This window comes from Actinomadura fibrosa (assembly GCF_900659615.1).
Classification (GTDB): domain Bacteria; phylum Actinomycetota; class Actinomycetes; order Streptosporangiales; family Streptosporangiaceae; genus Spirillospora; species Spirillospora fibrosa.
Genome location: NZ_CAACUY010000003.1, coordinates 55849 through 112535, shown reverse-complemented (window position 1 = coordinate 112535; position 56687 = coordinate 55849). Strand labels below are relative to the sequence as shown.

50 protein-coding genes and 1 pseudogene (2 of these 51 only partly in view) are annotated in these 56687 nt (G+C 70.0%); 25 read left to right on the top strand and 26 right to left on the bottom strand.

The window, feature by feature from the left end; genetic code table 11:
• The 3 genes in view from E1300_RS02310 to E1300_RS02300 are tightly spaced (at most 47 nt apart) and all read right to left on the bottom strand, a layout consistent with a single transcriptional unit that may run on beyond the window.
• Nucleotides 1-445, bottom strand: partial view of an SDR family NAD(P)-dependent oxidoreductase gene (locus tag E1300_RS02310; protein WP_131755170.1) — the 5' portion only. Its footprint begins 305 nt before the window's first position; 445 of the gene's 750 nt are visible here — the first part of the coding sequence; the start codon lies at nucleotides 443-445; its stop codon lies beyond the left edge, outside the window.
• On the bottom strand, nucleotides 445-1572 hold the full coding sequence (locus E1300_RS02305) for an acyl-CoA dehydrogenase family protein (protein ID WP_131755169.1): 1128 nt from the start codon (nucleotides 1570-1572) through the stop codon (nucleotides 445-447). The genes E1300_RS02310 and E1300_RS02305 overlap by 1 nt, the downstream gene beginning before the upstream one ends.
• Nucleotides 1573-1619: 47 nt before the next feature.
• Complete coding sequence (locus E1300_RS02300) at nucleotides 1620-2774, bottom strand: acyl-CoA dehydrogenase family protein (protein ID WP_131755168.1); 1155 nt, start codon at nucleotides 2772-2774, stop codon at nucleotides 1620-1622.
• Nucleotides 2775-2857: 83 nt separating this feature from the next.
• On the opposite strand from E1300_RS02300, the gene E1300_RS02295 reads away from it, so the two are divergent.
• The 3 genes from E1300_RS02295 to E1300_RS02285 are packed head-to-tail and all read left to right on the top strand — an operon-like array spanning nucleotide 2858 to nucleotide 5640.
• Nucleotides 2858-4057, top strand: coding sequence for a thiolase family protein (locus tag E1300_RS02295; protein WP_131755167.1), 1200 nt, complete (start codon nucleotides 2858-2860; stop codon nucleotides 4055-4057).
• Nucleotides 4058-4076: 19 nt separating this feature from the next.
• Nucleotides 4077-4835 carry an SDR family NAD(P)-dependent oxidoreductase gene (locus E1300_RS02290; protein ID WP_131755166.1) on the top strand — a complete coding sequence of 253 codons (759 nt, stop codon included), beginning with the start codon at nucleotides 4077-4079 and terminating at the stop codon, nucleotides 4833-4835.
• A gap of 37 nt (nucleotides 4836-4872) precedes the next feature.
• A complete protein-coding gene (locus E1300_RS02285; protein ID WP_131755165.1) occupies nucleotides 4873-5640 on the top strand; it encodes a crotonase/enoyl-CoA hydratase family protein in 768 nt (255 codons plus the stop codon).
• 16 nt (nucleotides 5641-5656) lie between these two features.
• Here E1300_RS02285 and E1300_RS02280 read toward each other — a convergent pair whose 3' ends face one another.
• From E1300_RS02280 to E1300_RS02260, 5 genes are all read right to left on the bottom strand, one after another.
• On the bottom strand, nucleotides 5657-6385 hold the full coding sequence (locus E1300_RS02280; RefSeq protein WP_242618893.1) for a FadR/GntR family transcriptional regulator: 729 nt from the start codon (nucleotides 6383-6385) through the stop codon (nucleotides 5657-5659).
• 102 nt (nucleotides 6386-6487) lie between these two features.
• On the bottom strand, nucleotides 6488-7315 hold the full coding sequence (locus tag E1300_RS02275; RefSeq protein ID WP_131755163.1) for an ATP-binding cassette domain-containing protein: 828 nt from the start codon (nucleotides 7313-7315) through the stop codon (nucleotides 6488-6490).
• Entirely contained in the window at nucleotides 7308-9005 is a 1698-nt protein-coding gene (locus tag E1300_RS02270) for a dipeptide/oligopeptide/nickel ABC transporter permease/ATP-binding protein (RefSeq protein ID WP_131755162.1), read from the bottom strand. Before E1300_RS02270 ends, E1300_RS02275 begins: the two co-directional genes overlap by 8 nt.
• Complete coding sequence (locus E1300_RS02265) at nucleotides 9002-9943, bottom strand: ABC transporter permease (RefSeq protein WP_131755161.1); 942 nt, start codon at nucleotides 9941-9943, stop codon at nucleotides 9002-9004. Before E1300_RS02265 ends, E1300_RS02270 begins: the two co-directional genes overlap by 4 nt.
• Before the next feature lie 22 nt (nucleotides 9944-9965).
• Nucleotides 9966-11483: an ABC transporter substrate-binding protein gene (locus tag E1300_RS02260; protein WP_165502640.1), complete on the bottom strand. Its 1518-nt coding sequence runs from the start codon at nucleotides 11481-11483 to the stop codon at nucleotides 9966-9968.
• A 267-nt stretch (nucleotides 11484-11750) separates the two neighbouring features.
• On the opposite strand from E1300_RS02260, the gene E1300_RS02255 reads away from it, so the two are divergent.
• Nucleotides 11751-13379 (top strand): tannase/feruloyl esterase family alpha/beta hydrolase, encoded by a 1629-nt coding sequence (locus E1300_RS02255; protein ID WP_131755159.1) that lies wholly within the window; start codon nucleotides 11751-11753, stop codon nucleotides 13377-13379.
• Here the strand turns inward: E1300_RS02255 and E1300_RS02250 are convergent.
• The gene (locus E1300_RS02250) at nucleotides 13310-14566 is read right to left on the bottom strand and encodes an FxsB family cyclophane-forming radical SAM/SPASM peptide maturase (protein WP_131755158.1); all 1257 of its coding nucleotides are present in this window, start codon (nucleotides 14564-14566) and stop codon (nucleotides 13310-13312) included. The genes E1300_RS02255 and E1300_RS02250 overlap by 70 nt on opposite strands.
• 161 nt (nucleotides 14567-14727) lie before the next feature.
• On the opposite strand from E1300_RS02250, the gene fxsA reads away from it, so the two are divergent.
• From fxsA to E1300_RS02235, 3 genes are read left to right on the top strand one after another with little or no spacing between them, the layout of a single operon-like run.
• On the top strand, nucleotides 14728-14901 hold the full coding sequence (fxsA, locus tag E1300_RS02245) for an FxSxx-COOH cyclophane-containing RiPP peptide (RefSeq protein ID WP_165502639.1): 174 nt from the start codon (nucleotides 14728-14730) through the stop codon (nucleotides 14899-14901).
• On the top strand, nucleotides 14898-18671 hold the full coding sequence (gene fxsT / locus E1300_RS02240; protein ID WP_131755156.1) for an FxSxx-COOH system tetratricopeptide repeat protein: 3774 nt from the start codon (nucleotides 14898-14900) through the stop codon (nucleotides 18669-18671). Before fxsA ends, fxsT begins: the two co-directional genes overlap by 4 nt.
• Nucleotides 18672-18690: 19 nt before the next feature.
• Nucleotides 18691-19734 (top strand): hypothetical protein, encoded by a 1044-nt coding sequence (locus tag E1300_RS02235; protein ID WP_131755155.1) that lies wholly within the window; start codon nucleotides 18691-18693, stop codon nucleotides 19732-19734.
• A 1188-nt stretch (nucleotides 19735-20922) separates the two neighbouring features.
• Here E1300_RS02235 and E1300_RS53805 read toward each other — a convergent pair.
• The 4 genes from E1300_RS53805 to E1300_RS51250 all read right to left on the bottom strand — a co-directional run bounded on the left by E1300_RS53805 (nucleotide 20923) and on the right by E1300_RS51250 (nucleotide 25583).
• A complete protein-coding gene (locus tag E1300_RS53805) occupies nucleotides 20923-23181 on the bottom strand; it encodes an AAA family ATPase (RefSeq protein ID WP_370784329.1) in 2259 nt (752 codons plus the stop codon).
• Nucleotides 23182-23195: 14 nt separating this feature from the next.
• Nucleotides 23196-24173: a hypothetical protein gene (locus E1300_RS02225; protein ID WP_131755153.1), complete on the bottom strand. Its 978-nt coding sequence runs from the start codon at nucleotides 24171-24173 to the stop codon at nucleotides 23196-23198.
• A complete protein-coding gene (locus E1300_RS02220) occupies nucleotides 24170-25015 on the bottom strand; it encodes a hypothetical protein (RefSeq protein WP_131755152.1) in 846 nt (281 codons plus the stop codon). Before E1300_RS02220 ends, E1300_RS02225 begins: the two co-directional genes overlap by 4 nt.
• Before the next feature lie 349 nt (nucleotides 25016-25364).
• Complete coding sequence (locus E1300_RS51250; RefSeq protein WP_207399432.1) at nucleotides 25365-25583, bottom strand: hypothetical protein; 219 nt, start codon at nucleotides 25581-25583, stop codon at nucleotides 25365-25367.
• A gap of 50 nt (nucleotides 25584-25633) precedes the next feature.
• On the opposite strand from E1300_RS51250, the gene E1300_RS02210 reads away from it, so the two are divergent.
• The 5 genes from E1300_RS02210 (at nucleotide 25634) to cydC (ending at nucleotide 32035) form a co-directional block, all read left to right on the top strand.
• A complete protein-coding gene (locus tag E1300_RS02210) occupies nucleotides 25634-25936 on the top strand; it encodes a hypothetical protein (protein ID WP_131755151.1) in 303 nt (100 codons plus the stop codon).
• A gap of 177 nt (nucleotides 25937-26113) precedes the next feature.
• On the top strand, nucleotides 26114-27499 hold the full coding sequence (locus tag E1300_RS02205; RefSeq protein WP_131755150.1) for a cytochrome ubiquinol oxidase subunit I: 1386 nt from the start codon (nucleotides 26114-26116) through the stop codon (nucleotides 27497-27499).
• Between the two features lie 20 nt (nucleotides 27500-27519).
• Complete coding sequence (gene cydB / locus E1300_RS02200) at nucleotides 27520-28611, top strand: cytochrome d ubiquinol oxidase subunit II (RefSeq protein ID WP_131755149.1); 1092 nt, start codon at nucleotides 27520-27522, stop codon at nucleotides 28609-28611.
• Nucleotides 28608-30299, top strand: a complete 1692-nt coding sequence (cydD, locus tag E1300_RS02195; protein ID WP_131755148.1) for a thiol reductant ABC exporter subunit CydD — start codon at nucleotides 28608-28610, stop codon at nucleotides 30297-30299. Before cydB ends, cydD begins: the two co-directional genes overlap by 4 nt.
• A complete protein-coding gene (gene cydC / locus E1300_RS02190) occupies nucleotides 30296-32035 on the top strand; it encodes a thiol reductant ABC exporter subunit CydC (protein WP_131755147.1) in 1740 nt (579 codons plus the stop codon). The genes cydD and cydC overlap by 4 nt, the downstream gene beginning before the upstream one ends.
• A 108-nt stretch (nucleotides 32036-32143) precedes the next feature.
• Here cydC and E1300_RS53300 read toward each other — a convergent pair whose 3' ends face one another.
• Entirely contained in the window at nucleotides 32144-32266 is a 123-nt protein-coding gene (locus tag E1300_RS53300; protein ID WP_278045336.1) for a hypothetical protein, read from the bottom strand.
• Nucleotides 32267-32506: 240 nt separating this feature from the next.
• Here E1300_RS53300 and E1300_RS49780 point away from each other — a divergent pair, with 240 nt between their 5' ends.
• Nucleotides 32507-32677 carry a hypothetical protein gene (locus E1300_RS49780; protein ID WP_165502638.1) on the top strand — a complete coding sequence of 57 codons (171 nt, stop codon included), beginning with the start codon at nucleotides 32507-32509 and terminating at the stop codon, nucleotides 32675-32677.
• A gap of 90 nt (nucleotides 32678-32767) precedes the next feature.
• Here E1300_RS49780 and E1300_RS02185 read toward each other — a convergent pair whose 3' ends face one another.
• Nucleotides 32768-33229 (bottom strand): flavodoxin domain-containing protein, encoded by a 462-nt coding sequence (locus E1300_RS02185; protein WP_131755146.1) that lies wholly within the window; start codon nucleotides 33227-33229, stop codon nucleotides 32768-32770.
• Nucleotides 33230-33488: 259 nt separating this feature from the next.
• On the opposite strand from E1300_RS02185, the gene E1300_RS02180 reads away from it, so the two are divergent.
• From E1300_RS02180 to E1300_RS52110, 3 genes are all read left to right on the top strand, one after another.
• Nucleotides 33489-33941, top strand: a complete 453-nt coding sequence (locus tag E1300_RS02180; RefSeq protein WP_131755145.1) for a pyridoxamine 5'-phosphate oxidase family protein — start codon at nucleotides 33489-33491, stop codon at nucleotides 33939-33941.
• 97 nt (nucleotides 33942-34038) lie between these two features.
• Nucleotides 34039-34527, top strand: coding sequence for a hypothetical protein (locus E1300_RS02175; protein WP_131755144.1), 489 nt, complete (start codon nucleotides 34039-34041; stop codon nucleotides 34525-34527).
• A gap of 41 nt (nucleotides 34528-34568) precedes the next feature.
• Nucleotides 34569-36032 (top strand): hypothetical protein, encoded by a 1464-nt coding sequence (locus E1300_RS52110; protein WP_131755143.1) that lies wholly within the window; start codon nucleotides 34569-34571, stop codon nucleotides 36030-36032.
• 71 nt (nucleotides 36033-36103) lie between these two features.
• Here E1300_RS52110 and E1300_RS53295 read toward each other — a convergent pair.
• Nucleotides 36104-36199 (bottom strand): annotated as a pseudogene (locus E1300_RS53295) (4Fe-4S dicluster domain-containing protein); the annotation flags it as partial.
• 184 nt (nucleotides 36200-36383) lie between these two features.
• On the opposite strand from E1300_RS53295, the gene E1300_RS53800 reads away from it, so the two are divergent.
• Nucleotides 36384-36560, top strand: a complete 177-nt coding sequence (locus tag E1300_RS53800; protein ID WP_131755203.1) for an NUDIX hydrolase — start codon at nucleotides 36384-36386, stop codon at nucleotides 36558-36560.
• A 189-nt stretch (nucleotides 36561-36749) separates the two neighbouring features.
• Here the strand turns inward: E1300_RS53800 and E1300_RS02155 are convergent, their stop codons facing one another.
• Nucleotides 36750-37505, bottom strand: a complete 756-nt coding sequence (locus E1300_RS02155) for a hypothetical protein (RefSeq protein WP_131755142.1) — start codon at nucleotides 37503-37505, stop codon at nucleotides 36750-36752.
• 100 nt (nucleotides 37506-37605) lie between these two features.
• Here E1300_RS02155 and E1300_RS02150 point away from each other — a divergent pair, with 100 nt between their 5' ends.
• Nucleotides 37606-37812 (top strand): CBS domain-containing protein, encoded by a 207-nt coding sequence (locus E1300_RS02150; RefSeq protein ID WP_131755202.1) that lies wholly within the window; start codon nucleotides 37606-37608, stop codon nucleotides 37810-37812.
• Here E1300_RS02150 and E1300_RS02145 read toward each other — a convergent pair.
• Together E1300_RS02145 and E1300_RS02140 are read right to left on the bottom strand one after the other, a co-directional pair.
• Entirely contained in the window at nucleotides 37809-39524 is a 1716-nt protein-coding gene (locus tag E1300_RS02145; protein WP_131755141.1) for a GAF domain-containing sensor histidine kinase, read from the bottom strand. The two genes, E1300_RS02150 and E1300_RS02145, sit on opposite strands and share 4 nt — an antisense overlap.
• 175 nt (nucleotides 39525-39699) lie before the next feature.
• Nucleotides 39700-40269: a DoxX family membrane protein gene (locus E1300_RS02140; protein ID WP_131755140.1), complete on the bottom strand. Its 570-nt coding sequence runs from the start codon at nucleotides 40267-40269 to the stop codon at nucleotides 39700-39702.
• 244 nt (nucleotides 40270-40513) lie between these two features.
• Between E1300_RS02140 and E1300_RS02135 the strand changes: the two genes are divergently transcribed.
• A complete protein-coding gene (locus E1300_RS02135) occupies nucleotides 40514-41158 on the top strand; it encodes a response regulator transcription factor (RefSeq protein WP_370784328.1) in 645 nt (214 codons plus the stop codon).
• A 68-nt stretch (nucleotides 41159-41226) separates the two neighbouring features.
• Here the strand turns inward: E1300_RS02135 and E1300_RS02130 are convergent, their stop codons facing one another.
• On the bottom strand, nucleotides 41227-42234 hold the full coding sequence (locus E1300_RS02130) for an Acg family FMN-binding oxidoreductase (RefSeq protein WP_242618892.1): 1008 nt from the start codon (nucleotides 42232-42234) through the stop codon (nucleotides 41227-41229).
• On the opposite strand from E1300_RS02130, the gene E1300_RS02125 reads away from it, so the two are divergent.
• The 3 genes from E1300_RS02125 to E1300_RS02115 all read left to right on the top strand — a co-directional run bounded on the left by E1300_RS02125 (nucleotide 42233) and on the right by E1300_RS02115 (nucleotide 44403).
• On the top strand, nucleotides 42233-43384 hold the full coding sequence (locus E1300_RS02125; RefSeq protein WP_131755138.1) for a universal stress protein: 1152 nt from the start codon (nucleotides 42233-42235) through the stop codon (nucleotides 43382-43384). The two genes, E1300_RS02130 and E1300_RS02125, sit on opposite strands and share 2 nt — an antisense overlap.
• Complete coding sequence (locus tag E1300_RS02120) at nucleotides 43381-43833, top strand: pyridoxamine 5'-phosphate oxidase family protein (protein ID WP_131755137.1); 453 nt, start codon at nucleotides 43381-43383, stop codon at nucleotides 43831-43833. The genes E1300_RS02125 and E1300_RS02120 overlap by 4 nt, the downstream gene beginning before the upstream one ends.
• A 129-nt stretch (nucleotides 43834-43962) precedes the next feature.
• The gene (locus E1300_RS02115; protein WP_165502636.1) at nucleotides 43963-44403 is read left to right on the top strand and encodes a universal stress protein; all 441 of its coding nucleotides are present in this window, start codon (nucleotides 43963-43965) and stop codon (nucleotides 44401-44403) included.
• A 33-nt stretch (nucleotides 44404-44436) separates the two neighbouring features.
• Here the strand turns inward: E1300_RS02115 and E1300_RS51240 are convergent, their stop codons facing one another.
• Nucleotides 44437-44805, bottom strand: coding sequence for a sensor histidine kinase (locus E1300_RS51240; RefSeq protein ID WP_207399431.1), 369 nt, complete (start codon nucleotides 44803-44805; stop codon nucleotides 44437-44439).
• 83 nt (nucleotides 44806-44888) lie between these two features.
• Nucleotides 44889-45323, bottom strand: coding sequence for a HAMP domain-containing protein (locus E1300_RS51235; protein WP_207399430.1), 435 nt, complete (start codon nucleotides 45321-45323; stop codon nucleotides 44889-44891).
• Between the two features lie 1274 nt (nucleotides 45324-46597).
• Here E1300_RS51235 and E1300_RS02105 point away from each other — a divergent pair.
• Both E1300_RS02105 and E1300_RS49775 read left to right on the top strand, forming a co-directional pair.
• Nucleotides 46598-46852 (top strand): hypothetical protein, encoded by a 255-nt coding sequence (locus E1300_RS02105; protein WP_131755135.1) that lies wholly within the window; start codon nucleotides 46598-46600, stop codon nucleotides 46850-46852.
• A gap of 851 nt (nucleotides 46853-47703) precedes the next feature.
• Nucleotides 47704-48219, top strand: a complete 516-nt coding sequence (locus E1300_RS49775) for a hypothetical protein (RefSeq protein WP_165502635.1) — start codon at nucleotides 47704-47706, stop codon at nucleotides 48217-48219.
• Nucleotides 48220-48611: 392 nt separating this feature from the next.
• On the opposite strand, the gene E1300_RS02100 is transcribed toward E1300_RS49775, so the two are convergent.
• Both E1300_RS02100 and E1300_RS02095 read right to left on the bottom strand, forming a co-directional pair.
• Entirely contained in the window at nucleotides 48612-52121 is a 3510-nt protein-coding gene (locus E1300_RS02100) for a HEAT repeat domain-containing protein (RefSeq protein WP_165502634.1), read from the bottom strand.
• A 472-nt stretch (nucleotides 52122-52593) separates the two neighbouring features.
• Nucleotides 52594-53283 carry a Na+/H+ antiporter NhaA gene (locus E1300_RS02095; protein ID WP_131755133.1) on the bottom strand — a complete coding sequence of 230 codons (690 nt, stop codon included), beginning with the start codon at nucleotides 53281-53283 and terminating at the stop codon, nucleotides 52594-52596.
• 600 nt (nucleotides 53284-53883) lie between these two features.
• Between E1300_RS02095 and E1300_RS02090 the strand changes: the two genes are divergently transcribed.
• Nucleotides 53884-54828: a hypothetical protein gene (locus E1300_RS02090; RefSeq protein WP_131755132.1), complete on the top strand. Its 945-nt coding sequence runs from the start codon at nucleotides 53884-53886 to the stop codon at nucleotides 54826-54828.
• A 601-nt stretch (nucleotides 54829-55429) separates the two neighbouring features.
• Here the strand turns inward: E1300_RS02090 and E1300_RS02085 are convergent.
• Nucleotides 55430-56077, bottom strand: coding sequence for a fasciclin domain-containing protein (locus E1300_RS02085; RefSeq protein WP_131755131.1), 648 nt, complete (start codon nucleotides 56075-56077; stop codon nucleotides 55430-55432).
• A gap of 46 nt (nucleotides 56078-56123) precedes the next feature.
• Nucleotides 56124-56687, bottom strand: the end of a protein-coding gene (locus E1300_RS02080) for a molybdopterin-dependent oxidoreductase (RefSeq protein ID WP_131755130.1). The gene runs 1104 nt beyond the window's last position; 564 of the gene's 1668 nt are visible here — the last part of the coding sequence; its start codon lies beyond the right edge, outside the window — the gene reads right to left on this strand; its stop codon occupies nucleotides 56124-56126.

Sequence of the window (56687 nt, the reverse complement as noted above, 5' to 3'; positions counted from 1 at the left end):
GCGGCTTGCCGCGGACACCGGTCGTCGAGGCGACGTTCACGATGCGGCCCCCGCCCTGGGCGATCATGTGCCGCCCCGCGGCCTGCGCGAGCAGCATCGGCGCGATGACGTTGACCGCCATCGTCTCCTTCCACACGGCGGGGTCCTGGTCCGCGAACCTGCCCGCCGGCGCGATCCCGGCGTTGTTGACCAGGCCGTCGATGCGGCCGTGCCGGTCGACGACGCCGTCGGCGAGCCCGGCCACGGCCCGCTCGTCCCGCAGGTCGGCCTCGATCACCGAGATCCGGCCGCCGCCGCGCCCGGCCACCTCGTCCAGGGCGCCCTTCGAGCGTGCGGCGGCCACGACCCGGGCGCCCTCGGACGCGAGCCGCAACGCGATCGCGGCGCCCAGGCCCCGGCTCGCGCCGGTGACGAGCACGACGGCGTCCTTCAGTTCCAGGTCCATCAGGAGGCTCCCTTCGCCAGCCGGCGCGCCAGGGAGTCGAGGAGCACCTCGGTGGCCCCCTCGTAGACGCGCAGCGGGCGGGCGTTGCGGTAAAGGCGTTCGATCTTCGAGCCGCGCACCAGCCCGAAGCGGCCCATGATCTGCACGGAACGGTCGACGACCCGGCCCGCCGCCTCGGTGGCGCCCACCTTGGCGATCGAGGAGAGGTCGAGCCGCCCGCGCGGGTCGGACCGGGCGAGCGCGGCGGCCCGGTAGGTGAGCGCCCGCGCCGACTCGATCTCCGTCCAGGAGAGCGCCACGTTCTGCGACACCGCGCCCAGGGCGATGAGCGGCTCGCCGAACTGCTCGCGCGTCGTGACGTGCCGGAGCGCCTCGTCCAGGGCGGCCTGGGCGAGGCCGACCGCGGACCCGGCCACCGACACCCGGAACACGGCGAGCGTCGCCAGCATGAGCGAGAAGGCCCTGCGCGCGACGCCGAGCCGGTTGCCCTCCGGGACGACGACCCCGTCGAACTCCAGCTCCCCCAGGATGTGCGGTGCGATGAGGTCGGGCCCCCGGGTGATCGTCAGCCCCGGCGCATCGGCCGGGACGAGCACCATCGAGTGCCCGTCGCCCTCCCTGCCCAGCACGCAGTAGAAGTCGGCGGCCCCGCCGTTGGTGATGAACGACTTGCGCCCGGTGACGCGCAGGCCACCGGGGGCGCTCTCGATCACCGTCGTGACGGCGCGCAGGTCGGAGCCGACGCCCGGCTCGGTGAGCGCCAGGCCCGCGATGGCCTCCAGGGCCGCCACCCGGGGCAGCCATTCGCGGCGCAGCTCGTCGGTGCCGCCGACGGCCAGCGAGTAGCTGCCGACGCCCTGCATGCCGAACAGGGAGTCGAGATGCGCGGAGGAGTACATCAGCGCCTCGCGGATCACGGCGATCGTCAGCGGGTCGAGGGTCTCGCTCTCGCCGCCGAAGGCGGCGGGCACGACATGGCGGGCCAGGCCGGAGGCGCGCAGCGCCTCCAGCGCCCCCGGGTGCACGGACGTGCACGCGTCGGCCTCGTCGGCGAACTCCTCCACCGCGGCGGCGACGGAGTGCGCGGCCTTCTGGACCTCGCGGTGACCGGCATCGAGATCGAACATCTGTGGTCCTTCCAGGACGCGGAACGCGTCGGGGGGCGGGTCAACGGTCATCGGCGCTGGTCGAACCGTCGGCCGAGCAGCTCGGAGACGATGCGGATGCGCTGCATGGTGGGCGTCCCGCCCGCGATGGCCCAGCCGTGCGCGTCGCGGTGCAGCCGCTCGATCCCGTACTCCTCGGTGTAGCCGTTGCCGCCGTGCAGCTGCATGGCGAGGTCGGTGACGCGCTTGGCCATCTCGTTGGCCGCGCATTTGGCGAGTGAGGTGTGCAGCGGGTCCGGAAGGCCCGTCCCGGCTCCCGCGGCGGCGCGGTCGACCAGCAGTCGCGCCGACTCCACCTGCAGCAGCATGTCAGCGAGGGTCACCTGGACGGTCTGGAACTCCACCAGCGGCTTGCCGAACTGCTCCCGCTGCTGGACGTAGGCGCGGGTGGCGTCCAGTGCGGCCTGGCCGATCGCGAGGCTCATCGTGGAGTTGCCGAGCCGCTCGATGGAGAAGACCCCGAAGAGCTTGCCGAAGTCGCCGGCCGGCACCACGACGTTCTCGTCGGGCACCCGGACCCCGTCGAGGATCACGTCCGCCGACGGGATGCCGCGGAAGCCCATCAGCCGCTCGGGCGGACCGAAGCTCAGGCCGGGCATGCCCTTCTCGACCACGACGGCGCCGATGCCCTTGGCCCCGGGGGCGTCGCTCAGCCGGCAGTACAGCAGGTACTGGTCCGCTTCGCCTCCGTTGGAGATCCAGCGCTTGACGCCGTCGACGATGTAGCCGCCGCCGACGCGCTCGGCGCGGGTCCGCATGTCGGTGGCGGCCGAGCCCGCGTCCGGCTCGGAGATCGCGACCGCCATGGTCTTCTCGCCGCGGACGATGGCGGGCAGCCAGCGGGCCCGCTGCTCCTCCGTGCCGAGGTGGTTGACGACCTGCGCCGGGCCGGTGTTCGCCTCGAAGATCTGGAACGCGGCCGGCCGGCACACCTTGGCGAACTCCTCGATCACCGCCAGTACCTGCGGGAGCGGGGCGCCGGAGCCGCCGTAGCGCTCCGGCAGCGCGATGCCGAGGAAGCCGAGGTCTCCGAGGACGGCTCGCCGGGCGGCCGGGACCGGCGTCCGGGCCAGGTCCATCTCGGCGGCCAGGGGCTCGAACATCTCGGCCGCGACCTTGGCCGCCAGCTCGCGGATCTCCCGATGGTCGGCAAGGGCGGTCATGGCACCCGCCTCCTTCCTTCGTACGCGCTCCCCGAGGAGCACCAGCCATGGACTTAATATGCATATCATGATAATCAATAGCCATGCTTGGAGAACAGCGGACCGCCGATGCGGTGATCGTGGACGCGGTGCGCACCGCGGCGGGGCGCGGCCGCCCCGGCGGCGCGCTCGCCGGGGTGCATCCGGTCGATCTGCTGGCCCGGACGCTGCGCGGGCTGCTCGACCGGCAGGACTTCGATCCCGGCCTGGTCGACGACGTCCTGACCGGCTGCGTGTCGCAGGTGGGCGAGCAGTCGGCCACCCCGGGCCGGATGGCCTGGCTCGGCGCCGGGCTGCCGCCGCACGTGCCGGCCGCCACCATCGACCGCAAGTGCGGATCGGGGCAGCAGGCGCTGCACTTCGCCGCCCAGGCGATCAAGGCGGGCGACCAGGACGTGGTGATCGCCTGCGGCGTCGAATCCATGAGCAGGGTTCGGATGGGTTCGGCCCGGATGGACGCCGACCCCTACGGCTCCCAGGTGGCGGAGCGGTTCGCGCCGGGGCTGGTCTCGCAGGGCGTCGCCGCGGAACTGGTCGCGGCCCGCTGGAAGCTCGACCGGTCCGCGCTCGACGCGTACGCGGCCCGCTCCCACCGGCTGGCCGCGGCGGCGCGGGACTCCGGCGCCTTCGACCGCGAGATCGTCCCGGTCGACACGCCGGCGGGCCCGTTCCGCCGCGACGAGACGATCCGTCCGGACAGCACCGCGGAGACGCTCGGCAGGCTGAAGCCGGCCTTCGCGCGCGATGACATCGCGGCGCGCTTCCCGGAGATCGGATGGCACATCACCGCCGGGAACTCGTCCCAGATCACCGACGGAGCGGCCGCGGTGCTGCTCATGAGCGCCGCCCGGTGCGCGGAGCTCGGCCTGACGCCGCGGGCGCGCGTGCACGCGACGGCCGTGTGCGGCGACGACCCGCTGCTGATGCTGACCGCTCCGATCCCCGCCACGCACCGGATCCTCGGACGGTCCGCGCTGCGCCTCGACCAGATCGACCACATCGAGATCAACGAGGCGTTCGCCCCCGTCCCGCTGGCCTGGCTCGCGGAGTTTCCCGAGGCCGACCCGGCCCGGGTCAACCCGCGCGGCGGCGCCATCGCGCTCGGCCACCCGCTCGGCGCCTCCGGGGCCCGGCTCGCGACGACGATGCTGCACGCCCTGGAGGACGAGGGCGGCCGTTACGGCCTGCAACTGATGTGCGAGGCCGGCGGAATGGCCAACGCGACCATCATCGAACGCCTCTGAACACGACGGAAGGCAGAACATGGACGTCAACGGGACTTCCGCGGTCGTCACCGGCGGCGCGTCGGGACTCGGCGCCGCGACCGCGGCCCGGCTCGCGGAGCGCGGCGCGCATGTGGTGGTGCTCGACCTGCCCGAGTCCGCGGGCAAGACCGTCGCCGACGACATCGGCGGCACGTTCGCGGCGGCGGACGTCACCGACCCGGACGCCGTCGAGGCGGCGCTGGACTCCGCCGAGTCCGCGGCCCCGCTGCGGACGCTGGTGCACTGCGCCGGGCGCGGCGGCCCGGTCCGCCTGGTCGACCGGGAAGGGCGGCCGGGCTCGCTGGACGCCTACGAGCGGATCGTCCGGATCAACCTGATCGGCACCTTCAACGTGCTGCGGCTCGCCGCCGCGCGCATGGCCCGCAACGAGCCCGCCGGCGGCGAACGCGGCGTCTGCGTCCTCACCGCCTCGGTCGCCGCCTACGAGGGGCAGATCGGCCAGATCCCCTACGCCTCCGCGAAGGCCGGTGTCGTCGGGATGACGCTCGTCGCCGCGCGCGACCTGGCGTCCAAGCTGATCCGGGTGACCACCATCGCCCCGGGGCTGTTCGACACGCCCATCCTCGCGCGGCTGCCCGAGGAGGTCCGCGCGTCGCTCGGCCGGACGGTCCCGCACCCGAACCGGCTCGGCCTGCCCGCCGAGTACGCCTCCCTCGCCCTGCAGATCATCGAGAACCCGATGCTGAACGGCGAGACCATCCGCCTGGACGGCGCCCTGCGCATGGCCGCCCGCTGACGCACTCCGCCCGCTGACGCACTGAGGAGGACCGAACATGAACGAGCCCGAGCTCCTCGTCGAGGAGCATGGCCGGGTCCTGGTCCTGACGATGAACCGTCCCGCCGCGCGCAACGCCATGTCGCGCGGGCTCGCCTATCGGATCGCGGACGCGCTCGACGCACTGGACTCGCGGGCCGACCTCGCCGCCGGGGTGATCACCGGCGCGGGCGGCACCTTCTGCGCCGGCATGGACCTGAAGGGCTTCGCCCGCGGCGAGATCCCGATCGTGGAGGGACGCGGCTTCGCCGGCCTCGTCCGCCGCCCGCCGCGCAAACCCCTGATCGCCGCCGTCGAGGGATACGCCCTCGCGGGCGGCTTCGAGATCGTCCTGGCCTGCGATCTGGTGGTCGCCTCCCGCGAGGCGACGTTCGGGCTGCCCGAGACCAGGCGAGGCCTCACCGCCGCGGCCGGCGGACTGCTCCGGCTGCAACGGCGCATCCCCTACCACCTCGCGATGGAACTGGTCCTCACCGGTCGCATGTGGCCCGCCACCGACGCCGCCGAGGTCCATCTGGTCAACCGGCTCACCGCCCCGGGGCAGGCACTCGCCGGGGCGGTGGAGCTGGCCGCCGAGGTCGCGGCGAACGCGCCGCTGGCGCTGACGGCGTCGAAGCAGGTGCTGGTGGAGTCCGCCGACTGGCCGCTGGACGAGCAGTTCGACCGGCAGGAGCGGATCGTCGACCCGGTCCGGAGATCGGCCGACGCCAAGGAGGGCGCACTGGCGTTCGTGGAGAAGCGGGCCCCGCGCTGGACCGGCGCCTGAGCCCCGGCCGGGCAGGTCACTGCCAGCCGACGACCTCGTTCATGAGGGCGGGGTTGCGACGCTTGACGTAGGTGGCGTACTCCTGCATGTGCTCGCGCATCAGGGTCTCGGCCCGGTCGGCGTCGCCCGCCTGGATCGCCTCGGCGATCTCGGCGTGCGCCTGCCTGACCTTGGCTCGGCGCGCCTTGGGAAAGAACAGGCCGCTGACGCGCTCGTGGAAGATGTGGCCCAGGGACCCGCTGAAGAGATCCAGCATGCCGTTGCCCGACATCGATGCCACGAATCGATGGAAGTCGCCGCTGTGGCTCAGATATCCGCCGTCGTCGTCGAGCGGTGTGTCCTCGGCGATGGCGCCGAGCGCCTTCGCCATGTCGGCGTCACGGCGCTCGGCCGCCAGCCGGGCCATGACCGGCTCCATGACCAGGCGCGCCTCCATCAGCTCCCGGAAGGTCATCCGGCCCGCCTGGAAGTACAGCGTCGACATCCGGCCGAACATGGCCGCGCTGACCTCGGCGACGATGGGACCGCCCCGGGGCCCCGGCTTGATGGAGATCAGCCCGTGCACCTCCAGGATGCGCAGCGCCTCCCGGAGCGAGCCGCGTCCGACCCCGTACTCCTCGATCATCTGCGCCTCGGAGGGCAGCGGCGTCCCCGGCGGCAGATTCTCCGCGCCGATCTTGCGGACGATGTCCTGCGCGATCGCTTCGCCGACCTTCACCCCCCGCCTGACATGCGGCTGCGCCACCCTGAGCCCTCCTCGTATCAATGACAAACATCAGTATGGTCTACCCGCGGCGGCAGGACCACACGAACGGCCGCGAGGCGGTCCTTCCCGGCCACCCGAGCCTTACGCGGGCGCGGCGTCGGCAAGGCGGTGCCGCTCGGCCCGGCGCTCGCGCTGCCGGGCCGGGTCGGGGACGGGTGCGGCCAGGAGGAGGCGGCGGGTGTAGGGGTGCGCGGGGTCCTCGGTGACCTGCGCGGCCGTTCCGGTCTCCACGAACGCCCCCTTGTTGATCACGGCGACGCGGTGGCTGATATGGCGTACGACGGCCAGGTCGTGGGAGATGAACAGGTACGCGATCCCGAGCGTGTCCTGGATCTCGATCAGCAGGTCCAGGATCCTCGCCTGGGTGGACAGGTCCAGCGCGGACACCGGCTCGTCGCAGACAATGACGCGCGGCTCCAGGGACAGGGCGCGCGCGATGGCGATCCGCTGGCGCTGGCCCCCGGAGAACTCGCGCGGGTAGCGGCGGCCCGCGTCGGCGGGCAGCGCCACCCGGTCGAGCAGGTCGGCGACGCGCCTCGCGGCGGCACCGCGCTCCATGCCGTGCACGCGCAGCGGCTCGCTCAGGATGTCCTCGATGGTCATCGCCGGATTGAGCGAGGTGTAGGGGTCCTGGAAGACGACCTGGACCTCACGTGCGAGGCGTCGCCGGCGGCGCAGGTCGTCGATGGGGACGCCGTTCAGCACGATCGTCCCGGCGGAGGGGGCGACGAGGCCGAGCACGGCGCGTCCGATCGTGGTCTTGCCCGATCCCGACTCGCCGACGAGGCCGAACGTCTCCCCCGCGGCGATCCCGAAGGACACGCCGTGCAGCACCTCGACGGCCTTGCCGAACAGCCCGCGCCGGCCGAACCCGACGCGCAGGTCGCTGACCTTGAGTACCTCAGACATGCCGCAGTTCCTTGCGCGGTTCGCGTCCCTCCAGGGACGAGTCGAGCAGCATCTTCGTGTAGGGGTGGGAGGGCGAGGCGAAAATCTCGCCGACCGGACCCTCCTCGACGAGCCGGCCGTTCCGCATCACGGCGACCCGGTCGGCGATGTCGGCGACGACGCCGAAGTCGTGCGTCACCAGGATGATGCCCATCCGCCGCTCGCGCTGGAGATCGCGCAGCAGGTCGAGGACCTCGGCCTGGACGGTCACGTCCAGCGCGGTGGTCGGCTCGTCCGCGATGAGCAGGGACGGCTCGCAGGAGACCGCCCGCGCGATGAGGACGCGCTGCGCCATCCCGCCGGAGATCTCGTGCGGGTAGCTGCGGAACACCCGTTCCGGCTCGTTGATGCCGACCCGGGCGAGCAGCGCGAGCGCACGCCTTCTGGCTTCGGCGCGGCCGATGCGCAGGTTGACGACGAGGGGCTCGATCATCTGCGACCCGATGGTGAAGCAGGGATCAAGGTTGCTCATCGGCTCCTGCGGGATGTACGCCATCCGGGTGCCGCGCAGGGCCGCCAGCTTCTTGTCGGGCAGCGCGAGCAGGTCACTGCCGTCGAAATGGATGCCGCCCGCGGTGATCCGGCCCCCGGGGGCGAGCAGGCCGAGAATCGAGAAGGCCGTCTGCGTCTTGCCCGACCCGGACTCCCCGACGAGCGCGAGCACCTCTCCGGCCTCCACATGCAGGGTCACCTCGTCGATGATCCGCCGGCCGGGGTACTCGACGCGCAGGCCGTCGACGTCCAGGAGGTGACCCGGGTCGCTGCGCGTCCCGCCTGAGGAGGTGACCCGGCGGCGCCGCTCCACCGAGGGCGCCGCGTGGGCGGTCGCGTCCCGCAGCGCGTCACCGAGGCTGTTGAACGCCAGCACGGTGAGGATGAGGACGGCGCCGGTCGGCACCATCAGCCAGCCGTCGCGGTTGACGTACTTGGCGGCGTCGGCGATGCCCGACCCCCAGCTCGGGGCCGGCGGCTCCGGGCCGAGGCCGAGGAAGCCGAGGCCGGCCTGGATGAGCAGGGCGGAGCTGAGCGCGAGCGTGCTCTGGATCAGCAGCGGAGCGGTGATGTTGGGCAGGACGTGCCGGACGGCGATCCGCAGATGACCGAGGCCCGAGACGCGGGCGGCGTCCACGTACAGCTCGTTGCGCTTGCCTTCGGTGGTGGCGCGCGCCAGCCGGATGAAGGACGCGGACAGGATGACGCCGAGGGCGCCCATCGTGATGGTGAACGCCCGGCCGTACACCGCCACCACCGCGAGCAGGATCACGATGACGGGCAGCGACATCACGACCTCGGCGATCCGGCTGAGGACGGCGTCGACCACGCCGCCCCGGTATCCCGCCAGCATGCCGAGAGGCACCCCGATCGCCACCGCGACCAGCAGCGCCTCGCCGGCGCCGAGCAGGCTCACCGAGCCGCCGTGCATGATCCGGCTGAGGATGTCCCGGCCGAGGGAGTCGGTGCCGGCCCAGTAGGTGCCCGAGGGCATCGCGTAGGCATGGTCGATGTCCTGCTCCAGCGGGTCGTGCGGCGCCAGCCACGGCGCGAGGAAGCTGCCGATCACGACCAGCGCGATCCACCCGAGGCTGAGCGTTCCGCGGAGCGAGCCGATGACACGGCGGAGGTAGCCGCGCGGCCGGGACTCGGTGTTCATGCGCGCCTCGCCTTGGGGTTGAGCCAGACGGTCAGCAGGTCCACGATCAGGTTCACCGCGATGACCAGGCCCGTCGTGAGGACGATGACCGTGAGCAGCAGGGGCAGGTCCTTGCTGGTGACGGCGCCGAGCACGAGCTGGCCGAGCCCGTTGATGCCGAACACCTGCTCGACGATGACCGTGCTGCCCAGCAGGCCGATGAACTGGAACCCGACGGTGGTGGCGATCGGCGTCGAGGCGTTCCGGAGCGCGTGCTTGAGGACGATCGACCGCGTCGGGACACCGGTCGCGTACAGCGTGCGGATGTAGTCCTGGCCGAGTTCGTGGATGAGCGCGGCCCTGGTCTGCCGGCTGACCGTGGCCGTCCCGATCATCGCGACCGAGACGCTGGGCAGCGCGATCGACCGCAGCCACTCACCGGGGTCTTCGGTGAACGGGACGTACCCGACCGCCGGAAGCCACTTGAGGCCGAGCGCGAACACGAACACCAGGAGCACGCCCAGCCAGAAGCTGGGCACCGCCATGGCCACGCTCGACGCGGCCTGAAGGGACCGGTCGAGCCACCGGCCGCCGTTGGCGGCGGCCACGCCCACGAGGACGCCGACCACCACGCTGATGACGGTCGCGGCGATGGCGACCGACAGGGTGATCGGAAGCCGGGCGGTCACGTCGCCCACCGCGGAGCGGCCGGACTGCAGCGAGTCCCCGAAGTCGCCGCGCACCGCGCCCGCGAGCCAGTCGCCGTACTGGACGAGCAGGGGGCGGTCGTAGCCGAGCTGATGGTTGAGCGCGTCGACCTGCTGCTGCGAGGCTGCGTCCCCGAGGATGGTGCGCCCGGGCGATCCGGGGATCAGGTTGACGAGGTAGAAGGCGATCGTCGCGATCGCCCAGAGCATGGGGACGACGACGAGGATCCGCTTGCCGATGATCGTGAGCATGGCGACCGTGTCCCGGACCCCGTCAGCCGGCCGGCTGGAGTGCGTTGATCGAGGGCATCGGCTGGAGTGCGGTCATCTCCATCTTCTTGATCTTCTTGGTGTTGTAGAAGTAGAAGACGTCGACCACGTTCGTGACGATCATCGGGGACTCGGTCACGAACTGCCGTGACAGCTGCTTCAGCGTGGCCGCCTGCTGCGCGCCCTGCTGGCTCGCCGCCGTGGCCGCCAGCCTCTCGATCTCGGGCGACTCGACCTTGTACGGGTTGTACTTGGCGTTCTTCAGCAGCGCGTACTGGACGTCGAAGTAGTTGTCGGAGGCGTTGTAGAACCAGGCGTAGGCCGGGTTGTCGGTCTTGAACTTGGCCTCCAGGTAGGAGCCGAGCGGCAGATTGTTGATCTCCACCTTGATGCCGACGTCCTTGAGCTGGCTCGACACCGCCTGCACGTAGTCGTTCCAGTTGCTGTAGTCGGTGTTGACGAGCGGCAGGTCGAAGCCGTTCGGGTAGCCGGCGTCCGCGAGCAGCCGCCTGGCCTTGGCCGGGTCGTGCGGGTAGGCGTTGTCCAGGGACCCGTCGTGGCCCGGCGTGCCCGGCAGGAACAGCTGCGTGGACGGCGATCCCGGTCCCAGCACCTTCTGCAGGGCGGGGCGGTCGACGGCGTACTGCATCGCCTGCCGGACGCGGACGTCCTTCAGTGCCTTGACCTGGGTGCCGTTGCGGTCCTGGAGGTTCAGCGAGGCGAAGAAGCTCGGCTGCGACAGGACCTTGACGTCCGGCACGGTCTTGGCGGTGTCCAGCTGGTTGACGCTTCCGAGCGTCGCGTCGACCTGGCCGGAGCGGAGCGCGCTGAGCGCGGCCGTCATGTCCGGGATCACCTTGAGCACGAGCGTCTCGACGCCGACGGACTTGGCGTCCCAGTACTGGCGGTTCTTCGTGAAGGTGTAGTGGTCCCCGGGGACGGTCTTGGACTTGTCCAACGTGTAGGGACCGGCGCCGACCGGCTGCTGGTTCAGGGACTCCGGGGCGTCCAGCGCCTTGGGGCTGGCGACCATGCCCATGACCTGCTGGAAGGCGGCGGGCAGTGAGGGGTAGGGCTCCTTCAGGGTGATCTTCACCGTGTCGTCGTCGGACGCCGCGACGCTCTTCACCGCGGCGAGCTGGTCCGTCTTCGGCCCGACGACGGTCTTGGCGCGGTCCAGGTTCTTCTTCACGGCCGCCGCGTTGAGGGGTTCGCCGTCGCTGAACCGCACGCCCTGCCGGAGCGTCAGCTCGAAGTGCGTCGGGTCGGTGTACTTCCACGCCACGGCGAGCCCGGGCGCCGGACTCCCGTCCGGCCTGGTGTGGATCAGGGTGTCGTACACGGCCTGCTCGGCCTGCGACATCGGGCCCCAGTCGAAGGTGTACGGGTCCCACTTCTTCGGCGCCGCGGCGACGGCGAGTGTGACCGTCCCTCGGTCCGCGGCGGACGATCCGTCCCCGCAGGCGGTCAACGACAGGCTCGCCAGGCCGGCCACGACCGCCAGTGTCGCACTTCTCCGCATACGAACCTCCAGCTGAGGGGTGGGGCGGGGGGTCGCTCCTCGACGTGAGGTCATGCAATACCGTGCACGCACCCCGGGTCAAGAGATTCCTGCGATTGTTATGCATGAATTTGTCACGGCCGCGCAGGTTGCGACGTCGGCGCACCAGCGGACGCACAGCCTTCAGCCTCCCATCGAGGTGTTGACATCGGCTCGCGCGCTCGCTTTGATCCTCAAGGGGTAATCATGTGCATGATAATCAGGTTCCCTTCGCCCATGGGAGACTAGATGATCAGGTGGAGAAGGCGTCGCGCGGCCCTCATGGCGCTCGTGACGGCCCTGACCGTGAGCGCCGGCGGCTTCGAGGCGGCGGCCGCTCCGGCGGCCCCCGCGACACCGTCCGACGCGAAGGCCCAGCCCGTCCCAGGCAGAGCGGACTGCCGGCCCCAGCGATTCGAGCGACTCCGCGTGCCCGGCGCCCGGATCACCGGGATCCGCACCGCCCTGACTCGCGGCGGCAAGGCCCAGATCACTCCGCCGTCCGGCACGGCGGTACCCGACCGCGAGTTCTGCGAGGTCGAGATCTCCCTCACCCACGGGCAGGAGGGAACCCAGGGCCTGCCGGCCGACAACGTGCACGTCTGGGTCTGGCTTCCGCAGCGATGGAACGGCCGCATCAAGGCCGTCGGCGGCGGCGGCACCCGGGCGACCTACGGTGCACCGTCGATGACGTCCGCCATCAAGGCCGGCTACGCCGTCACGACCAGCGACGCGGGACTGTCCGTAGAGAACCCGCGGACCAACATCTTCCTGAGCGGCAACAAGTTCAACTGGCAGTTGTTCGAGAACTGGTCGTATCGCAGCGTCCACGAGAACGCCCTCCTCGCGAAGGCGGCCGTGCAGCGGCACTACCGGAGACCGGCCCGTTACTCCTACTGGCAGGGCTGCTCGAACGGCGGCCGCCAAGGCCTCGAAATGCCCCAGCGGTTCCCCGGGGACTTCGACGGCGTCCTCGCCGAGGCCCCTGCCATCTACGGCGCGGAGCGGCTGAACATGACCATGTCGTGGCCCGCGTTCCTCCAGAACGACGCGTTCGGCGGCTTCATCCCGGAATGCAAGATGACCGCCATGACCGAGGCCGTCGTCAAGGCCTGCGACGGCGCGGACGGTGTGACCGACGACCTGGTCGGCAACCCGGAAGGCTGCGACTACCGCAAGGCACTGGCCGCGCAGATCGGCCGGACGCTGCCCTGCGGCACGATCACGGCACGCGAGGCCGAGGTCGCGGCCAAGATCATCGAAGGGCCGCGGACCACGTCCGGCCAGTTCGTGTGGTACGGCTACGCGCCGGGCGTCGACCTGAACAACAGCCGCTCCTTCGACGGCTGGCCGATCAGGAACTTCCTCAAGCACGACCCCGGCTACGACTGGCGCACGTCGAACACGGACGAGCTCATCAACGTGTTCGGCCCGATGTACCGCAGCCGGCTGGACATCCTGTCCAGCTCCGACCCGGTACTGGAGCCGTTCGCCGACCGTGGCGGCAAATTGCTGATGTGGCACGGGCTGGCGGACGGGGTCTTCCCCGCCGCTCAGTCCGAGCGCTACTACAAGGAGGTCGAGCAGGTCTCCGGCAAGCGGACCGGCGACTTCTTCCGGCTGTTCCTCGCGCCCGGTGTCGACCACTGCGGCGGCGGCACCGGCCCGAAGCCGACGGACCCGTTCAGTGCCCTGGTCGATTGGGTCGAACACGGCCGGGCACCCCAGACACTGCCGGCCGCAGCAACCGACGCCAAGGGGACAGTCGTCCGCGAACGGGCACTCTGCCCCTACCCGCAAGTGCAGGTCTACAAGGGCGGTGACCCGGACCGCCCGGAGAGCTTCCGCTGCGCTGCATCCTTCCCCAAAACCAGGTGACACCCGGGCGAGTATTGGACGGCGAAGGGGGCGCTGAGGGCGGCGATCTCATTTGTCAGAGTGCGGTGGATGTGCTGGAACAGCAGGTCGAGGTCGGTGCAGTAGACCGAGCGGTGGTCGAAACCGGATTCGCCGCGATAGCGGTGCGCGTATTGGCCGCCGCCGCAGACCTCGGCCCAGCGGCATGGGCGGCAGCAGGACGGGATTCCGCGCACTCCCCGTTGGCGTCCGGCAATGCCGGGGTGCCGCAGAGCGGAGTCGAAGTCGTCGTGGAAGACGTTCAGCCCTAGATCGGCGGCGCCCTCGTAGGTGGCGGCGAGGATGTCGGACTGCTCGATCGCGCCGTCGGTCTCCACGACGAGCATTCCGATGGGCGTCGTGCCGACGCTTTCCACGGCGGACTCTCCGCCGAGCAGCACATTGATCATCTCTTCGAAGAGCCGTATACGGGTCCGCCGGACGGGCGCGCCGAACCAGTGGTCGAAGATGGGGGTCAGCCATTCGGCGTAGGCGCCGGGCGGTCCGGCGGGGGGTGCCGACCAGTTCGCGTGGGGCAGCAGCAGGTCGATGGCGGGCGGGTCGAAGGCCAGGAGGGCCGCATAGGCTGACAGGGGGGCCTGCTCCAGGTCGATGACGCAGAGCAGGCCCTGGAAGAGGTGCCGGAACTCCGGGCGGGTCAGCTCGGCGAGGCCTCGGGAGACCCGGGCGTGGCTGCCTCCGCGGTGGTCCGCCCGATTCCGGTCATGGGCCGCGGCCTCGCCGTCGAGACTCACTCCCACCGCGACGTCCAATTCGTCGAACAGCCGGAGATAGCGGCGATTCAGCAGCGTCCCGTTGGTCTGTAGGGAAAAGCGCACGTCGGCGGTCTCTCCGACCTCGCGCCGGACCGCCGTGACGGCGTGGCGAAGCGCGCCGGCGCCCGCCAGGAGCGGTTCTCCGCCATGGAGCACCACGTCGACGCGGTCCAGATCGTGGGCGCGCGCGTGCTCGGCGATCCGCGCCGCCGTGACGTCGATCGTGCGGGCGGGCATCGCCGCCGGCCGGTGCCTCCAGCGCTGGTCGGACTTCGTGTACAGGTAGCAGTAGCGGCAGGAGAGATTACACCGGCCGTGCATCTTCAGGATGAACTGCCGAAACGGATTCGCGGCCGGTTTCGGCCGGTAACGGACGTAACGGCTGTCGATCATGAATGGAGTGTAGAAGATATCCGATGGACGGTATGCGTCGCATGACACGGTGGCTTCACCATTTCTGACCGAAGATGCCGTCAAAAGGACGCTATGCCTACGATGGTGTCGGGCCGGGCACGGGCGGTGAGGACATGGCGAGAGCGGACCGGCGAGGGCGCGTGGATCTCTCCGGTACCGATCTCGCCGCCCTGCGTCCCCCCGAGGGCTCGGTGCTGGAACGGGCGCTCGCCCGCCTGCGCAGGGAGCGGGCGCGGGGCGGTCCGGGCTACGCGGGTTTCGAGAACACGCCGTCGACGCTGACGGAGGGCACGGACGTGGGAGAGCGGAGATGACCGCGAGGGGTTCGTCGAAGAACGGCCCTCATGTCGAGTGCGTCGCCTTCGTGGCGGCCACCGCGCGCCTCGGCCGCACGGCGACCGTGGTGAACACCGCGCTGGTCCTGGCCGGCGCGGGCAAGCGCGTCCTCATCATCGACTGGAGCGCGGAGCCTCCCCCGGCGCGCGGCTACTTCACGCCGTTCCACGTCGGCGAGTCCGAGCCCCAGCAGGCGCTCAGCCGGGAGCTGGACCGGCTGACGGGCCCGCGCGCCGACGTCTGGCGGACGGAGAGCTTCCTGCCACCGGGCGCGGTCCACGCCATCGACCTGGCGGCTCCGTCGGTGCGCGAGGAGCGGGGCCCGGCGCTGCCGCTGGACGACCCGCCCGCGGACCTCACGCGGCGGCTGCGCCGGAGCCTCGACGGCCTGCCGTACGACTTCGCGCTGGTGGACGTGCCGACCGACCCGTCGGAGCGGATCATCGAGATCGTGGCCCGGGGCGCGGACCAGGCCGTCGTCCTGTTCGAGCCGGGCGCGCGGTCGGTCACCGCGGCCGCCGACCTGGCCGCCGCGATCCGCCCCTCCCGGCCGGCCGGGGCGGGCGTGCGGGTGGTGCCGCTGGAGGTGGACCTCGGCACCGGGGCCCCGGGCGACGGCCGCTCGCCGGACCGCGTCGCGGACGAGTTCGCGCGGTTCCTGCCCGGCGGCGAGGGGGCGCCGCTGAGGGTGCCGTTCGACCCCCAGATGGCGGATCGGCAGATGCTCATCACGCTCGCCGCCGAGTCCGGCTCCGGGGCGGCGCGTGGCTACGCCCGGCTGGCGGCCGAGCTGACGGACGGCGAGGTGACCGAGCTCCCGGAGCTCCCGGACCGCCTCCGCAGCACCTATCCCGCGGCGCTCGGGACGGAGCGGGCGGCGGACGCCGGCCACTACACGGTGGTGACCGCGTGGCCGGACCGGCGCTATGGCGACTGGGTCCGGGCCCAGCTCCGCGAGGCCGGCGCCGGAGCCGACCTCGTCTCCCCCGGCGACGAGGTCGTCGGCCGCGCGATCTGGATCGTGTCGGACGACCTGCTGGGCCTGCTGCCCGAGGGGATGCCGGACGACCCCGAGGCGCTCGCGCTGCTGGTGCCCGGCGCCGACGCGCGCGAGCTGCCCGAGGGCACGTCCGTCATCGACCTCGGCGAGGAGAATCCGGAGCAGCTGAAGGTGCGGCTGTACGGCCGGCTCGGGCTGGTGAGGCCCGCCGTGCGCTACAAGGACTACGCCGTCGAGCCGCGGTTCCCGGCCGCGGGCCGCCATCCCGGCTTCAGCGTCAACTTCGGGGTGCCGTCCCCCGCTCCCTTCCACGGCCGTGTGGAGGAGCTGGCCCGGATGCGGGACCGGCTGCTGGCCGGCACCGACGGATGCGCGCCGTTCGTCGTGACCGGCCCCGCGGGCATCGGCAAGTCCTCGCTGGTGCTGGAGTACCTGCGGTTCTTCCGCGACGACTACGCGCTGATCCACTGGATCTCGGCCCGCACGCCGGAGCTCGTCCGGGCCGGGCTGGTCGAGCTCGCCGAGCGGCTGGGGGTCACGGACCGCACCGACGAGGTCGCCGCCGTGATCAGGAAGCTGCTGACCTATCCTCGGCCGTGGCTGCTGGTGTACGACGACGCCGGCGACCTCGACGATCTCAGGGACGCGATCCCGCTCGGAGGGCCCGGCCACGCCCTCATCACCATGCGCACCGCACCGGAGACCGTCCCGTGGGACGGCGCGCACGCCGGGCGGGATCTGACCCGCGTCGAGCCGCGGCAGGGGGCGGCGCTGCTGCTGCAGCGCGTCGGCGCGCTGACGCCCGAGCGGGCGGGCGCCCTCTCCGAGCTGCTGCACGGTGTCCCGCTGGCGCTGCATCTGGCGGCGTGCTGGCTCCGGGAGAGCGCCGAGTGGCTGCGGGCCACCGGCAACGAGGCGGTCGACACGCAGGAGAAGGCCACGGAGGTCGCGGCCGCGGTGTACAGCGCGCGGGTCGAGGAGTATCTGGACGGCCGGGAGGACGCCGGCGCGATCGCGGCCGCCCTGGCGGTGACCCTGCGGACGCTGCGGGAGACCGAGCCCGACCGGCCCCTCCACCGGCTGGTGATCCGGCTGGCCGAGATGTGCGCGTGGCTGGCGCCCGAGGGCGTCGCGCACCGGCTGCTGTCCACGATGCCGTTCCTCGACGTCCTGGAGGGCACGATCGGCCCGGAGGACCCGGAGCTGGTCGACCGCGACAGCATGGTCCTCGACCAGGTGCTGGAGGTCGCCACCCGGTTCGGGCTCGGGCGGGCGGTCTGGAAGCGGGGAGCGCGCTTCCGGATGCACCGGTCGGTCCAGGAGCTGATCCCCGGGCGGCTGGCGGCGGACGGCATCGCCGAGGACCGGCACGGCGAGGTGCTGGAGGCCCTCGGCAGGACGGTGCCCGCGGTGGTCGACGGCCCGATCCAGCGCCATGAGGAGCTCTTCACCGAGCTGCACCGGCACCTCGGTCCCTCCCGGGCGGCGGACAGCACGAACCGCTGGGTCCGCCGGTGGATCGCCGAGCAGCTCCGGTTCGAGTACGCCACCGGGCGCGAGGCCGAAGGCCGCGAGCTGCTCGACGTCGTCGCCGGGCTGCCGGAGCGGTGGCCGGACGACAGGTACACGGCGCGCCTGCTGGGGCAGACGGCCAACATCAGGAGGCAGCTGGGCCGGTTCCAGGCGGCGAGCGACGACAACGACCGCGCCCAGGAGATCCTCGAACGGGAGGGGCCGCGGGGCAGGCAGTGGCACCTGGCCGGACGGCGCGGCAGGTCCGCCGACCTGCGGGGCCTCGGCCGCTTCCCCGAGTCGCTGAACGAGATCCAGGGCGTCTTCGAGGACTGCCTCGCCCTGTACGGCGACGACCACCGCGAGACGGTCGTGAGCAGGATCAACCTCGCCGAGTCGGAGTTCCTGATGGGCTACCACTCGCGCGCGCTGCGGACCGCCGACAAGGCCTGGCGGCAGCGGGTGGCGGAGTTCGGCGGCGACGACTGGCGGGCACTGAAGATCGCCCGCCGTGTCGGCGACTACAGGGGGGCGAGCGGGGACTGGCGGGGGGCGCGGGTCCTGCTGAAGCAGAGCCTGGACGACGCCGCGGGGATGCCGGCCCCGAACCGGCTGGCCGTGCTGGAGCTGATGCGCAGCCTCGCCATCGCCGAACGCCACGTCGTCGGTCCGCTGCCCGGCGACCCGCACGAGCGGATCATCGCGACGCTCGGCGGCCTGGGCGACCTGCTGGGAGCCGAGCATCCCAGCACCCGCGCCGCAGAGCTGACCCTGGCGGTGGAGTACGCGGTGGCGGGCAACCTCGCGGCGGCGCGCGGGCGCGCGAAGGAGTGCGGCGACGCGTTCGCCGCCGCCGGGTACTGCGACGCGCACCCCGTCGTCCAGCTCTGCCGGGTCGATCTGGGCGCGTTCCTGCTCGAAGGAGCCGCGCCGGACCCGGACCAGGCCCTGGGAATCCTTGAGGACGCCAGGGCCACGCTGTCGGGCTCGCTGGGCGACACCCATCCCTGGACGGTCACGGCACGGCTGCACGAGGCGCGCGCGCTGGCGGACCTCGGCCGGTTCGACCGGGCGCGGGAGTACGCGGACCTGGTGACCGCGGCGGCCGAGTCCCTGGACGACGGCGAGCCGTACCACAGGGCGGCCGGCGCCGTGCTGGAGGCGGCGGAGAGCAAGCGCGCCGCCGAGCCCGGGGATCCCCGCATGGCGATCTACCTGGACGCGCCGCTGATCTGATCGAGAAAGGAGACCGGGCATGAACCCATCACCGGCACCGGGCCCGCCCGTGCACCTCTGGGCGGAGCCGTCGCTCGCCGGGCACGAGGCGATCGAGGTGTGGCGGCAGCGGATGGCCAGGCCGGGGGCACCGCATCATCTCGCCAAGTGCAACCGGGGCGTCTACGAGTTCGAGGTGGACGTCCTGGACGACGAGGCGGCGCTGGACCAGGCCGCCGGCGCCTCGCCCGAGCGGCGGGCCCTGTACCGGGCCACCGAGCAGCAGCTGGCGTTCATGATGACCGCCCTGGACCGCGAGCTGAGCCGCGCGGAGACCGGCCGGCTCATCCGCATGGTGCTGCACGCCGAGCGGGGCGCGCTGTTCGCCATGGCGGTCACGCCGATGAACTACGTGCTCGCGATCGTGTTCGGCGCCGCCGGCCCGCTCCCGGGCGAACCGCCGCGCTCGCTGCCCAGGGTCCCGCTCGTACGGAACGCCGACACGTTCACCAGCGGGCTGGCGGAGGAGCTGCGCGACAGGATCGGCCTGCCGCCGACGAACCTCGGCGGATGGCTCAGCGCGGCGCTGCGGCTCAGGGCGTCCAGGACCGGCGAACCGGTGCCGGCGGAGGGACGCGGCCCGGCGACGCGCCGGTGGGGCGCGAGGCCGGCGGTCGTCGATCGGCTGTGCGCCCTGCTGGACCCCACGGAGCTGATCTATCTCGCCGTGTGCCGGGAGGGCCGGGTGACCGGGGAGGCCGACCTGTTCGACCACCCCGTCGTCTACCGCGGGCGGCCGCCGGGCGAGCTGCCCCAGCAGGCGCGCCACTACTACCGGAGGCTCGCCGAGGAGTGCGCCCTCTACGCGCGGCAGCTCGGCCAGATCGCGGGCCAGGCGATGCCCGGACGGCTCCTGCGGATCGTCCTGGACGTCGAGCAGGGGGCGGTCTACCACTACCGGCTCAGCCCGTCCGAGTACCTCGTGGGCGTCACGATCAACCAGAAGAAGGTCAGCGAGTCCGACGACGAGCTCGGTGACTTCGTGGCCGAACTCTCCGGCGAGACGCCCCTCACCGAGAGATGATTGTCCCCGGCGCGCCCGCGGTCTAGCCTTCCGGCAGGGACAACGGCGTCCGCGCGTTCCCCCTTGCCCTCCACGGCGGGAGTCGTTGCCATGGCGAAGCGGCTCGCCCTCATGGTCGCCATGGTGATCGCCGGAGTGGTGTGCGGCGCGGTCTCCGGCGATGTCACCGCCATTCTGGACGGTCCGCTTTATGTGACTTTTGTGACCGCTCTCCTCGCCATCGGGCTCTACGGCAGCACCTACGGCATCGACCTGGAGCACCTGCGCAGGGACGGGCGGACCGTCGTCCTGGCCACCACCGTGGGAGTCGGGGCCAAGGCCGTCCTGATCGCCGCCGTGATGCTGGCGGTATTCCGGGACCCCGCCTACCTGGTGCTCGGCATCGCGGTCGCGCAGATCGATCCGCTGTCGGTCGCCGCGCTCAGCGGTTCCTCCCGGCTGTCGCGCCGCGGGAGGGGACTGCTGCTGGCGTGGGCCTCCTTCGACGATCCCGTCACGGCACTGCTGACCGTCTACGCCGCCGCGCTGGCGGCGTCCCTCCTGGGCCGGGGCACGACCGCCGGTCTCGGCTCGGGCGGCCCCGCGGGGCTCGCCGTCGACCTCGCCGGGAACGCGGTACTGGCCGCCGTGGCGATCAGGCTCTACCGGCTCATCGGCCGGCGCGCCCCCCGGTACGACTTCCCCGCGGCGTGCGCCGTCCTGGTCGCCGTGTTCGCGGTCGGGATCTGGCAGGGCTGGGTCCTGGCGGTCGCCCTGGCCGGGCTGTGGATCCGCCCGGAGCCGCCCGGACGGCCGGACGCCGTGCAGCGACTCCTCGACCGGGCCGTCGGCGCGGCGTTCCTGCTGGCGTCGCTGCTGCTCGGGGCCGTCCTGTCGCTGGGCGTCTCGCCCCTGCCGGGCCTGGTCCTCGGGATGGCGGCGTTCGCGGCGCACGCGCTGGTGAGCCTTCCGCTGACCCGGGGGCAGGACGCCGGCGACCGGATGCCGCTGGCGCTCGCGCAGCAGAACGGCATCACCGCGATCATTCTGGCGCTGGTGCTGGAGCCGGTCTTCGGCGGCACGGTCGCGGTCGTGGCCCCCGCCATCCTGACGATCAACGTCCTGCACCTGGTGGGCAACGCGTGGGCGTCCCGCGCGCCCGTGCCGGCAGGCCCCCGCGTTCGAGACGGCGCGCCGCCGGACGCCTCGTCAGCCGCGCCGCCCGCCCTGGGCGAGGAGCCCGCGCACCCGGTGGCCCAGATCCCGCAGGAGCGCGTACATGTCCGTCCGCGAGAGCAGCACCCGCTCTCCGGCCCGGCCGGGCGCCTGGCTCCGGGACGGGATCTCGGCGACCACGTCGGTGAGTGATCCGAGCAGCGAGACGGGCAGGAAGTCGACGATCGTCTCGTAGTTGCGGCTGAGGGCGTTCAGCGTGTCGATCTGGTCGTCCGTCGGGACCCCGTCGAGCTCCCCGCACCAGTTGCCGACCGATGCCCGGAAGGCCTCGATGACCTGCTCGGCGAGCGTGGCGACGCCGACCGCGCTGACGACCTCCCGGTTCTGCAGGCGCATCAGCAGGCCGGGCGGCCCGCTCGTCGGCCGCCGGCCGAACAACTCACCGAGCGCCGTGTCCAGCCCGGTCAGCTCCCTCAGCACCCCCAGCGTCGTCGCAAACTCCTGCTCCACGTCGTCCGGCAGGGGCGACGGCCGCTCGGCGCGGTCGCGCTCGTCGCGGAGCAGCCCGCGCGCCAGCTCGGTGTACTGCTGCTCCAGCGTGCTGTGCATCTTCTCGACCTGGTACATCAGCGTCTCAAGGAAGTTCTGCGTACTGCCCTGCGCCGCGCTGAGCCTGTTGACGCTTCCGCGGACCAGGTTCAGCTGCTCCTGCACCTGGTCCTGCGCCGCGCTCGACATCTCGATCTGCTCGCTCATGTGGCGCATCAGCCAGGAGAACTGCTCGGCGAAGGTCGCCGGGACGTACGTCAGCGGATCCTCGTCGAAGTGCGGCTTGAGCTGCGCCTCGACCTCGGCCGAGAGGAACCCGTTCACGATCAGCGCGAGCCGGCCGCGCGGCGCCGCCCGCCGGACGCTCTCGGCGTCCCGGATCAGCCGTTTGGCGTCCTCCTTCCTGATCAGCGACTCCGTCACGAACAGCGCGCACCCGGTGCTCCCGACCGGGACCCAGTACGGCGCCCGCGGCCCATCCTCATCCTGGACGGGATGGTTCCGCTCGAAGTTGCGCCCCTGCTTGCTCAGCTGCTCCCGGATCCTCCTGTCCACCTGGTGCCGGTCCTGCTGCGCCCGGCCGATCGCCGCCTGGTCGACCATCGTCTGGGTCACCTGGCCGCTCTCCCGCGACTGCGCGTAGCAGGACCAGCAGATCTGCACCACCCGCCGCGCGCTGTCCCCGGCGAGGTAGGCGATGTACTCGGCGATCCGCTCGTTGAAGGGCCCGAGCCCCAGCCCGGGACCCTTCCTGGCGACGCAGCGCTCGATGTACGTGCGGACCTCGTCCTGCGTGAGCCCCTTCGGCTCGATCCGCGCGACCACGCCCTCCTCCTGCGGCTCCAGGGCCGTGTCGAGCTCCCGCAGCCCGGACAGGACGAGGAAGATCCCCTGGTCCGTCATCAACTCGATCAGCCGCCGCAGCGCCTCCCTCGTCTCGCGGGTCGGCGGGCTGGCGCTCGGAAGCACCTTCTCCAGTTGGTCGAAGGCGAGGACGAAATGGCGGGTGCGGCCCCGGTAGAGCAGCGCCAGCACGCCCATCGCCTCGATCGCCTTCGACTCCCCGTCGATATGGCTCGTGATGTTGCGCTCCCTGAGCAGGGGGCTGGGCGGATTGCCCTCCAGCCACGCCCACACGTCGCGGGCGAGGTCCCGCCGCATCAGCAGCGTGAGGGCGGTGCCGAACTCCTCGTCCCGCGTCACCTCCCGCAGCCTCGCCTTCATCTCCTCCAGGAAGGCGCTCTCCGCCAGGTTGAACTGGTTGACGAAACGCTGCGGATCGATGGTGGTGTCCCGGACCCGGCTGGTCACATCGTCGGGAAACCCGGTGTTCTTCAGCGAGTCCGCCACAATATCGGCATAGTATCTGCGCAGCCGGCTGACCACCTCGTCCTGGTTGAAAGCGGCGAGGAAATTGCCTTTGTAGAGGTCGAGAAAATTGCTTCCCTGCGAGTCGATGTACATGTGCTCGCCGTCCACCCCAGAGCGGTCCCTGGTCCGGCGGAGCAGGTCGAAGAGCAGATGGCTCTTGCCCGACCCCGCCTCGCCGATCACCATGACGGCCCTGCCCTGCTCCTCATCGCTCCGCTGAAAATAGGAGGTGAGCAGCCGGGTCGCCTTCACCACCTCCGCGGTCTCAACGGTGACGACCTCCTCGGTCAGGTTCTGCACACCGGCCGTCGCGCCCGGAGGGAAGGGATTGTCATCGATCGGCGGCACACGGGGCTCGTCGGATGCACTCATGTCATTCGTCCCTCTTATCCTTCGGACAGCGTCCTGATTACCTGCTGTACATCCTCACGGCCGATGGTCGCACCCGGGGACGGCGGATTCTTCCTATAGAATTCGTAGATCTTGTGCATCAGCGCCTGCACCTCGCCGACCGAGACGTCCGGCGGATCCCCCCAGAAGGAGCGCATCCCCTCGAACAGCGGGGGGAAGGCGGTCCCCCGTCCCGCGACGTTCAGATAGGCGTCCAGATAGCTCGCGACCTCGGACGTGTCGCGCAGCTTCGTGAGTTCGAGCAGGCAGTGCCGGGCCAGCGAACTCGGCGGGAGATCGAGGTCGGACGCCCTGGGGACGCCGGCCTCGGTGAAGACCAGGAGCTTCTCGAAAGTGCCGCGGCTGTAGTTCATGGCCTCGACCGGGCCGTGCGCGCGGGGGGTCACCACGATGAGCACCGCGCTGTCGCTCAGGGCGTCCTTGATGGAGTCCATCGTGGACTCGAAGGTCTGGACGACCTTGTTCTCCGGGGACTGCCATCCGGCCTGGCCCGGCTGCGTCCCCGGCTGGGGATTGTTGAGCCATTGCTTGAAGTCGGTCCGATCGAAGATCCCTGCCAGGTTCGCCGCCTTTTCCAGCACCTTGTTGCGGGCCAGCAGCATGCGCTCCTCGGCGGTGATCCCGGGGCTCAGCCCGAAAGGAGAAAGGTCGATGTGCCGGAAGGGGATGTTCTTCTGCCTCAGCATGTACATGGCGAGCCGCAGGCACCGATTGAGCAGGCTCGTCTTGCCCGCCTGCTCGGGACCGCACACCGTGACGAAGAGCCCCGAGTCGACGAGGCCGGAGCCGTCGCCGAGGTACTCCCGGAAGGTGGCGTAGGCGTCCTCGCTGCCCACGACGTTGATATGGCGGACGCAGTCGTCGGGACAGAAGTCGTCCTCGTGCCGGCAGCGCAGCATGGGCGCCGGGCTGCGCGGGTCCTCCACGCGCTCGAACGGGTTGACGCGTGTCATGCGCCCAGCCCCTTGCGCATCCGGTGCCCCGCCCGCCACGGATGCACCAGCGCATGAGTGACCGCTTGGGCGTGCGAGCGCGCCGTCTCCAGCTCGGCGAAGCGCCCGGCCGCCTTCGTCTTCGGATCGGCCGTCCAGTTGGCGGTCTTGATGGCCTCGTCCAGATCGCCCAAGACCTTGCGGAGATCTCCGGGGTACCGCCACCGGCGGTGCGCCTCGTCACAACGCCGCAACTGTGCCGTCAGGGAGTTGAACGGCGCCTCCATGGCGGCCTGGAGAGCCAGCGCGTCGCCCTTGCCGTCGCGCAGCGCCTCAAGGCAGGCGCGACAGGCCTGGTAGTGGCCGTCGGCGGCCTTCCGCAACTCGTCGGCGGCACGCCTCCGCTCGGTCTTGCCGGTGCTCACCAGCGTCGCGCCGAGCCCGAAGATCGCGCCCAGGAACGCCAGCACCGCCCCGGTCACGACGCCGGAGACCCGCGTCCACCAGGACGCGTCCGACGGGTCGTCGGGCAGGGCCTGCTCCGCCGCGAAGGCCGCACACGCCTGCTGGAACCGCCTCCAGTCGCCGCTGCGGGCCCACTTCTCGACGGTCAGTTCCGTCCGGGACTTGTCCCCGAGGATGCGGACCCGATCACCGTGGGTGCCTTTTTCGGCGAGGTGAAGCTTCTCCGCGGCGTCCACAAGCGGCCCGGCGTTCTCCTCTTTGAGGCAGTACAATGTCCGGCCGTCGACGAAGGGGTCGGGCGTCGGAGTGGGAGCCGTAGGGGCAGGTGAGGGCATGATCCCCAGAAACCCGTGTCCCAGCAGCACGGCGAACGTCAGCCGACTAACCCGCCACAGCATTGCAGGCCCTCCTGCTATCCCCGTAACGGCCACGATAACCTCTGCGAGCTGACAGGTTAAAGGTCCTTAGTGCACAAGGGTCGGCTACTTAAGGAATTCGCATCGGGTCGACTTCCGGCCCGAAGGCACCCCGCTGACTCTTGAACCGCTCCAACCTTCGCCACCGCGGGATGATTCACCACGATACGGTCGGTGATGGCCCCTATCCCACGCACCGGGCCACCACTCCGGAAAGCCCGTCCAGGGCGACGAGGACTCCACGCCGACTCTGCGTGCCGCGAGCGCATGAGGATCTGCTCGATGAGGTCACGACTGGCGGTCTGGAGGACTTCACCGAACCCGATGGGCTTCAGGCGGCCGGTCGGGTGAAGTCCTTCTTCACCGGGGTGAAGCCGTGCTGGGTGCCGCCGGGGTGGTGGATGTGCTGGCTGCCCGACTGGCGGTGGGGGTCGCGCTTGCCGTCGTTGCTCTTGGGCCGCAGCAGGACGGCCGCGGAGTAGCCTTCGCCGCGGGTGACGCGGAATCGCGCCTCCCAGCGTCCGTACCGCTGGTTGAGGTTTCTTCGCACGCCCCCAGCGATGTCCCCTCACACGTACCGATCGCTAGCGAGTTCGGAGGATGGCGCTGACCTTCGCCTCCTACGCGGTGCCGGGCCCGTGGTGGGCGCGGCGCGCCGTCGCGGTCGCGGCCGTAGTGGACTTGGCCGCGCTGAACTCATCCGCGCCACCGGACCTCGCACCACGCCGAGATCGCCGCTGGCCGCGTCCGCTCAACCTGCTCGGCGCCGCCGGATGCCTCGTCCTGGTGGCCACCTTGCCCTGGCAGTCGATCCTGGCCGGCGTCGCCATGTTCGCCGTCGGCCTGATCGGACGCCGGTTCGTCCTCCGCCACCGCGCACCGACCCCGCTGCGTCCCGGATAAGCACCCGGCGGATGGCCACGTGCCGGTCGCGGCGGTGGCGATGAGGGCCGACGGTCACCGATCAGGACGTGGACGAACGGACCAAGGTCCCAAAGAAGCCGGACCTTTCGCCTCTCCTGCGTCGCAACCTGGCCTGATGGGGTTGGGCCGTCCGCCTACACATCGGTAAGGAGTCCCGTGGACGCCCTGGACCTCTCCCGCTGGCAGTTCGGCATCACGACCGTCTACCACTTCATCTTCGTGCCGCTGACGATCGGGCTGTCGGTCCTGGTGGCGGGCATGCAGACGTCCTGGTACCGGACGCGCGACCCCGCCCGCCTGCGGATGACGCGGTTCTTCGGGAAGCTGATGCTGATCAACTTCGCGATGGGCGTGGTCACCGGCATCGTGCAGGAGTTCCAGTTCGGCATGAACTGGTCCGCCTACTCGCGGTTCGTCGGGGACGTGTTCGGGGCGCCGCTGGCGATGGAGGGACTGCTGGCGTTCTTCCTGGAGTCGACGTTCCTCGGCTTGTGGATCTTCGGCTGGGACCGGCTGCCGGCGCGCCTGCACCTGGCGACGATCTGGCTCGCCGCGATCGGCACCAACGTGTCGGCGTACTTCATCCTCGCGGCGAACTCGTGGATGCAGCACCCGGTGGGCTACCGGATCAACCCGGAGACGAGACGGGCGGAGCTCACCAGCATCTGGGACGTCCTGACGAACTCGACCGCGCTGGTGACGTTCCCGCACGTGCTGTTCGGGGCGTTCCTCACCGCCGGGCTCTTCGTGATCGGGATCAGCGCGTGGCATCTCGGCCGCGACGGCGAGCGCGCGGTGTTCCGGCCGGCGCTGCGGGCGGGCCTGCTGGTCTCGGTGGTCGCGGCCGTCGGGGTCACGGTCTCCGGCGACGTGCAGGCAAGGATCATGACCGAGCAGCAGCCCATGAAGATGGCGGCCGCCGAGGCGCTCTACACCACCTCCTCCCCCGCGTCGTTCTCGCTGTTCACGGTCGGGTCGCTGGACGGGAGCGAGGAGTTGTGGAGCCTGCGCGTGCCCCACGTGCTGTCGTTCATGGCGACCGGTGACCCGGACGGGACCGTGGAGGGCATCGACGACGTCCAGCGCCAGTACCAGGCCCGGTACGGGCCCGGCGACTACCGGCCCGCCGTCCCCGTGACGTACTGGAGCTTCCGCTTGATGATCGGCTTCGGCGCGGTGGCGGCGCTGCTCGCCCTCGCGGGGCTGTGGGTGACCCGCCGCGGCCGCTTCCCGGCCGGGCGGTGGTTTCCCCGCGCCGCCCTCGCCTGCGTCGCCCTGCCCTACCTGGCCAACACGATGGGCTGGATCTTCACCGAGATGGGCCGCCAGCCCTGGGTGGTCGCGGGGGTCCTCAAGACCCGCGACGGCGTCTCGCCCTCCGTGGGCGGCGCGTCCGTCATCGCCTCCCTGACGGTGTTCACGCTGCTCTACGCGGTGCTCGCGGCAATCTCCGGCGGGCTCATGGTCCGGTACGCGCGGCAGGGCCCGCCGCCCGAGCAGGACGTCCCGGCGGACGAGCCCGTCCCCGCCTTCACCTACTGAGCAGCACCCGGGAGACCCCCATGGAACTCACCACCGTCTGGTTCACCCTCATCGCGGTGCTGTGGATCGGCTACTTCGTCCTCGAAGGCTTCGACTTCGGCGTCGGCGTCCTGCTGCCCTTGCTGGCGCCCCGCGGAGCGGGCCACAGCGGCACCGACCGCCGCGTGATGATCAACAGCATCGGCCCGGTCTGGGACGGCAACGAGGTGTGGCTGCTGGTCGCGGGCGGCGCCACCTTCGCCGCCTTCCCCGAGTGGTACGCGACCCTGTTCAGCGGCTTCTACCTGCCGCTGCTGCTCATCCTCGCCGCGCTCATCGTGCGCGGCGTCGCCTTCGAGTACCGCGGGAAGGTCGACGATCCCCGCTGGCGGCGCAACTGGGACCGGGCCATCTTCTGGGGCTCGCTGCTGCCGGCCTTCCTCTGGGGGGTGGCGTTCGCGAACATCGTCCGCGGCGTCCCGATCGACGCCGGCCACCAGTACACCGGGACGCTGCTGACGCTCCTCAACCCCTACGCCCTGCTCGGCGGGCTCACCACCCTGCTGGTGTTCACCCTGCACGGCGCCGTGTTCCTCGCGCTCAAGACCGGCGGCGAGATCCGCTACCGCGCCCGCGACCTTGTCTCCCGCGCCTGGGCACCGGTCGTCCTGGTCGCCGCCGCCTTCCTGGCCTGGACGCAGCTGTCCCACGGACGTCCGGCGACCTGGGGCACCGCGGCGGTGGCGGCGGTCGCACTGTGCGGCGGCGTCGCGGCGGCGCTGCGCGGCCGCGAGGGCATCGCCTTCACCGGCACCGCCCTCGCCATCGCGGCCACCACGATCACCCTGTTCGGCAACCTGTGGCCGGACGTCATGCCGTCCTCGACCTCGGACGCGTTCAGCCTGACCGTGCACAACGCCGCGTCCAGCCACTACACCCTCACGGTGATGACGTGGGTCGCGGTCGTCTTCACGCCCATCGTGCTGGCCTACCAGGCGTGGTCGTACTGGGTGTTCCGGCAGCGGCTCACCCGCGAGACGCTGGGCGCACCCCTCCCGACCACCGGAACCGACCGGATCGCCGGGGCCGACGGGGCTTCCGAAGCCGATCGGGCCGCCGGGGCCGGGCGGTGAAGCCCGTCGATCCGAGGCTGCTGCGCGAGGCCGCGCCCGCGCGCCGGTTCCTGGCGGGCACGGTCCTGCTGGGGGCCGTCACGACCGCGCTGGTCGTCATGCAGGCGGTACTGCTGGCCCACGTTCTCGCCGCCGCGTTCGACGGCACGGTCGCGACCGCGGCCCTCATCGGGCTTCCGGCCGTCGTGGCGGCGCGGACCCTGGTCGCGGCGGGCGGCGAGTCGCTGGCGACGAGGGCGTCCAGCCTGGTCAAGTCCCGTTTGCGGTCACGCCTGGCCGGGCGATCCCTCCACACGGGTGGGACGGCCGACGCGCGTCCGGGCGACCTGGTCACGCTGGCCACGCGCGGGCTCGACGCACTCGACCCCTACTTCGCCCGGTACCTCCCGCAACTCGTCCTGGCCATCATCACCCCAGTGGCCGTCCTGGTCGTCGTAGCCCGGGCCGACCTCACCTCCGCGCTGGTCATGGCGGTAACACTGCCCCTCATCCCGGTGTTCATGATCCTCGTGGGGCTGCACACGCGCGCCCGCACCGAACGCCAATGGAACCTGCTGGAAAGGCTCGGCGGACACTTCCTGGACGTCGTCCAAGGGCTCCCCACCCTGAAGGTGTTCGGCCGCGCGCAGGCCCAGGCGGCAGTCATAGCCGACGTGACGGCGGCACACCGCCGCGCCACCATGCGGACTCTGCGCGTGGCGTTCCTGTCCGCGCTCGTCCTGGAATTGCTGGCGACCCTCTCGGTGGCGCTCGTCGCGGTCGAGGTCGGACTGCGGCTCCTGGACGGCGGACTGCCCTACGAAACGGCTCTGCTCGTCCTCATCCTGGCGCCCGAGGTCTACCTGCCGCTGCGGAACGTCGGCGCCCAGTTCCACGCCAGCATGGAGGGCGCCACCGCCGCGGGACGCGCCCTCGACCTGCTCGGCGACAGACCGTCCGACGGCCACCGTTCCGCTCCCTCCATCCCTGCCCGCATTCCGCGCGAGCCCGCTCAAGCGCTGTGGCTGTCGCATGTGACCGTCCGATACCCGGACAGGACGTCGCCCGCCCTCGATGACGTCTCCCTGGCGGTCGAGCCTGGGGAACGCCTCGTGGTCATCGGGCCGAGCGGCGCGGGGAAGTCGACGCTGCTCGCCGTCATCCTGCGGTTCACCAGACCGGAGTCGGGCGACACGGGTTTCGCCGCGACGCCCGCCGCCGACTGGCGACGCGAGATCGCCTGGGTGCCCCAGGACCCGCACCTGTTCACCGGAACCGTCGCCGACAACATCCGGCTCGGCCACCCGGACGCCGACGACGCCGCACTGCGCCACGCCGCGGCACTGGCCGGAGCCGCGTCCTTCATCGAGGCCCTTCCCGAGGGCTACCTGACCCCGGTCGGCGAGAACGGGAGCCGCCTGTCCAGCGGCCAGCGCCGCAGGATCGCGCTGGCACGCGCCTTCCTGCGCGACGCGCCGATCCTGCTGCTGGACGAGCCGACCGCCCACCTGGACGGGATCGGCGCCGCGGAGTTGCACGACACCTTGGAGCACCTCATGGCCGGCCGCACCGTCGTCATGGTCACCCACGACCATCGCTGGACCGGCAGCGCCGACCGCGTCGCCCGCCTCGACGCAGGACGCCTCACCATCGGCGCGCCCCTCGAAGGCGAACTCATGACGACCGCTCCCCTGAAGGTGCTCTCATGACCGCTGCGACACGTCCGCCGTTCGTTCGGCTTCTCGCCTTCGCCCGTCCCCTGCGGGCCGAGCTGCTTGTGGCCGCCGCCGCGGGCGCCGGCGCGACCGCCGCCGGGATCGCGCTGCTCGGCGTGTCCGGCTACCTCATCGCCCGGGCCGCCGAGCATCCGAGCGTGACGGCGCTGACGATCGCCGTCGTCGCCGTCCGCGCCCTCGGTGTGAGCCGCGGGGTCCTCCGCTACGTCGAGCGGCTGACCTCGCACGATGCCGCGTTCCGCGTGCTCGGCGACCTCAGGGTGGGCCTCTACCGGCGGCTCGCCCGCATAGCCCCGCACGGTCTGCGCGGGTTCCGGTCCGGGGATCTGCTCGCCCGGCTCGTCTCCGACGTCGACGACATCCAGGACGTGATCGTCCGCGGTGTCCTGCCGGTCGCCGCCGCGGCGCTGTGCGGCGGGGTCACCGTCACCGCCTGCGCCTTCCTCCTCACGCCCGCGGCCGCGCTGCTGGGCGCCGGCCTGCTGGTCGCCGGCGCGGTCGTCCCGTGGACGCTCGGCCGCCTCGCCCGCGCTTCGGCCCGCCGCGCCACCGCCGCCCGCGGCGACCTCGCGGCCCGCATGGTCGACGTCTTCTCCGGTGCCCGGGAGCTCATCGCCCACGGCGCCGAGGACCGGGCGCTGGCCGAGCTGGCGCGTGCCGACGCCGAGGTCGTCCGCGCCGAACGCCGCAACGCGCGCGCCGCCGCCATCGGTGCGGGCCTCGCGGTCGGCGTCGCCGGGCTGACCGTCTGGGGCGTCCTCGTCCTCGGCGTCTCGGCGGTGTCCGACGGCACCCTCGGCCGCGTCCCGCTCGCCGCGCTCACCCTCACCGCGCTGGCCGCGTTCGAGACCGTCTCGCCCCTGCCCGCGGCGGCCGTCCGGCTCGCCGAGACCACCTCGTCCGCCCGCCGCCTCACCGCGGTACTCGACGCGCCCGACCCCGTTCACACCCCCGCCACGCCGCCGCCCCTGCCCGAAACGCCGATACACGTGCGCGTGCGCGACCTCTGGGTCCGGTACGGGCCGCAGGAGCCCTGGGCCGTCCAGGGGCTGGACCTCGATCTGTCCCCCGGACGCCGCGTCGCCCTCGTCGGCCCCAGCGGCGCGGGCAAGAGCACCGTCGCCGCCGTCCTGCTCCGCTTCCTCGACCCCGCCCGCGGCACCGTCACCATCAACGGACGGGACATGACGGCCTTCGCCCCGGACGACGTCCGCCGCGTCATCGGCGGCATGCCGCAGAACCCCTACGTCTTCGACAGCACCATCCAGGAGAACCTGCGCCTCGCCCGTCCCGGCGCGTCCGACGAGGCCCTGCGCTCCGCCGCCCGCCGCGCCCGCCTGCTCGACTGGATCGAGGCCCTGCCGCAGGGATGGAACACGCCGGTCGGGACGCACGGCGCCGCCCTCTCCGGCGGTGAGCGCCGCCGGCTGGCCCTGGCCCGCGCCCTCCTCGCCGACCCGCCCGTCATGGTCCTCGACGAGCCCACGGCGCACCTCGATCCCGGCGCCCGCGCCGCCCTCACCGCCGACCTCCTCGACGCCACCCGCGGCCGCACCACCCTCCTGATCACCCACGACCTCACCGGCCTGGACGAGGTGGACGAGATCATCGTCCTCGACCACGGACGCCCCGTGCAGCGCGGCTCCCACCAGGACCTCGCCCACCGCCCCGGTCCCTACGCCCGCCTCACCGCCTGGGCGACAGCGTGACGAGCCCACCACGCCCGTCTGCAGAGACCCACGCGTCCCCCGCAGCGCCATACACCGAGCTGATCACTAGTGGAACGGGACGTTGGTCGGTCATGCCAGGGCCGCGCCTCACCAGCCGGGGCGCAGGCCGAGCTGGACCTTCCACAGCGCCGGCGCGAGGACGCGGAAATGGTGCAGGAGCCATCTGGACAGCCACGACCAGACCTCCTCGGGCGGCACGAGCAGCGTCACGGCCATCGTCGACGGGCCCGTCGGCCTTCGCCGAGGTCGTAGTTGCCGTGGCCGCTTCACACCTCTCGACGCGCCCGACAGCGTGCGGGTACCGGCCGCTCGACGGGCGCGCGAGCTGCTGCTTCTGCCGCCGCTCGACCGCCCGGCTCCGTGACCGGGGTCCCGCTGGAGTTCACCGTCGAAACGGATGGCCATACCGCTGTCAGTGCTCGAGACGCCGCCCGAATCGCATCCGCGCGCATGCGCACCCGCCGGCCCGGTCCCTCGGACGCCGACACCGGGATCGCCCACGCCATGGCGGCGGACGCGGCGCCGCGGACCGACACGATCGATACCAGCGGCACCGTCGACAAGGCGCTCGAACAGGCTCTGGCCGCCCTCGGTGCCGCCGTGGACGGCGCCTCCAGGTGAGATGAGGCGGCCTCCAGGGCCCGCAGTGGCGGAAACGGTCGCTGCCCCGGCCACACGGGACGTGTGGCCGAGGCAGCAGGACCCGCGAGGTCAGACACCGATCGTCTGGAGGTCACGGGCGATGCCGGCGGCCCAGGCGCGCACTTGGTCGCGGTCGCGGTAGTCGCCGCCGGACGTCTTCGCGATCCTGGACGCGAGGAAGCCCCGGGCATCGGACCTGAGCCGCCCGCCGAAGGTGGCGTGGCCTCTGGCCCCGACTCTGCGGGCGGCCTCGGCGACGCCCCGCACCGGGTCGATGCTCTTCTCATCGGCGGTGCGGTCGAGCGGTCCGCTGCTGAACAACCAGGTAGGCCGCTCGGCCATCTCGCCGGCGAACCGCCGGACGAAGGCACGAGCCTCACGGTGCCAGCGGCCGACGTACAGGGCGCCGCCGAGGACGACCGCGTCGTAGCGGTCCAGCGCGGCGGTCGAGCAGGCGCGGCGGACGTCGGGCTCCAGGCCCGACTCGCGCAGCGCGGGGCCGCCTCCGCGGCCGCCCAGCGCAGTGCGCACTCACCCGCCGGTGAGGCGGTACGCAGCGTCCGTTCACGATCACACCTCCCGAAATGGCTTCCGTAGGTTCAGCGTCCGTCCGCGCCGTTTCACCGGGTAAGGGCATGAGTCTGCCGGTCGGAGGACCTTCGCCCCCTGGCGAATGGCGTGCATCTGGATTCCCGCGGCCATCGCCGCGCCGGCGCGTCCGGACGGCGGTCCCGGTTTTCCGGGACGTTCGGCTCTGAAGTCTCGGTGGCTTCCCGGCCACTCTGGAGACATGGAGAACGCTGACACGGGCACGATGGCCCTGAGCCGCGGGGAGTGCCTCGCGCTGCTGAGGTCGGCTCACGTCGGCAGGGTGGCCTACACCGACCAGGCGCTTCCGGCGATCCGGCCGGTCGCGTTCGCGATGGACGGCGACCTGGCCCTGGTCGTGCGGACGGCGCCCGGATCGAAGTTCGGCGCCGCGCTGCGCGGCGCCATCGTCGCGTTCGAGGTCGACGACATCGACCCCGTGACCCGGGCCGGCTGGTCGGTCACCACCGTCGGTCCCGCTCAGGCGGTCACCGCCGTCCCCGAAGCCGAACGGCTGGCGCGTCTCCAGCCGGTCCCCTGGGCACCGGGGAGGCGCGACGCGTTCATCCGCATCACCTGCCGCCAGGTCTCCGGCACGCGCTTCGTCCCGGGGCCGGGTGACGCGCACAGTGCTCTGCTCGCACACCGTCGATAGAAGCAGCCATGAGCACGAACCGTCCGCTGGAAAGGCGCGCCGTCGCGGAGTTGATGACGCGAGATCTCCTGACCATCTCCGACAGGGAATTCTCCTGATGGCCTGGGAGCTCAACTGCCAGGCCGGCGTCACCACCTTCCGGTCACCGACGACGAGTCGCCGAACGCGCCTCGAAGGCGCGTCACCGCGGCTAGGCTTCCGTCCAATGTCGAAGGTATCGGAGGCAAGCGTGCCGGTGGATCACGCGGAGCTCGAAGAACTGCACGAGAAGGACATCGACGAGCTGTACATCCTGCTGGCCCAGGCCGATCCGGACAATGCCGAGATCATGTTCTCGGCCGAGGAAGCGCGGGAGACCGGACGTGCCACTTACGCGCGATTGTCCGGGCGCCTCCACGAGCGCATCTGCGTTGAGTGGAGGTATTGCGAGAAGCGCAAGACCGGAGCCTTCAGCGACGGCCTGACGCTCACCGCGGCTGTGGCGGACGTCATCGTGACCGTCGTCGGGGGCATCCCCGCGGGGACCGTCGCGACCCTGGCGGTCAAGCTGGGCCTGAGCCGGCTGTGCGCCTGCTCAGACGGCTGAGCCGGGCGCGACCGCCGACGGCGGCCTGGAACACGTGATCCGTGATGTTGACCGGCAGCTACCATCCGCGCACCGATCACCTGCGTTTCAACCAGCGCATCCCCGACGCGTTCCCTTTCATCGACTACGAGGTGGGCAGCGCCGAGCTCGTCAATGATCGCGCCGTCCTGATCGAGGAGTTCCTTCATCGCTGCCAATGGGCCGCCACGCCGTTCGGCCTCGTCTTTCGCCAGGCCGCTCTGGCGCAGGTGCGAGAGTCCATCGGGATCCTCCGCCATGCGGCCGCCGATCCGGCGATCCGGCTCCCGACACCGTGGTTCGATCTCGCCGCCGATCCGGATCCGGCGCTGCCGCAGGCCGTCCGCACGGGCCTCACGCGCTTGAGGGCTATAGAGACACTACAGCGTTTCCTTCTCGGTATCCCGCTCGGATGTCCTGCTGAGACGATCGCGGAAGCGGTCGATATCAGCCGGGAGGCCCTCACCGAGTCGACTCCTCTTCGATTCGGGACCTTCCGGTCGTGGCCCTTGTCCGAGGGCGTGTACCGCGCGAACGGCACCCCGATCATGCATCGGTCCACGCGCGGAATCATGGAAAGCCGCGCCTCGGCCTACACTGCCGAATTGCTGCGCGCCTGTTCGCCCGGCTCGGGACCGCTGATCGATGAGCACATCCGGCGCAACCGGGTTGGGCTGTATCGCGCGCTGGAGGAGTTGGCCTCGGCCGCGGACGTGCCCGTCCCCGGTCTTCTGCCGCGGCACATCCTGGATCTCGCCGACGTCGCACTCGGTGTACAGGTAGCCGACATCCCCGGCTTGCCGCCACCTAACGATTACGTGGAGTCCATGCTCCCTTACGCCCGCTACGCGCTCGCGCTTAAGGACGTCCATGGCTTCGCCGAGGCGTTCGAACTGATCGCCGACCGCACGCCCGAGGACGTGGAGGGGCTGAGCGACCAGCGACGGCTGGATCTGATCGTGCGCAGCGCGGTACAGCAGCGCGGCCAGGCTTCTCATCTGCTCAACCTGCCGGTGATGTCGCGCCGGGGGATCATGGAGCAGAACATCAGAGCGGTATGGGCCTGGGCGGAACGGCTGCGACCCGGAATCGATTCCGAGGGCAACGTGCGCGTCATCGAGGAGATGACAGTGGACGCGATGGTCTACACCGGCGTCCGGTTCTTCAGAATCTACGCGGAGACCGACACCGACACCGTCCTGTTCAGGCCCGCGGTAGACACTTTCGTCTTCCTGGCCCGCTTCTGCGATTGGCCCGTCGTCGAGTACCCGAACGGCGAGTTGGAGGTCTTCCTCTGCGATCCGATGGACGATCCCCAGCCGGTCGTCCGGCAGTCGATCACGATGTACGAGGTCACCCGGCTTCTACGACGCCTGCTCGTCGAGGCTTGCGGTGACCTCCGCTCGCGGGAATGGCGACTGACCTTGTGGCAAGAGCCGCTCATCGACGTGTTTGGTGTGCGGTCGGAGCAGTTCGCACGGACGTGACCGGCCCCAGGCCGGCTGGGTCGTCGCAGCGCTGAGGGCAGCGACTCGGCGGCGGGGTCTATCCCTACGGGGCACCAGACGATGCAGCGGCCGCAGCCGGACGAGCCGAACTGGTCGTGCCAGGTGCCGAGCTCGTGCATCAGCCACTCTCGGTAGCGGTTTCCCACATGCCATCGCGGTGGACCCGGCCTCCCGGCCTCGCCGTGGAGGCGATCACGGTCCACGACCGGAGCGTCCCGGCAGGGCTGCGGCAGCACGCGGGCGAAGCACTGGAGATCGTGCTCGGCAACCGCGGACGGCTCGGCGATCGCTTCCTGATGGTCTTCCAACCGGTTCCGGCGATGCCGGGAGCTGCCCGGCGGGCGGATCGATCCCGGCGAGACGTCCCGCGAGGCGGCCGCGCGCGAGGTGCTGGAGGAGGCCTACCACGTATCCGAGGGCCGCTCGGCTTCACCGGCTATACGACCTTCACCATGGCTCCCGACCGGCATACCGAACACGGCGCCCGCTCACCGGTCAGGCCGCTGACGCTTCGCGGTCGTTCCCGCCCAACGACGAGCTCACGGCCACCCACCGGCGGGATCTCCCTCATTGGAACCACCTCGCGCCGCGATCGTTCCGCGGTGTCCGGGCCGTCACCATCGGGATACCGCAGCAGCCAGACTCCCGACCAGCCAGCTTCCATCCCGGCAAACCGACGAAAGGAGACCCTACCGATCAGAAGCCTTCGACATAGGAGGCGACGGAGGTCCAGAATTCGGCGGAGTTGTGCGCGCGCTCCATCCCGGCGGAGTCGCTTGCCTTTTCAGCTTCACCGAAGCCGAGCCAGGCACTCCTCGATCGATGTTCGGCCGTGTACTTCGTATAAGCCCTGACTTCGTAGAACCTGAGCAAGAACTGGGCCGACGGCGTGCCGAACTTGGGCGGAAGAGGCGCAGGACCCACCCGTTCCAGGAGCTCCTCGGTCAGTGCGCGTTCCTGCGGTGATCTCTCAGTCTCCAGGGCGTTCAGCCAGCGCTCGACCGATGCGGCATAGTCGGGCTTGGCCCGAGTCGCCGACACGGGCGCGGACTCGGTGGTGATCTGCTGCTCTTTCGGACGAGGCTCCGGCGTGTCCGGTTCCGGGTTTGGGGCGGCCGGCATGTCCCGCGGCTGCGGTCGTGCCGAGGGCTGCTTGTCGTAGGGCTCGATCGACGGCGCTCCCAGAGAGCCTGAAGTGACGGGCGCTGTGCGGAATTCCGACTGGATGGTCGGCGGGCGCGCAGCGCGATGTAGGGCGTCGTCGCAGGCGGACGGGTTCTTGAGCGTGTCGACGAAGAGTGCGGCCGGCCAGACGAGTCCCACCAAGGAGGCGGCCACGGCGCCGGGCTCCTCGGAGGTCAACGATGTTCCATGGCGCTTCTCGTAATAGCGGCGAGCGATGAACCATCCAACGAGCGAATACGCGAGCAGAAAGAAGAACAGCACGAACATGATCGATGCCCCCAATCGCTGAACTGCCCCTCACCCGTTCGCCGGACCGCAGCGGCGCCGCGAGGTGCGCAAGACCGCCGGCACCGCGGCGGCCGACCTCATGACGTCCCCCGCCGTCACGTTTCCGCCCGACCCGACCGTGGAGGAGGCGGCCCGCCTCATGCAGCGCAAGCACGTCAGCCGCCTTCCCGTCATGGCACGGTCACGATGCGCCGGCCTGCGCAAAGCTGCTGCCGGTGCCGGACTCGGAGAGGGTGCCTTCGATCCCTCCAACGATCGCCAGAGAGGATCGAAGGCACCCTCTTAGCGATCGAGTGGGACGGTCCAGACGAGCAGCGTGCCCTTGTCGGGTCCTGGTTGTGTCTCGAACGAACCGCCCAGGCTTTCGGCCCGCTCGCGCATGTTGCGCAGGCCGCTCCGCCGTCCGCCGCCGGATATGCCGACGCCGTTGTCCTGGACGCGCAGGGTGAGGTCGTCGCCGACCTTGATGGCCACGCTGACCTCGCTGGCCTGGGCGTGCCGGGTCGCATTCGACAGCGCCTCCTGCAGGACCGCGAGCAGGTGGTCGGCGGCCTCGTCGTCCACGGCGGTGTCGAGCAGGCCGTCCATCCTGACCGAAGGCGCGAGACCCAGGCTTTCGGCGGCGGAGTCGACGACCGCGTGCAGCCGGCTGCGCAGCGACTCGTCCCCGGGCGCGGCCTGCAGCGCGAAGATCGAGGAGCGGATCTGCCGGATCGTGTCGTCGAGATCGTCCACGGCCCGCTGCACGCGTACCGCGACGTCCCGCCTCTCGGTGATCTTGATGGCGCTCATCAGCGTCATGGCGGTGGCGAAGAGCCGCTGGATGACGGTGTCGTGCAGGTCCTTCGCGATGCGGTCGCGGTCCTCCAGCAGGACGATCCGCTCGGCGTCGCGCCGGCGTTCGGCCAGTTCCAGGGCCACGGCGGCCTGGGCCGCGAACGCCTCCAGCAGCCGCTCCGCGGACTCGCCGAACTCCGGCTCGCCCGGCGCGTTCAGCACCGTGATCACACCTCGCGCGGAACCCCCGGCGCCCAGCGGCACGATCACCAGAGGGCCGAAGGCCACCGGGATCGGCGCGCCGGCCCCCTCGGCCGCGTCCCGGCCGTCGGACAGCCGCAGCGAGACGCCCCGGGTGTAGACGCCGCCCGACAGCGATCGGTCGATCGGAGCCCGCAGGCCCCGCACCTCGTCCGCGCCCGTTCCCTCGGCGGCCACCACGACGATCTCCTCGGTCGCCTCATCGACCAGGGCCACCGTCGCGAGGTCGGCGTCGGCGATCTGGCGGGCCCGCTCCGCGACGAGGGCGGTCACCTCGTGCGGGTCGGTGCCCGACAGCAGCGCGGTGGAGACCTCCGCCGAGGCTTCGAGCCACCGCTCGCGCCGCCGCGCCTCCGCGTACAGCCGGGCGTTCTCGATCGCGATGCCCGCGGCCGTGGCCAGCGCGGACACCACGACCTGGTCCTCCTCCTCGAACTGCCCGCCGCCGGCCTTCTCGGTCAGGTAGAGGTTGCCGAAGACCTCGTCCCGGATCCGGATCGGGACTCCGAGGAAGGTGCGCATCGCCGGGTGGTTGGCCGGGAACCCGTACGAGTCGGGATGCTCGGCGAGGTCGGGCAGCCGCAGCGGGTGCGGCTCGCGGATGAGCAGACCGAGGATGCCGTGGCCGTGCGGCCAGTGCCCGATCGCGGCGATCTCCTCTTCGGTGACGCCGACGGTGACGAACTGCACCAGCCGTTCGCCGTTCTCGCCGATGACGCCCAAGGCGCCGTAGCGGGCGTCCACCAGTGTGGTGGCGGCCTCGACGATGCGGCGCAGCACGGTCTCCAGGTCCAGCTCGCTGCCGATCGAGACGACCGCCTCCAGCAGCGCGTGCACGCGGTCGCGCGTGGACCGCGCCGTCTCCAGCCTCGCTTGCAGTTCGCTGAGCAGGTCATCCAGCTGGAGTTGGGGGAGGATCAGTCTCGCGCGATCGTCACCGGAGCGGGGTCCCTGGGGCACGCTGCCAGTATCACCGGCCCTGATCGGCGTGTCAGCTTCAGGGCATCCATGGGACTGCAAGAAGGGTCACACCATCGTTTCGGGGGCCCGCTTCGACACGTGTTCCGGTCGCCGGCCCCTCACATGACGGAAGGAGCGCTCTTGGCGAGCGCTCCTTCGATCGCAGGCGGCTCCGTCACTTGAGGAACGGGAGGCGCTTGACGAATCCGAGCCGGCTCCACCAGCGTCCGAGGCCGAGGGTGTCGCCGGCGCTGACAAGGGCCAGGCCGACGACGAGGACGGCGTAGATCAGGTGGTCGTCCATGAACAGGTTGTTCTCCGGGGGCAGGACGACGGTCCACATCATCACCAGCAGCAGCGCGCCCGCCGCGGCCGCGAGCCGCATCCCGACCCCCAGGATCAGCGCGGCCCCGATCCCGGCCAGTCCGATCATGAACAGCCAGTCCGCCCACGCCGCACCGGCGATGTCGTGGTAGAACCCCTCGAACGGGCCGGTGGGCGAGTTCTTGAGGAATCCCTCGGTGGGGCTGCCGCCATCGATCCACGCCTTGGCCGACGGGGTCTCATGGCCCAGTCCGAAGGTCTTGTCCAGGAACGCCCAGACGAACACCCAGCCCAGCGCCAGCCGGGCCACCGCCCAGGTGTACCGCGCCGCGGGCGACTCGGTCAGCGGCTTGGCCGCCACCACACGCACCAGAGTGTCGCGTCCATGCCTGACTTCCGTCTCGTGCTCGGGAACCGCCATCGTGGTCTCACCTTCCATCGCACCGCTCGATCGCTTCACCTCCGACTCAATCGCGGGCGGCGTCCGCGCCCTAGGTACGTTCGGTGCCTGATCGTCGGGACCAAGGTCCCGCTTGATCCGGGACCTCCGTTCCCCCAGGGAGCGACGGGCGCCGAGTAACGTCCAGGGCACCACCGATGAGGCAAGGGAAGATGCCATGACGGGCCACGACTCCCGGGACCACAGACCGATCCGCGTTTTCCTGATGGACGACCACGAGGTGGTCCGCCGGGGCGTGGCCGCCCTGCTGTCGGCCGAGGACGACATCGAGATCGTCGGCGAGGCGGGCACCGCCGATCACGCGCTGGCCCGCATCCCCGCCGCCCGGCCCGACGTCGCCGTCCTGGACGTGCGCCTGCCCGACGGGGACGGGGTGAGCGTCTGCCGGGAGCTGCGGTCCCGGATGCCGGAACTGGCCTGCCTGATGCTGACCTCCTTCGACGACGAGGAGGCCCTGTTCGAAGCCGTCATGGCGGGAGCCGCCGGGTACGTCCTCAAGCAGATCCACGGCTCGGACCTGGTCGGCGCCGTCCGCACCGTCGCGTCCGGGCAGTCCCTGCTGGACCCCCGCAGCACGGCCCGGATGATGCAGCGCATCCGTGAGCGTCAGGAGAAGAAGGACCCCCTCAAGGGGCTCACCGCTCAGGAACGCCAGATCCTGGAACTCATCGGCGAAGGGCTGACCAACCGCCAGATCGGCGAACGCCTCTTCCTCGCCGAGAAGACCGTCAAGAACTACATCTCCGCCATCTTCGCCAAGCTCGGCATGAGCCGCCGCACCCAGGCCGCCGCCTTCGCCGCCCAGATCAAGACCGACTCGACCAGCCAGAACGGCAGGAGCTGGAAGTGAAGCCCACGGCCTCTGTGCCGATCACGCCCGCCGCGGAGGATGCGCGGCGAGCGTGATCGCCGGCGGCGTCAGGACTCGATGATCATGATTTCTGGGACGGGGCGGCGGATGCTGGTGAGGTCCTCCCCCACCGGCCTGCCCAGTCGCAGCAGGAGTTGCGGGTGACCGTCGCCGCAGAACTGCGTGCGGATGAGGTCGCGAAGCCTCGGAACCTGCAACGCCTGGGTGTGATAGGCGGCGGCGAGGTCGTGCTGGGCGGCGAGTAGCAGGGCGCGCTGGAGACCCTGGCCGGCCCGCAGCCAGTCGCTCGGGGTGTCCGCCGCTGTGACAAGGAGCATCACGACGCCTGGGTGGGACGCAGGGCCGTCCGCCGTCGGCTCGATCCCCCAGCCCCTTCCGCGCGCGAAGTCGCGGGCCGCGAAGTGCGGCTCGGTGCGCGGAGTCTCGCTCGGGTAGGCGGCGTGCTGGACACCGTCCGTGCGGGACGTACCGGGAGCCGGCGCCCAGCGGGCGATCTCGGCGGCGTAGGCGGGTGTGCGCCGCTGGATGTGCTCGGCGGCGTCGGTGAGCGCCGCGAGGGCACCCTGCACATGAACGTCGATCGCGCGGATGAGGCGGGCGCCCTCACGCTCGGCCTCGTACCGGATCGCGTCCAGCAGGGACGGCGGCGGCTGCTCGGCCGCGAACCCGCCGCGGTGGCTGCGGCGCCGCCGCACCTGCGCGTAGGCCCGCTCGGTCTCCTCCCCGGCCGGCTTCCCCGGCTCCATCTGGACGTCCGCCAGCAGATGCGGGCGGTCGGGATCGGGAAGCAGCCGCACCTCCGGCTCGTAGCCGAGCACGCGCAGCGACAGGCGGAGCGTGTACAGCGCCGCACCGCAGCTGATGAGCATCTCCCTGCCGTCGGGATCCGCGACGTCCAGGCGGCGGTCGGCGTCGGCGCGCAGGCTGATCCGCGTCCCGCGCACGCCGAACCGCCACGGCTGGGTGTTGTGCACCGACGGGGCCCAGACCGCGTCCTCGATCGCGCGCCTGGCATCCTCCGTCGCCCGGCCCGTCATTAGTCGCTCACCCTTCATGACAGCTCCCCTCAGATTCGGTTACCAGCGCATCACCGGTCAGCGGATCGTCGGAAGGGCCGAAGGTCCGTTGTCCTCGGGACGAGTGGGTCGCTCCGGGGACGCGTCGTTCTGGCGAGTTCGCGGTCGGTGCAGGCCTCAACGTCCGTCCGATCGAGGAATGCGGTCTGGGACTGGGAGGCCGCTTTCTCAGGACGAAGGTCCCTACGCCCTGACCGACTTCCTGCCAAGGCTGGGAATCGGAGGCGCCGATGGACCGAGGAGGGAAACGATGTCGGCAGGCACACCAGCGGTGATCGTCGGAACGGACGGTTCCGCGCCATCGCAGCGGGCTGTCGGCTGGGCGGCGGACGATGCCGCCCGCCTCGGCGCACCCCTGCACATCGTGCACGTCGTACGACGGCACACACACGACCACCCCGTCCACAGCCCGATGAACGCTCCGACCGAGCTCGGAGACCGTGCTTTGCGGGACGGACGCGCGCTGGCCCTCGAACGGCGACCGGACCTCGATGTCGAGACCTTCCTGACGCACGACCGGGACGTCCCGGCGGGTCTGCGGAGCAGCGCGGCCGGCGGCGCGGCGGAAGTGGTGATCGGCAACCGTGGACGCGGAGGTTTCGCCGAACTGCTGCTCGGCTCCACCGGGCTGCATCTCGCTGGATACCTTCCCGGACCAGTGGTCGTCGTCCGCGGAACTGACGGCACCCCGAAGGGTGAAGTCGTCGTGGGACTCGACCTAGTCCAGGATCCGTCCGCCTCGCTGGACTTCGCCTTCACCCAGGCGGCCACACGTGGAGCGCATCTGCGCCCCGTGCACATCTGGCAGCCGACCCCGTACTCAGCCGAGAGCGGCGTCGGCTGGAACGCCATGCGCGAGACGTACCGCCGCCCGCTGGCCGCGATCCTGGAGCCGTGGCGCTCACGCCATCCGAACGTCAAGGTCATCGAGGAGGTCCTCATCGGGCACCCGGTCGACGTCCTGGTCGGCATCTCGCCCCGCGTCGACCTGATCGTCCTCGGCTCGCAAGGCCACATGGTGCCGTTCGGTTCTGTCAGCCACGGCACCATCCACTACGCCCGCTGCCCCGTGGCGGTCGTCCACCCACGTGGCCAGGAGCCTCCCGGAACCAGAGAGGCGGCACCATGACCAGTTACGAACTGCACCCGGTCGCCGAAGGGGACGCCATCGTCCTGCTCCAGAGCGTCCCGGTCGGCCGCATCGCCTGGGTCGAGGGCCGCAAGGCCCATGTGCTGCCCGTGAACTTCGTGATGGAGGGGACGACGGTCGTCCTGCGCACCGGGCACGGCCCCATCCTCGACGCCGTCCGCCACGACCGCCTCATCACCTTCGAGGCGGACGACCTCGAACCCGCTCTGCGCGCGGCGTGGAGCGTGCTGCTCACCGGCCACGCGAGCGTCGTCACCGACCCGCTGGAAGCCGCCGACCTGGCACGGCTCGGCCTTGAGACCTGGGACACCTCCCAGGCGCCGTTCTTCGTGCGGCTGATCCCTCAGGAGGTCACGGGCAGGCGCATCCTTCCCCATCACGGCGGCGTCACCATCGAGCACATGGACGCACCGGACTACCTCGCATGAGGTCGAGCAGCCACGACGTGTTCGCGCATGCCTCCTGACGGGCCGAAGGTCCCCATGGGCCGGGACGCTCGGCCCTGCCCCCGCCGATCTCTCATAGACGAGGCTGGAGCCGACTCAAGGAGGTCGACCATGAAGCTCGTGCCCGACCAACGCCGTGTCGTCGTCGGCGTCGACGGATCGCCCAACTCGATCGCCGCGCTGCACCGCGCCGCCCGAGAGGCGCGCGACCGTCATGCCCGCCTGCTCGTCCTTCGCGTGCTGCGCCCCGGAGACTCCTCCGCGCCACGCCTGTTCCGCACCGCCAAGGAGTGGAAGCACCTGCGGACGCTGGTCGCCGCCGAGGTGCCGCGCTCGCAGCACCCCACCACGACGCTGCGCATCGTCTACGGCGAGCCGGGTGAGGTGCTGGCCAAGGCGTCCGAGCACGCCGAACTCCTCGTCGTGGGGGCTCGGCTGCACTCCGAGTACGGCAATCCGCTCGGCGGCGACACGGTTCCCGTCGTCCGGGAGAAGGCGCGCTGCCAGCTCGTCATCTGCGCGGACCAGCGGATCGGCCAAGAGAGCCACTGATCCAGGGCCCGCCGCAGCCGCCGGGACGGCGGGCTATCCGATCTCAGGTGGGCGACCCGCCGTCGGCAGGATGACGATGAAGGACATCCCGGCAGGGCTGTCGGCAAGTTCGGCGCATCCGCCATGCGCGGCCGCCACGGCTCGGACGATGGCCAGACCGAGCCCGGTGCCACCCGCTGATCGCGAGCGGCCGTGGTCCGCGCGGACGAGCCGCTGAAAGATCTCGGCGCGTGCATCGGGCGAAACGCCGGGGCCGTCGCCCTCGACCTGGAGGACGGCGTCCCCGCCGCGAAGAGTCAGCCGCACGGTGCCATGAGTGCCGGGTGCAGTATGCGTCCGGGCGTTGGCGAGCAGGTTGGCGACGAGCTGGTGGAGCCGGTGCTCATCGCCCTGGAGCGTCACCGGATCCTCGGGAAGAACGAGCCGCCAGTGACGCTCGGGCCCGGCGACCCTTGCATCGGCGGTCGCGTCCAGGACGAGGCCGGTCAGATCGACCGGCGCCGACTCCAGCGGACGGCCGGCGCCCAGGCGAGCGAGCCGGAGAACTTCCTGCGGGCCAGCGCGTTCTCGACGTGGCCGAGCATGCGGTTGAGGGCCGCGCCGACGAGCCCGACCTCGGTCCGGGGATCGATGTCGGGCACCCGTTCCGGCATCGCGACCTCACCGCTGGCCAGAGGCAGCTCGGCGACCCGAGACGCGGTCGCGGCGACACGGCGCAGCGGCCGCAGCGACCACATCGCCGCCGCGGCACCCGCGGCGGCCAGCACGCTGGCGAAGACCACGGCCTCGACCAGCATGAGGCGGTGCACCGTGTCCACGGACCGCATCGGGAGGCCGGTCACCAGGACGTCGCCGTCATCGCCGCGCTGGGCCATGACCCGATAGTCGTCCAGCGCCGAAGGACAGGTCGTGGCCGCCACGATCCGGTGGGACGCCGGCAAGACGTCGCCAGCGAGAACCGCAACTTGATCCATGAGTTGCTCGACCAGATGCCACCCGGTCTCACCCTGAACCACTTGCGGTCGACGCTGATCACCTCGGGCGCTCTCCCATCCCGGGACGGGCGCCTCACCACCCTCGACTCCATCGCCCCGCGCACCGTTCCTGAGCATCAACCGGCTCTGCACGGGTGCGCCGTCTGGCACCATCTACGCCGTCTTCGCAGCGTCTGCACGGCCAGCTGACCACCCACCACCATGCCAGGACGTCCGCGAGCACCTCACCGCACCCGCCGTGCTACTGGACTGGCTGGAGGCACAGGACCTGGCCTTGAAGGCGTGCGCACACGACCAGCCGCTCCTCCACCTCGGAAGCCGACCCATCGTGCTGCCCACCCCGCTCACCGACCCCATTCAGGAACTCGTGGCCACCCGCAAACTGCCGACAGCAGCGCCCGCACCATGGATTTCACCTGGCTGTTCCCCGGACGCCGACCGAGACGACCAGTCAAGGAATCACCCTGCCCGCCGACTCCACGCCCTCGGAATCGATCCACAACAGAGCAGAACCAGCGCCTGATTCATCCCCGACCGTAATTCCGAGGGAGCGCAGAAGGAAGGCCGCACTCTCGAAGGTGGTTGGCTTGTCTGTCTTTGATCACTGCTCTGAACAAGAGCACAACCGTGAGAATGACCGCAGCCCACACAAAGGTGGGAACGAGTCGGATCAGCTCCTTCGTTATGTTCTCACTCATGGCCATCACAGTAGATCTGGGTCGTCAGGCAAGCATACGAGCGACTTTGAGCCAGGCCGCTTCATCCTGGTGGCCGCTACCGGTCGCCATCCGATCCGCCATGGCTTGATGAGTCCGCTCCTTCGGCAGTTGAAAAGCTCTAGCGGCGAGTGAGTGAACATTTGGCGAGCAGTCGCGTGCCGGACGGTCGCGCGGAGTCGACGGTTCCCCGGTCACACCCCCCGCCCCCAGACGTTCGACGATCCAGAACGATAAAAGAGAGGCAGTGCAGCAAAGACCGCTACCCCGGGTTCCGCAGCGTTCACCCTTGCCTCAAGCAGCACAAAGAGAAAGATGATACCGATGAGGCGATCGGGACGATCAATTTCTGGTTGACCGACAACGGACAGATGATCTAAAGGTAGCTATGGAAATCATGAATCGATAGGCGTAACCCTGAAGGAGACCCGATAAGAGAGGAGATAGATCGCTTCATCGTCGATGAATCAACTGAGAGGTGCCATGGCCAACCAGCCACCGACATCTGTCGCCTCACAAATGGTCGGCGACGTCATCATTCGTAAGGTGGAGCCGCAAGTCGCGCCTTCTTTCGATGACTCCTTCCAGGTGACCGTCAGGCAGATTCAACCAACCCGCACGCCGACCATCTCCAGAGATGAACCTCGTATCGAGCAGGTTCAACCCATGGAACCGACCATCGACGCTTCGATGGAGATCCGTGTTCACAGACTGCAACCTGGTGTGACCGATGCCTAAGCCCGGAGATGCGCCCGGCAGCGCGAAGACAGCGACTCTCAATTCGTGGGAGCAAGCCACCTTCCCCACATGGACCTTCTGGGGAAGGACCACCGTACACGTCTACAACACGGGGAATATGCCCGTCACCGTCAGCTATCAGGCGGGGGCAGCTCAGCCAGCTTACGTCCATCTCGGTGTAGGGGAGGACCACCGCGAATGGGGGTTCTGGGCGGGGTTCCCGGTAACAGTGACCAATGCCACAGGGCGAGACGAAGCCAACAACCTGGCGCCTCAGATCGAGGTATGGGTGTGGTGATATCGTCACCGCCTCTTCAACGCGGTGGTCGGTCGCCGGGTATAGGCGGCGCCGATGGCTCGTGTTGAGCGCGTGTCCACTCGACTTAGCCGACCACCTCGTCGACGAACTCGGCCCGGCTCCGCAGAGAACGACCATAAGTCGCTGCGGTGGCCGGGCCGATCGTCCGGGCCCCATCCTCCCACCGCGGAGCATCCTGGCACGCGACTTTGGCAACGTCTTTCACACCGTGTGGACCGACCCCAACTCTTCCCCCACTTGCGTGAAGGTAGTGGTCTGCCCCACCCTGGTTGCTTTCTCTTCGGCGATCAATGACCACTCGACGCTTTCGGTGGGATCTACCCGCTGTCCGTTACAGACGAGGTAGTTGCGACGGAATCGGGTTCCGTGAACGGTGGTCAGGATCTGGCCAGCGAAGTTATGAACCCTCCTGATGCAACTCGCCTAGTATCGGCTCATGCACCCACCGGGGAGAGCGCAAGGATCACGAGACGACTCGAGATCTTCAGGAAGTGGATGGCGAAGCCCGGCAGGGATCTCCGCCATCGCCGCTGTGCTGGGCCTGCCGATCGCCGCCGCAGCAGTTTTCTTCACTTACCAACAGATCGACGATCACCAGGCCGATCCCAAGCCACCACCTCCGACGACGTCGGCTAGCGAAGACACTTCCAAGTGGGCGAAGAGTGTCGGTGACCTATGCCAGAGCATGAGGCCTAGATACGTGAACACTGCGATCCGGATGACCAACCTCAGCAACGCCATGGGCACTCCACCCAGTCGGGAGCAGGTTCTGATGCTGGCACAATTGGAAGATGAATCGAGCGCAAACACTCTCGACCTGTCCTCCGGGATCGCCCGCATCAAGACCCCAGTGAGTATCGCAAGAAAAGTGCAGACCGCAGTATCTCAACTGGACGAGTCGAGCAGCAGGCAACATCAGATCGCCGAGGACCTAAGGAACGGAAGTTCTGTTTCAGGAGACCGAGTAGACGCAGCATCTGACCCCGAGGTCAAGGCGCTCCGATCACTCGGAGTTATGGGCGCAGGCCCCTGCTCTGATCTCGTCTAGAAATTCGCGAGTTCTTTGGCGAGAGTGAACGGTCGCCTGTTTCTCGTGCCGCCGAGGCAGCCAATCTCGCAGTCCCGAGATCGGTGCCCGAAGCTTGGCCGTGGCAGAGCACTATGAGGCTTCTCTGGTGGACGGTTCGTAAGCTCGTTGTCGCTTGCCGATGGAACTTCGGCCCTGGTAGCTGCGGACGTCGTACTGGGCCCGGAACTCGAAGCGGCGCGAGGATCGGCTACCAGCCGTCTCCCCGGGTGCGCGGGCTGTTGATGACGCCGCAGCCGAGCTGATCGTCTCTGCCGGGGCACCGAAGTTCTTGGCGGTGTTGGTGAGGCGTTGCACGACTTGGCGCGCAACACTCGCCAAGCCGCCAGACCTTGCAGCCTTCTCAGCTTCCTTCAGGTAAGGAAGGCCAGCAGTGCTGCCGCCGCGTGCCGGACGTTGGCATGCTCGTCGTTGGTGGCGCGGTCGCGGAGGAGGATCAGGGTTTCTTCGTCATCGGGCCAGCCCGAACCCATGGTTTCAACCGCGACTTGCCGTACGTCGGTGTTCTGGTCGTTGATGGCGCGGTCACGAAGCCGCGCCAGGACTTCGGCGTCACCGGGCCAGCCCAATCCCATCGCCTGGACCGCGGTCAGCCGCACGCTGGCGTCCTGGTCGTTGGTGGCGCGATCGCCTAGCCACGCCAGGATCGCAGGGTCGCCCATCCAGCTCACCGCCGCAGCCTCCACCGCCTGCATCGCGGACTGCCGCACGCTGGCGTCTCGGTCGTTGGTGGCGCGGTCGCGGAGCCACACCAGGACCTTGGCGTCACCGGGCCAGCCCGTCCCCATGGCCTGTACTGCGGCCCGGCGGACGCTGGCGTTGAGGTCGTTACCGGCGCGGTCGCGAAGGAGGGCGAGGGCTTCGTCGTTACTGCTCCAGTTCGATCCTGCCGCCTCGACTGCAGTTCGCCGCACGCTGGCGTCCTGATGGTGGGTGGCGCAGTCACGGAGCCACACCAAGATCTCAGGGTCGCCTGACCATCCCGCCCCGACCGCCAGCACCGCAGCCTGTCGGACGTTGGTGTCCTGGTCGTTGGTGGCGCGGTCGCGGAGCCGCGCCAAGACCTTGGCGTCACCGGCCCAACCCGTTCCCACCGCCAGCACCGCAGCCTGCCGCACACTGCCGTGTCGATCGTCGGTGGCGCGGCAGCCGAGCCACGTTAGAACGCTGTCGTCACCGTCCCAGCCCGTCCCTATCGCCTCGACCGCTATTCGTCGCACATCGTCGTCGTGATCGTTGATGGCGCGATCGCGAAGCCATGCCAGAACCTTGGCGTCACCGGCCCAGCCCACTCCCACCGCCTTGACCGCGCCCCACCGCACATCGTTGTCTTGGTCCTTGGCGGCACGGGTGCGCAGGAGGGTGAGGGCTTCATCGTTACCGGCCCAGCCCGACCCCATCGCCTGCACGGCGGTCAGCCGGACGCTGGCGTCTTGGTCGTTGGTGGCGCGGTCACCTAGCCGCAGGAGGATCTCTGGGTCGCCAGCCCAGCCCACGCCCATGGCCTCCACCGCAGCTCGCCGGACATTGGCGTTCCGGTCGTTGATGGCGCGGTCACTAAGCCACATCAGATTCTCAGGGTCGTCGGCCCAGCCTGCGCCCATCGCTTGCACTGCAGTCCAGCGCACGTTGGTGTCGTGGTCGTTGGTGGCGCGGTCGCGAAGCCAAGGCAGGACCTCAGGATCGCCGGCCCAGCCCGCGCCCACCGCTTCCACCGCAGCCCGCCGCACGTCAGCGTGCATCTCGTGAAGCGCGGTGTGCTGGAGTTGTGGCAACGATTGAGGACGCGTGAGGAGGTAACACCGTGCCGCCAGACGCCGGGAAGCGGGTGACGGGCCAGGCGAGGAAAGGTACCAGCGCTGGTAACGCTCGTGCTGAAGCCACCGTCGTCCAGCCGAGGAAGCGAGCGCTATCGGAGGCAGTGCCCTGCTGAGGTCGTTCATCCAGTCCACACCGAACAAGCCTCGTTTTCGGACGGTGTTGATGAGTTCGATGACGGCGATGGTTATGGTGCGGGCGTGGGACGTGAGTTGAGGGCTGTGGTCGATCTCTGCCGCAGCACGCAAGGCCAGCAGTAGGTGATGTGGAGGACCACTTCGGGCGCGCCAGGCCGGGTCGGCGTTCAACAGGTGGATGATGGCGGCGACGGCGAACTGTTCAGGCACCATTCCGGCAAGCAGAAGCAGGACTTCTGTCCAGGAAGAATCGCTCCAGCGGGTGCCGTAGATCTCAAGTAGCTCCTGTTCGTTGAGAGCGCGGTTGGTGAAGCGCTGGTTGATCTCATCGGCGGCCAGATATTCCAGGAACGCGCGATGGACGAACCCGTACAGGTCGGCGCCGTAACTGGCGAGGATGAAGTTGCGGTCGCGCAACTGCTGAAGCATGGTGCGGGCCGCCTGTACCGCACGGTCGGTGGGCAAGGCGAGTTGGCCGGTGAAGTAGTTCCGGAACAACGCAGTCAGCTCGTCACCGGGCAGGTGGTTGCCGGCCAGGCCGGCGGGGCCGTCCTGCATCCGGCGGGCGACGGTGTGGAGCATGCGCAGCTTGTCGCGGGGCTCCAGGCGAGGAAGACCGGTGTGCTGGTCGGCGAGTTCCTTGTTGACGTCCCATTGGTCGATCAGCAGCATGACCGCGTGCTGGTAGACGGTGCGGCGGTCGCGTGGCAGTTCGCGGCGGCGGGCGATGATCGCCAGAATCGTCAGCAGCATCGGGTTTCCCGCCAGCTCGGCGACCGCGGGCGAGTCGGCGACCGCGGTCAGGATGCGGTTGCGCAACCGCACGGCATCGGCGGGTCGGCCTGCGCAACTGCGGTCGAACCATGCCGTGGTGAACTGCCTGACCTGCTGGCGGGTCAGGTCCTGCAGCATCAGGGTGGTGAAACCGGCCCGGTCGAACACCGCCCGGTTATAGCCGATCACCCGTGAGGTGACCACGACGCGCAGTTGCGGATGACTGCGGGCGAACCAGTCGATCTGCCGGGCTATCGCGTTGCGCTGCCTGGGCTCGAAGATCTCATCCAACCCGTCGAATACCACCAGCGCCCGTCCACCCGAGCTCAGGAACCGCTCCAGCATCGGCCGGGGCAATCCCAAGCCCTCCCGCTGATACCGGTCGTCCAGGAAGTCGAGGAATTTCGCGTCTCGCCATCGCGGATCAGCGAACTGCCGCAACTCCACCATCACCGGCAGCCGCTCGGCAAGGTCGGCCGGAAGTCCTGCGGCTGTGGCATCATCGGTATGCAACTCCCCGGCTGCCAGCGCCAGCATCAAATACCGGGCAAAAGTCGACTTGCCCGCCCCCGGATCGCCGAGCACCACCACCCCGCCTGCCGCTGCCGCCACCGCCGCCAGCACCGGCCGCGCCGGCCGATTCTGATAGGTCCGCTGCACCCGCTGCAGCCGAATCCGGTCCACTCCCCCCGGCAACTCTGTCAGTTCACCAGCGCCTACCAGACGCTGCAGCACCTCCCGGGGCAACTCCAACAATTCACGTGGCGGCGGATCAGTTCGCACCAACTGCGGGACGAAGACCTCACCCAGCAGCATCGCCGGATGCTCACTTTGATCCGACGGCAGCAAGACCTCCAGATCCACTCGCCGGTACCGATCCCGCAGGCGTTCGGCATACTCCCGCCGCACCGCCGCGAACGCTTCGCCAGCCTCAACCTCAGCGCTCCGCTCGGCTTGGGCAGCGACCTTGAGGGTTCGACGCCCGTCATACCAGCCCAGCGCCACTGCCGCTACGACCAGAGCTGCCGTCGCCGACCAGGTCGCCGGCGCCCACCACGCCGCATCGATCTGCACCGTGCTGGTCGCCAGATTCCCGATCAGCCCGACCGCGGATCCGACGAGCAGCGCTGTCACAGCATGCGTCCTCGTCCACCAACCTCCGCCCGTCCCGCGCATCCACCCAGGGTCACCGCTCTCACGCAGGACGACAACGCAGATGTCACAGCGCAGCCCGATCGGGCCGAATCAGGCCAACCGCGCCCCCACAGAACCGATCTTGCCCATAACAATGGAGATCATCATTTACGTCACCCAGGCCAATCCACGTCGATCTCGACCATCATCCGCGTATAGAGATCGGCAAGATGATCCTGAAGGTCGACTCTTACGTAGTTGACGCACGGCCGACACGGGGATTGCACTCTCGCCCATGGATCGCAGTTGATGTTCTTCCTTCCGGGCCAGATACCTTAAGTGCGGCTATCTCCGTGTCAGCAGATCCATGCTTCCGACAATGTCGTTTCAGCGTGGCTGTGTGAGTTGAGGACGCAGCTAACAAGCCTGGCAGGAGTTCTTCGGCTGTCTCAGGCAAGGGCGTCCGGTGCGGTCAATCCACCTCATCAGCGTGCGCCGTCGCGACGCGGCCTCTCCCCGGGGGAGTCGGCCGCCCGTCCGCTTCCCCGTGAGGAGCCGACATGACCGGTTCTTTGCACGGCTCTCCGTCCTGGGCGCCTTCTCTTGCGGCGGCCACCGGCCTGGTGCTGACGTGCGCCGCCAGTGTCTGGGCTGGCAGGCGGCGTGAGCGCCGCAGAAGGTTGCGTAGCGCCGCCGAGCAGACGACCCGGAGCGAGCGTGCAGCGCCCGGGCGGTGACCGCGAGGGGGGAGGACGAGCCACCAGGCGGTGATGCCGCGGCAAGTCGACAACCCGAACACGACGATCGCGGTGAGGAACCCGGCCAGCGGAAGCAGGTTCAGCGAGCCGGTGAAGAACACCACGATGACCGCGACTGCCAGGAGATCGTCAACTACGGCGAGGGTGATCAGGAACGACCGCAGTCCGGACGGCGGATGGGTGGAGATAATCGCCAGGACCACCAGCGCGAAGGGGATGTCGGTCGTCATCGGCACCGCCCACCCGTCGCTGGTGCCGTTGGCGGCGACCGCGTTGACGGCCAGGTAGATCGAGGCGGCCCGATCATGCCGCCGACGGCGGCGGCGATCGGCAGCGCGGCGCGGGCCGCGCAAATCGCCGCCGGTCAACTCGCGTTCGAGCTTCAAGCCGACGACGAAGAAGATCGCCGAAGCCTGGCGGCGGCTCTGACCCGGTCACCGGTGGAGGCCGCTTCCGGTCCGCAGTGTTGCCTCCCGACCACTTTCCGGCGTTAGCTGGTTGCGCACTGCATCATCGGAGCCGCCACCACCCGCGCCTCAGGATCCGGTGAACATCCGGCAGAGAGCGCCCGTCGGGATTCGCCTCGCACCCCGGCGCGGGGACCGGGAGGACTTTGATGCCAGAGGTAGACAGCGGCGCAGTCCCGGACTCGTTCGAGGTGCGCGGTCACATCTTCACCGGCTTACAGGCCCTCCCACCCCAGGAGGCGTCACGCCTGCACGCTGGCCTGCAGCGGTACGGGAACGCGTGCGGGTGCGGCAGTGGCATGATCGGCGCGGCCCTGGCCTGTCTGGTGTTCGTCCTGGATATTCCACTGCTGCTGGCGATCGCCGCCGTAGCCACAGGCGGTGTGGTCGGAAAGTGTGCCGGGCTGTGGTGGGCACGCCACCGCTTCAACTCGTTGGCGCGGGAACTCCGGACTGGGTTGTCGGCAACAGCCAGGGACGTAACGACCCTGGTAACGCGGCGACAAGGCATGCGGGCAGGACACTAGGGGGCAAGCCATGTTGTCATGCAAGGAGCAGGCCGAACGTATCGAGGAAACCGTTCTCCAGCCCTTCGACAAGTGGGTCGACCAACTGCAGGAGACATGCGAGGAGCAGCCTTGCATCTGGTGGATGTTCTGCCTCAACAAGCTTTTCTGTTGGCTGCTGTGGGTCGTGGTGAAAGTCGTCGAATGGGTCGCGATCATCGTGGTCCGCTGGGTGTACCGAACCGTGTGCACCGTCGTGATGATCATCGTTGGTATCATCGCGCTCGTAACCGGAAACACCGACATCCTCGTCACAGCCCTGAAAGACGTCTGGCAACTCATCAAGGACGGTTTCTACGCTGGAACCGGGCTGATCATTTTCATCGCGCTTAGAATCGTGGACTGGGTCCAGACTCTCATCGGGGTTCAGGCCCGCAAACGCCCCCTCACCGAGATAGAGAAAGCGGTTCTGAGACCGATCTATCATGACTCACTGAACTACGCCGCCATCCGCGTCGTCGACGGAAAAGCCGGAATCCTCACCGGGTCAGGCCGAGCCTTCACCATGGGATTCACGATCTATCTTCCTGTGAACTCCCTGTCCACCGTGGTCCACGAGTCAGTGCACGTCTGGCAATTCCAGTTCGGCGGATTCGGCTACATCGGGAACTCGGCATTCAATCAGCTCGACAGCATGGTGTTCAATAAAGGGTATGATCCTTATGACTGGCGACCTCGCATGAACCAGAGCGTGTCTTGGTACAATCTCGGGAGCGCTGAAGCTCAGGCGAAATTCATCGAGGACGTTTACGGCGGCGGCTCGTTCACCACTGCGGACCTAGAGCTCCCCACTACCGACAGGAGTCCTGGCGCGTTCTTTCGCGAGGACGTACCCGGTACCAACCAATTTGTCGACGCTGGAACTGACTATACTGCGCAAGCCAACGCCGCCTGGCGGATCCTCCGCACCGGCTGATCCTTCCCATCGCCTCGCCCTGGTCCAGCTATGTATCGAGCTTGACCTGTGTCGGAGTTGCGGCGCGCTGGCTAGTGCGCTGACGAGCCGACGCCCGGTCCGCGCGGACAAGTCGTACAGCGGCCCGTAGTCAGTGCCGTGGCCGGTACCGCGGCTGAATCAGCCTTGCGCTCGCTCGTGGTCTCGTAGCCGAGCAGCACGTTCATCGACCGAGCCACCCCGAAACCGCCTGGATCCTGCGGAACCTCGTAGTAGGTCTGTGCACAGGAGGTACCAGGACCGTCCGCGCAGGGTAGCGGCTGAAGAGGACGGTCAGGCCGGAGTGCTGGAGTTGGTTCTTGGGATGCCGAGGTGGGGCCGGTGGTCAGCATTGAGCAGGTCACTGAGGTTTGGCCGGGTGATGCGTTCGGTGTGCAGTGCCCGCGATCGGCAGAGCTCGGGTGTGAGTCTGCCGATCGCGGGCACCGGCCGGGGCCGGGCTGGGTATTGGCACCTCTGTTGGGCTCACAGCCCTATCTGGTTGCCCGGACCGCGGTCGACTGCCGGCTTTTCCGTCCACGGCACGCTCTGCGCGGCGGGTGGGGTGGGGTGGTTTGGTCGGTTACTTGGGAGGCATTAGGACGTTGTCGATGATGTAGACGGTGGCGTTGGCGGTGTGGACGTTGCCGCAGACCACGTGCGCGTCCTTGCCGACCGTGAAGGACTCGCCTGAGCCGCTGGTGGTGAGCGCGGCGCCGTTCAGGGTCTTGAACTCGCCCGAGGACAGCCCGGCCGGGGCGATCTTCTGTCCCGCGACGTGGTAGGTGAGGATGCCGGTCAGCGTCTTCTTGTCCGCCAGGACCTTGTCGAGGTCGGCCTTGGGGAGCTTGCTGAAGGCGTCGTTGGTCGGCGCGAACACGGTGATGTCCTTGGCGGAGTTGAGCGTGTCCACGAGTCCGGCCTTCTTGACCGCGCTGACCAGGGTGGACAGCACCGGGTTGTTGGACGCGGCGGTCGCGACCGGGTCGGTGGACATGCCGCTGAAGCTGCCCTTGCCCGACGCCGGGACTGCGGAGCAGGCGGGTCCGAACGGCCGGTCCGACGACGGCGAGCCGCTCATGGCGGTGGACGGGGCGGCCGAGCCCGCCGGCGCGGCGGCGGTCTTTCCGTCGGAGTCGTCGCTTGAGCAGGCCGCCGCTCCGGTGGCGATGGCCGCCGCGGCCAGGACGCTCGCGGTGATCCGGAGGCGGTCGGTGCGGGTGCGGTTCATGGGAACTCCTCGATCGTGATCGGTTGTGGCGGTGCGGGCGGGCTGGTCAGGTGACGGTGATCACCACCGAGTGCCAGCCGGTCGCGCCGTCCGGGGACGGCGGGGCCCGGTGCTCGAGCTGGGTGCGGCCGGTGCCGTCGGTGGCGCGGCAGCGCAGGGTGTGGGAGCCGGGCGCGGCGTCCCACTCGGCGATCCATTGGCGCCAGGTGTCCAGGCCGGGGACGGGCGCGAGCCGCGCCGGACGCCACGGCCCGTCGTCGGCCTGCCATTCGACGGCGTCGACGCCGCGGTGCTGGGCCCACGCGGTGCCGGCGACGGCGACCCGTCCCGCCTTCACGGTGGCGAGCGGCTTGGGCACGTCGATGCGGGAGAAGGTCTTGATCGGGGCGCGGGGGGCGTAGCCGCGCTTCGTCCAGTACGCCTGGTCGGTGGCGAAGCGGGTGACCTTGAGGTCGACGACCCACTTGGTCGCCGACACGTAGCCGTACAGCCCGGGGACCACCATGCGGGCGGGGAAGCCGTGCGCGATGGGCAGCGGCTCGCCGTTCATCCCGAGGGCCAGCAGCGCGTCGCGCCCGTCCAGGATCGTCTCGATCGGGGTGGACAGCGT

Coding starts and splice junctions, on each gene's coding strand:
- E1300_RS02305 (WP_131755169.1), bottom strand. CDS start 1,572: ATGTTCGATCTCGATGCCGGTCACCGCGAGGTCCAGAAGGCCGCGCAC.
- E1300_RS02300 (WP_131755168.1), bottom strand. CDS start 2,774: ATGACCGCCCTTGCCGACCATCGGGAGATCCGCGAGCTGGCGGCCAAG.
- E1300_RS02295 (WP_131755167.1), top strand. CDS start 2,858: ATGCTTGGAGAACAGCGGACCGCCGATGCGGTGATCGTGGACGCGGTG.
- E1300_RS02290 (WP_131755166.1), top strand. CDS start 4,077: ATGGACGTCAACGGGACTTCCGCGGTCGTCACCGGCGGCGCGTCGGGA.
- E1300_RS02285 (WP_131755165.1), top strand. CDS start 4,873: ATGAACGAGCCCGAGCTCCTCGTCGAGGAGCATGGCCGGGTCCTGGTC.
- E1300_RS02275 (WP_131755163.1), bottom strand. CDS start 7,315: ATGTCTGAGGTACTCAAGGTCAGCGACCTGCGCGTCGGGTTCGGCCGG.
- E1300_RS02270 (WP_131755162.1), bottom strand. CDS start 9,005: ATGAACACCGAGTCCCGGCCGCGCGGCTACCTCCGCCGTGTCATCGGC.
- E1300_RS02265 (WP_131755161.1), bottom strand. CDS start 9,943: ATGCTCACGATCATCGGCAAGCGGATCCTCGTCGTCGTCCCCATGCTC.
- E1300_RS02260 (WP_165502640.1), bottom strand. CDS start 11,483: ATGCGGAGAAGTGCGACACTGGCGGTCGTGGCCGGCCTGGCGAGCCTG.
- E1300_RS02255 (WP_131755159.1), top strand. CDS start 11,751: ATGATCAGGTGGAGAAGGCGTCGCGCGGCCCTCATGGCGCTCGTGACG.
- E1300_RS02250 (WP_131755158.1), bottom strand. CDS start 14,566: ATGATCGACAGCCGTTACGTCCGTTACCGGCCGAAACCGGCCGCGAAT.
- fxsT (WP_131755156.1), top strand. CDS start 14,898: ATGACCGCGAGGGGTTCGTCGAAGAACGGCCCTCATGTCGAGTGCGTC.
- E1300_RS02235 (WP_131755155.1), top strand. CDS start 18,691: ATGAACCCATCACCGGCACCGGGCCCGCCCGTGCACCTCTGGGCGGAG.
- E1300_RS53805 (WP_370784329.1), bottom strand. CDS start 23,181: ATGAGTGCATCCGACGAGCCCCGTGTGCCGCCGATCGATGACAATCCC.
- E1300_RS02225 (WP_131755153.1), bottom strand. CDS start 24,173: ATGACACGCGTCAACCCGTTCGAGCGCGTGGAGGACCCGCGCAGCCCG.
- E1300_RS02220 (WP_131755152.1), bottom strand. CDS start 25,015: ATGCTGTGGCGGGTTAGTCGGCTGACGTTCGCCGTGCTGCTGGGACAC.
- E1300_RS02210 (WP_131755151.1), top strand. CDS start 25,634: ATGGCGCTGACCTTCGCCTCCTACGCGGTGCCGGGCCCGTGGTGGGCG.
- cydB (WP_131755149.1), top strand. CDS start 27,520: ATGGAACTCACCACCGTCTGGTTCACCCTCATCGCGGTGCTGTGGATC.
- cydC (WP_131755147.1), top strand. CDS start 30,296: ATGACCGCTGCGACACGTCCGCCGTTCGTTCGGCTTCTCGCCTTCGCC.
- E1300_RS49780 (WP_165502638.1), top strand. CDS start 32,507: ATGCGCACCCGCCGGCCCGGTCCCTCGGACGCCGACACCGGGATCGCC.
- E1300_RS02180 (WP_131755145.1), top strand. CDS start 33,489: ATGGAGAACGCTGACACGGGCACGATGGCCCTGAGCCGCGGGGAGTGC.
- E1300_RS02175 (WP_131755144.1), top strand. CDS start 34,039: ATGGCCTGGGAGCTCAACTGCCAGGCCGGCGTCACCACCTTCCGGTCA.
- E1300_RS02155 (WP_131755142.1), bottom strand. CDS start 37,505: ATGTTCGTGCTGTTCTTCTTTCTGCTCGCGTATTCGCTCGTTGGATGG.
- E1300_RS02150 (WP_131755202.1), top strand. CDS start 37,606: ATGACGTCCCCCGCCGTCACGTTTCCGCCCGACCCGACCGTGGAGGAG.
- E1300_RS02140 (WP_131755140.1), bottom strand. CDS start 40,269: ATGGCGGTTCCCGAGCACGAGACGGAAGTCAGGCATGGACGCGACACT.
- E1300_RS02135 (WP_370784328.1), top strand. CDS start 40,514: ATGGACGACCACGAGGTGGTCCGCCGGGGCGTGGCCGCCCTGCTGTCG.
- E1300_RS02125 (WP_131755138.1), top strand. CDS start 42,233: ATGACAGCTCCCCTCAGATTCGGTTACCAGCGCATCACCGGTCAGCGG.
- E1300_RS02130 (WP_242618892.1), bottom strand. CDS start 42,234: ATGAAGGGTGAGCGACTAATGACGGGCCGGGCGACGGAGGATGCCAGG.
- E1300_RS02120 (WP_131755137.1), top strand. CDS start 43,381: ATGACCAGTTACGAACTGCACCCGGTCGCCGAAGGGGACGCCATCGTC.
- E1300_RS02115 (WP_165502636.1), top strand. CDS start 43,963: ATGAAGCTCGTGCCCGACCAACGCCGTGTCGTCGTCGGCGTCGACGGA.
- E1300_RS02105 (WP_131755135.1), top strand. CDS start 46,598: ATGGCCAACCAGCCACCGACATCTGTCGCCTCACAAATGGTCGGCGAC.
- E1300_RS02090 (WP_131755132.1), top strand. CDS start 53,884: ATGTTGTCATGCAAGGAGCAGGCCGAACGTATCGAGGAAACCGTTCTC.
- E1300_RS02085 (WP_131755131.1), bottom strand. CDS start 56,077: ATGAACCGCACCCGCACCGACCGCCTCCGGATCACCGCGAGCGTCCTG.